The 57,671-nt window shown below is 56.9% G+C and carries 39 protein-coding genes and 1 tRNA gene (2 of these 40 cut by a window edge); 27 read left to right on the top strand and 13 right to left on the bottom strand.

Annotated elements, in window-relative coordinates:
• Nucleotides 1-535, bottom strand: the start of a protein-coding gene (locus IB229_RS00425) for a DUF1989 domain-containing protein (RefSeq protein ID WP_192323834.1). It extends 1,811 nt beyond the left edge of the window; only the first 535 of its 2,346 coding nucleotides appear in the window; its start codon is at nucleotides 533-535; the stop codon falls past the left edge of the window.
• 140 nt (nucleotides 536-675) lie between these two features.
• Nucleotides 676-2,046: an NAD(P)-binding domain-containing protein gene (locus IB229_RS00420; RefSeq protein WP_192323832.1), complete on the bottom strand. Its 1,371-nt coding sequence runs from the start codon at nucleotides 2,044-2,046 to the stop codon at nucleotides 676-678.
• Nucleotides 2,047-2,344: 298 nt separating this feature from the next.
• Here IB229_RS00420 and IB229_RS00415 point away from each other — a divergent pair, with 298 nt between their 5' ends.
• From IB229_RS00415 to IB229_RS00360, 12 genes are all read left to right on the top strand, one after another.
• Nucleotides 2,345-3,454 (top strand): sensor histidine kinase, encoded by a 1,110-nt coding sequence (locus tag IB229_RS00415; RefSeq protein ID WP_192323830.1) that lies wholly within the window; start codon nucleotides 2,345-2,347, stop codon nucleotides 3,452-3,454.
• Nucleotides 3,451-4,116 (top strand): two-component system response regulator NarL, encoded by a 666-nt coding sequence (gene narL, locus IB229_RS00410; protein WP_192323828.1) that lies wholly within the window; start codon nucleotides 3,451-3,453, stop codon nucleotides 4,114-4,116. The genes IB229_RS00415 and narL overlap by 4 nt, the downstream gene beginning before the upstream one ends.
• Nucleotides 4,113-4,937 (top strand): PAS domain-containing protein, encoded by an 825-nt coding sequence (locus IB229_RS00405; RefSeq protein ID WP_192323826.1) that lies wholly within the window; start codon nucleotides 4,113-4,115, stop codon nucleotides 4,935-4,937. The genes narL and IB229_RS00405 overlap by 4 nt, the downstream gene beginning before the upstream one ends.
• A 411-nt stretch (nucleotides 4,938-5,348) precedes the next feature.
• Nucleotides 5,349-7,271 (top strand): threonine--tRNA ligase, encoded by a 1,923-nt coding sequence (gene thrS, locus IB229_RS00400; RefSeq protein ID WP_192323824.1) that lies wholly within the window; start codon nucleotides 5,349-5,351, stop codon nucleotides 7,269-7,271.
• A complete protein-coding gene (gene infC / locus IB229_RS00395; RefSeq protein ID WP_192329159.1) occupies nucleotides 7,271-7,822 on the top strand; it encodes a translation initiation factor IF-3 in 552 nt (183 codons plus the stop codon). The genes thrS and infC overlap by 1 nt, the downstream gene beginning before the upstream one ends.
• Before the next feature lie 62 nt (nucleotides 7,823-7,884).
• The gene (gene rpmI / locus IB229_RS00390) at nucleotides 7,885-8,079 is read left to right on the top strand and encodes a 50S ribosomal protein L35 (protein ID WP_042552869.1); all 195 of its coding nucleotides are present in this window, start codon (nucleotides 7,885-7,887) and stop codon (nucleotides 8,077-8,079) included.
• A 30-nt stretch (nucleotides 8,080-8,109) separates the two neighbouring features.
• Nucleotides 8,110-8,466 (top strand): 50S ribosomal protein L20, encoded by a 357-nt coding sequence (gene rplT / locus IB229_RS00385; RefSeq protein ID WP_192323821.1) that lies wholly within the window; start codon nucleotides 8,110-8,112, stop codon nucleotides 8,464-8,466.
• 94 nt (nucleotides 8,467-8,560) lie between these two features.
• The gene (gene pheS, locus IB229_RS00380) at nucleotides 8,561-9,577 is read left to right on the top strand and encodes a phenylalanine--tRNA ligase subunit alpha (RefSeq protein ID WP_192323819.1); all 1,017 of its coding nucleotides are present in this window, start codon (nucleotides 8,561-8,563) and stop codon (nucleotides 9,575-9,577) included.
• Between the two features lie 42 nt (nucleotides 9,578-9,619).
• Nucleotides 9,620-11,998 carry a phenylalanine--tRNA ligase subunit beta gene (gene pheT / locus IB229_RS00375; RefSeq protein ID WP_192323817.1) on the top strand — a complete coding sequence of 793 codons (2,379 nt, stop codon included), beginning with the start codon at nucleotides 9,620-9,622 and terminating at the stop codon, nucleotides 11,996-11,998.
• A gap of 3 nt (nucleotides 11,999-12,001) precedes the next feature.
• Nucleotides 12,002-12,304 (top strand): integration host factor subunit alpha, encoded by a 303-nt coding sequence (gene ihfA / locus IB229_RS00370; RefSeq protein ID WP_002553164.1) that lies wholly within the window; start codon nucleotides 12,002-12,004, stop codon nucleotides 12,302-12,304.
• Nucleotides 12,285-12,641 (top strand): MerR family transcriptional regulator, encoded by a 357-nt coding sequence (locus IB229_RS00365; protein WP_192323815.1) that lies wholly within the window; start codon nucleotides 12,285-12,287, stop codon nucleotides 12,639-12,641. Before ihfA ends, IB229_RS00365 begins: the two co-directional genes overlap by 20 nt.
• 90 nt (nucleotides 12,642-12,731) lie before the next feature.
• A tRNA-Pro gene (locus IB229_RS00360) sits at nucleotides 12,732-12,808 on the top strand.
• A 274-nt stretch (nucleotides 12,809-13,082) separates the two neighbouring features.
• Here IB229_RS00360 and IB229_RS00355 read toward each other — a convergent pair.
• Together IB229_RS00355 and IB229_RS00350 are read right to left on the bottom strand one after the other, a co-directional pair.
• Nucleotides 13,083-14,885 carry an ATP-binding protein gene (locus IB229_RS00355; protein ID WP_192323813.1) on the bottom strand — a complete coding sequence of 601 codons (1,803 nt, stop codon included), beginning with the start codon at nucleotides 14,883-14,885 and terminating at the stop codon, nucleotides 13,083-13,085.
• Entirely contained in the window at nucleotides 14,882-16,063 is a 1,182-nt protein-coding gene (locus IB229_RS00350) for an SIR2 family protein (protein ID WP_192323812.1), read from the bottom strand. The genes IB229_RS00355 and IB229_RS00350 overlap by 4 nt, the downstream gene beginning before the upstream one ends.
• Nucleotides 16,064-16,815: 752 nt before the next feature.
• Here IB229_RS00350 and IB229_RS00340 point away from each other — a divergent pair.
• A complete protein-coding gene (locus IB229_RS00340) occupies nucleotides 16,816-17,133 on the top strand; it encodes a helix-turn-helix domain-containing protein (protein WP_192329156.1) in 318 nt (105 codons plus the stop codon).
• Nucleotides 17,126-18,388, top strand: coding sequence for a type II toxin-antitoxin system HipA family toxin (locus tag IB229_RS00335; RefSeq protein ID WP_192323810.1), 1,263 nt, complete (start codon nucleotides 17,126-17,128; stop codon nucleotides 18,386-18,388). The genes IB229_RS00340 and IB229_RS00335 overlap by 8 nt, the downstream gene beginning before the upstream one ends.
• Before the next feature lie 119 nt (nucleotides 18,389-18,507).
• On the opposite strand, the gene IB229_RS00330 is transcribed toward IB229_RS00335, so the two are convergent.
• On the bottom strand, nucleotides 18,508-19,167 hold the full coding sequence (locus tag IB229_RS00330; protein ID WP_192323808.1) for a hypothetical protein: 660 nt from the start codon (nucleotides 19,165-19,167) through the stop codon (nucleotides 18,508-18,510).
• A 355-nt stretch (nucleotides 19,168-19,522) separates the two neighbouring features.
• Between IB229_RS00330 and IB229_RS00325 the strand changes: the two genes are divergently transcribed.
• From IB229_RS00325 to IB229_RS00310, 4 genes are all read left to right on the top strand, one after another.
• The gene (locus IB229_RS00325) at nucleotides 19,523-20,590 is read left to right on the top strand and encodes a hypothetical protein (protein WP_192323806.1); all 1,068 of its coding nucleotides are present in this window, start codon (nucleotides 19,523-19,525) and stop codon (nucleotides 20,588-20,590) included.
• Nucleotides 20,591-20,699: 109 nt separating this feature from the next.
• A complete protein-coding gene (locus IB229_RS00320) occupies nucleotides 20,700-21,377 on the top strand; it encodes an inovirus Gp2 family protein (protein WP_192323804.1) in 678 nt (225 codons plus the stop codon).
• Between the two features lie 35 nt (nucleotides 21,378-21,412).
• The gene (locus IB229_RS00315; RefSeq protein ID WP_192323802.1) at nucleotides 21,413-21,640 is read left to right on the top strand and encodes a helix-turn-helix transcriptional regulator; all 228 of its coding nucleotides are present in this window, start codon (nucleotides 21,413-21,415) and stop codon (nucleotides 21,638-21,640) included.
• 736 nt (nucleotides 21,641-22,376) lie between these two features.
• Nucleotides 22,377-22,724, top strand: coding sequence for a helix-turn-helix domain-containing protein (locus IB229_RS00310; RefSeq protein ID WP_192323800.1), 348 nt, complete (start codon nucleotides 22,377-22,379; stop codon nucleotides 22,722-22,724).
• Between the two features lie 323 nt (nucleotides 22,725-23,047).
• Here IB229_RS00310 and radC read toward each other — a convergent pair whose 3' ends face one another.
• The 5 genes from radC to IB229_RS00285 form a co-directional block, all read right to left on the bottom strand.
• Entirely contained in the window at nucleotides 23,048-23,545 is a 498-nt protein-coding gene (radC, locus tag IB229_RS00305; RefSeq protein WP_192323798.1) for a RadC family protein, read from the bottom strand.
• Nucleotides 23,517-24,461 carry a hydrolase or metal-binding protein gene (locus IB229_RS00300; protein ID WP_192323796.1) on the bottom strand — a complete coding sequence of 315 codons (945 nt, stop codon included), beginning with the start codon at nucleotides 24,459-24,461 and terminating at the stop codon, nucleotides 23,517-23,519. The genes radC and IB229_RS00300 overlap by 29 nt, the downstream gene beginning before the upstream one ends.
• Nucleotides 24,462-24,551: 90 nt before the next feature.
• On the bottom strand, nucleotides 24,552-25,550 hold the full coding sequence (locus tag IB229_RS00295) for a YqaJ viral recombinase family protein (RefSeq protein ID WP_187806429.1): 999 nt from the start codon (nucleotides 25,548-25,550) through the stop codon (nucleotides 24,552-24,554).
• Between the two features lie 82 nt (nucleotides 25,551-25,632).
• Complete coding sequence (locus IB229_RS00290; RefSeq protein ID WP_192323794.1) at nucleotides 25,633-26,253, bottom strand: hypothetical protein; 621 nt, start codon at nucleotides 26,251-26,253, stop codon at nucleotides 25,633-25,635.
• 104 nt (nucleotides 26,254-26,357) lie between these two features.
• Nucleotides 26,358-27,326 (bottom strand): DUF932 domain-containing protein, encoded by a 969-nt coding sequence (locus IB229_RS00285; protein WP_192323792.1) that lies wholly within the window; start codon nucleotides 27,324-27,326, stop codon nucleotides 26,358-26,360.
• A gap of 131 nt (nucleotides 27,327-27,457) precedes the next feature.
• On the opposite strand from IB229_RS00285, the gene IB229_RS22075 reads away from it, so the two are divergent.
• Both IB229_RS22075 and IB229_RS00275 read left to right on the top strand, forming a co-directional pair.
• Nucleotides 27,458-27,763: a hypothetical protein gene (locus tag IB229_RS22075; protein ID WP_192323791.1), complete on the top strand. Its 306-nt coding sequence runs from the start codon at nucleotides 27,458-27,460 to the stop codon at nucleotides 27,761-27,763.
• Between the two features lie 222 nt (nucleotides 27,764-27,985).
• Entirely contained in the window at nucleotides 27,986-30,118 is a 2,133-nt protein-coding gene (locus tag IB229_RS00275) for an NERD domain-containing protein (protein ID WP_192323789.1), read from the top strand.
• 70 nt (nucleotides 30,119-30,188) lie between these two features.
• On the opposite strand, the gene IB229_RS00270 is transcribed toward IB229_RS00275, so the two are convergent.
• The 3 genes from IB229_RS00270 to IB229_RS00260 form a co-directional block, all read right to left on the bottom strand.
• Entirely contained in the window at nucleotides 30,189-32,267 is a 2,079-nt protein-coding gene (locus tag IB229_RS00270; RefSeq protein WP_192323787.1) for a hypothetical protein, read from the bottom strand.
• Nucleotides 32,264-36,268, bottom strand: a complete 4,005-nt coding sequence (locus IB229_RS00265; protein ID WP_192323785.1) for a hypothetical protein — start codon at nucleotides 36,266-36,268, stop codon at nucleotides 32,264-32,266. The genes IB229_RS00270 and IB229_RS00265 overlap by 4 nt, the downstream gene beginning before the upstream one ends.
• Before the next feature lie 119 nt (nucleotides 36,269-36,387).
• A complete protein-coding gene (locus IB229_RS00260) occupies nucleotides 36,388-37,263 on the bottom strand; it encodes a WYL domain-containing protein (RefSeq protein ID WP_192323782.1) in 876 nt (291 codons plus the stop codon).
• Nucleotides 37,264-37,390: 127 nt separating this feature from the next.
• Here IB229_RS00260 and rmuC point away from each other — a divergent pair, with 127 nt between their 5' ends.
• The 7 genes from rmuC to IB229_RS00225 form a co-directional block, all read left to right on the top strand.
• Entirely contained in the window at nucleotides 37,391-38,971 is a 1,581-nt protein-coding gene (gene rmuC / locus IB229_RS00255) for a DNA recombination protein RmuC (protein ID WP_318652068.1), read from the top strand.
• Nucleotides 38,972-39,231: 260 nt separating this feature from the next.
• Nucleotides 39,232-40,911, top strand: coding sequence for a hypothetical protein (locus IB229_RS00250; RefSeq protein WP_225578881.1), 1,680 nt, complete (start codon nucleotides 39,232-39,234; stop codon nucleotides 40,909-40,911).
• On the top strand, nucleotides 40,908-42,395 hold the full coding sequence (locus IB229_RS00245; RefSeq protein ID WP_192323778.1) for a hypothetical protein: 1,488 nt from the start codon (nucleotides 40,908-40,910) through the stop codon (nucleotides 42,393-42,395). Before IB229_RS00250 ends, IB229_RS00245 begins: the two co-directional genes overlap by 4 nt.
• Nucleotides 42,396-42,652: 257 nt before the next feature.
• Complete coding sequence (drmD, locus tag IB229_RS00240; protein WP_225578880.1) at nucleotides 42,653-45,931, top strand: DISARM system SNF2-like helicase DrmD; 3,279 nt, start codon at nucleotides 42,653-42,655, stop codon at nucleotides 45,929-45,931.
• Entirely contained in the window at nucleotides 45,928-50,973 is a 5,046-nt protein-coding gene (locus tag IB229_RS00235) for an Eco57I restriction-modification methylase domain-containing protein (protein ID WP_192323775.1), read from the top strand. Before drmD ends, IB229_RS00235 begins: the two co-directional genes overlap by 4 nt.
• The gene (locus IB229_RS00230; protein ID WP_192323773.1) at nucleotides 50,973-56,924 is read left to right on the top strand and encodes a DEAD/DEAH box helicase; all 5,952 of its coding nucleotides are present in this window, start codon (nucleotides 50,973-50,975) and stop codon (nucleotides 56,922-56,924) included. Before IB229_RS00235 ends, IB229_RS00230 begins: the two co-directional genes overlap by 1 nt.
• Nucleotides 56,925-57,603: 679 nt before the next feature.
• Nucleotides 57,604-57,671: the start of an AAA family ATPase gene (locus IB229_RS00225; protein WP_225578879.1), read on the top strand. Its footprint extends 3,325 nt past the window's final position; only the first 68 of its 3,393 coding nucleotides appear in the window; its start codon is at nucleotides 57,604-57,606; the stop codon falls past the right edge of the window.

Below are 57,671 nucleotides of genomic sequence, written 5' to 3'. Positions count from 1 at the left end.
CCTCGCCCAGTGGTGCCGGCAGCGTTGGTGTCAGCAGCGAGCGCGGGTTGGCCCGGTGGATCAGCAGGCGCAGTTCACTGGCACGCAGCTGGCTATCCACCGGGGTATGCCCGCCGGGCGCGGCGACCAGCACCAGTACGCCGGCTTCGGCGCTGAGGCTGCGCGAAAACCCGGCCGGTGTAGCGGATGGCCAGAGTGATGCGGCCGCTGGCAGATGGCGGCAATCGATACCGCGCTGGCTCAGGCCCAGGCGCATGTGCAGCGATTCGGCGCTGCCATTGGCGAGCAGGCGTGCGCTGAAGTCGGCACCGGACTGGCCGCTCAGGCCGAGTGCGGCCAGGGCCTCACGACCCTCTGCGGTAAAGGCCAGCAGCTCGGCGGACTGGTCGCCCTCGACATCGATCACGTCGAGCCGGTCACCGGCCTCCAGCGCGATCACCGTCAAGCCGCCAGGGGCAACGCGGTGGCGCTCCAGGTCCGGCGCCCGGGCGAACAGCGCCGGCTCTCGGGGCTGGCTGATGATGGGTTGCAACATGACTTACTCCGCAAGGCAAGGTCGTGCGGGGCGCTGGGGTAGCGGCCCAGGTGTGCTGTGATTGCTTTTCGTAGGAGCCAGCTTGCTGGCGATCATGCTGAGCCTCGGATCGCCAGCAAGCTGGCTCCTACGGGTGAGGTTCAGCCCACCGCCTTGATGGACGTTTGTGGTTCGTCGGCCAGGTAGGCCGTCAGCGAGTCGTCCAGCGCTTCGAGCCAACTGGTGTGGTGCGGGGTCGCCATGGTTCCGGTCATCAGCGAGCGGTGGCATTTGTTGCGGTAGCCCATGATGTCTTCGTACTTGTCGTGCTTCCACTCGAGGAAGGTCTGGTTCACCGCGGCGATGTCGAAGCTCGGGTAGTCTGTGCTGTCGATCAGGGTCTGGATGTACTTGCCCTGGTACTCGAACATTTCCTGGGCGTTCTTCAGCGTGCCTTCCTCGTCGCGCCAGGCCTGGTTTTCCGCGTGCATGGCGGCCTGGTCAGGCAGGGCGATGCGCCCGAGGATCACGTCACGGGCGTACCAGGCCTGGGCGTCGAACATGTTGAAGCTGTACCACTGGTCCTGCATGCCGAGGTACATCAGCTTGGGGTTGTCTTCCCAGCACACGCCCTTGTAGAGGTTCAGCGGCCACAGCCGGTTGTCGGTCTTCAGGCGCAGCTCTTCGGCGAGGAACGGGAAGTGATGCTTGTAGCCGGTGCACAGGACGATGGCGTCGATGTGCTTGCTGCTGCCATCGGCGAAGTACGCGGTGCTGCCCTTGACGTGGGTCAGCAGCGGTTTCTCTTCCCAGTTCTCCGGCCACTTGTAGCCCATCGGCCCGGTGCGGTAGCAGCTGGTGATCGACCGCGCACCGTACTTGTAGCACTGCGAACCGATGTCCTCGGCGGAGTAGCTGCTGCCGACGATCAATACGTCCTTGCCCTTGAATTCGAGGGCGTCGCGGAAGTCATGGGCATGCAGCACGCGCCCGGCGAAGTGCTCGAAGCCCTCGAAGTAGGGCACGTTGGGCGTGGAGAAATGGCCGCTGGCGACGATCACGTAATCGAACGTCTCGGTGCTGGTCAGGTCCTGGTCGTAGCTGTGCACGGTGACGTCGAAGGTGCCGCGTGCGGCGTCGTAGGTCACCCCGCGCACGGTGGTGTTGAACTGGATGTACTTGCGCACGCCAGCCTTGTCGACGCGGCCCTTGATGTAGTCCCACAGCACTTCACGCGGCGGGTAGGAGCCCATCGGCCGGCCGAAGTGTTCGTCGAAGGTGTAGTCGGCGAACTCCAGGCATTCCTTGGGTCCGTTGGACCACAGGTAGCGGTACATGCTGCCGTGCACCGGCTCGCCGTGCTCGTCCAGCCCGGTACGCCAGGTGTAGTTCCACATGCCGCCCCAGTCGCTCTGCTTCTCGTAGCAGACCAGCTCGGGGATTTCCGCGCCCTTGGCTGCGGCGGACTGGAAGGCGCGTAGCTGAGCCAGGCCGCAGGGGCCGGCACCGATGATGGCGATGCGAGTGGTCATGGTGGACTCCGTCAGTGAAATTATCATTGGGAAATTAAAGTTCCCGGTGAGAATCACCTTACGGCTTCATCATGGCGTTGCCATTCGCCCGGAGGGGATACCTCCTTGGGGGTAGTCGGACCCCCGCGAGCGCCCCGCAAACAGGCAGGCTGGCGTTGTTGTGGTGCGCATTATTGGTCCTTTTTTAATTCCTGCTGGTAAATATTGTTTCTTTTCAGTGGTTTCTCGCGGTCGCAGCCGGGGCATGGAATTTGCTCACCGATTACTCATCTGGTGGCGGGTTGCGGATGGAGGGCCGATGTATCAATTGCTGTTGCGCGCATTGTCGTTCGAGCGCCCTCGTCGACGCCCGCGCCAGTCGCCGTCATCTGAGCAACTGCTGCTCGAGCTGCCTCTGCGCCTGTTGCAACAGGCCGGCAGTGATGCGCCCTTGCTGGAGTTGTTGCCGCGCCTGGCCGATGCACTTGGCGCCGAGGCGCTGACTCTGCTGCTACCGCACGCACACGCGCCAGGCTGGCGCTGGCTTGGCCAGCAGCATGATGCTCAGCAGGCCTGTCCGCGGCATGCTGCCGAGCTGCCGGTGCCCGGTGGCGTGCAACTGTGTCGCGCCTGTCTGGATACGGGGCGTTTCCGGGTGCTCGGTGGTTTGCAGGTCGAAGAGGGGCGCCCCGCGTTGCTTCTGGCGGACTTCGCACGCCAGCCGGGCGAACCGCAGCGGGTTGCACTGCGCGAGGTCGTCGGTCGGCTGGGCGAGGTGCTGCATGCCTTTGCCGAGGATCGCCATCTGCGTCGCCGTGAACTGCGCGCCGAGCGCGGGGTGCTGGCGCGCGAGCTGCACGATTCGGTGGCGCAGCAACTCGGCTACCTGCAGATCCGCAGTTGCCGCCTGCAGACTGTGCTGGACGACCCGCAGCAGCGCGAGGCCGCCGGGATGATGCTCGACGACCTGCGCGAGACGCTGCAGGTGTTGCATCGGCAGGTGCGCGAGCTGATCAGCAGCGCACGGCTGACCATGGATGGCCGGACTCTGCGTCAGGCCCTGGAGGCGTCGGTGGAGGAGTTCTCGCGGCGCAGTGGTTGCGTGTTCGATCTCGACAACCGCCTGCCCGCCAGCAGCCTGCCGCCCGAAGGCGAATTGCAGGTGCTGCAGATCGTTCGTGAAGCGCTGGCCAATGTCGTGCGCCATTCCCACGCGCGGCAGGTGTGGATCCGTCTGCATGCCCGTGGTGGCGGTGTCGAGGTCGAGGTGCGCGACGACGGCGTGGGCCTGCCGGAGCAGCTTGCGGAGAGTGGCCACTTCGGCCTGCACATCATGCGTGAGCGCGCTGCGGCCATCGGTGCTGAACTGTGCATCGGTCCGGCAGACGGTGGCGGCACGCGTGTGCGGCTGCGCTGGGGGCGACCATGAGCGCGCCCCTCGAGCTGCTGCTGATCGACGATCACCCGATGCTGCGTCGCGGGCTGGCAGAGCTGTTCGAGTCCAGCGGCGAGTTTCGCGTGGTCGGCAGCGTCTCCCATGGCAGCGAGGGCGTCGAGCTGGCGCGGCGGCTGAAACCGGACATGGTCCTGCTCGACCTGCACATGCCGGGCATGGACGGCCTCGGCACGCTAGATGCGATCAAGCGCAGCCAGCCGGAGTGCCGGGTGATGGTGCTGACGGCTTCGTCGGCGCGTGATGACCTGCTCGCGGCCCTGCGTGCCGGTGCCGATGGTTACCTGCTCAAGGACAGCGAGCCGGAAAGCCTGCTGGCGGCGGTGTGTGCCTGTGCCAGTGGGCAGAGCCGGCTCGATCCGACGCTGACCGCGATGCTTGCCAACAGCCTGCGCGAGCGCGGCGTGGCGGTAGAGGCGGTGCATGTCGACCTCACCGAGCGCGAGCGGCAGACCCTGGCGCTGATCAGCGAGGGCTTCAGCAACAAGCTGATCGCGCGCCAGTTGGGCATCAGCGACGGCACGGTGAAGATCTACGTCAAGCACCTGCTGAGCAAGCTCAACCTGCGTTCGCGCCTGGAGTTGGCCGCCTGGGCGCACCGCAGCGGCGCGCTCGCCTACACGGAGCTGCCGCGATGAACCTGGTGCAGGCCTGCCGCAATGGCTTGTTCCAGCTGTTCATGCGGCAACCGCCGGCTGCGCGTGACGAGGATTTCGACGACTTGCCGCTGGCCCTGCTGTGTTTCGATGGCGACGGTACGCTGTTGCGCGTCAATCGTGCCTGGCAGGAGCTGAGCGGCTATCGCGCGGGTGACTGCCTGCGCCGCGATTTCCGCCAGTTTCTGCATATCGAGGACCGTACGCTCTGGTCGCAGGCACTACGCGACGCTCAGCCGTTATGGACAGGCAGCCTGCGCTGCCTGGGGCGTGGCGGCCAACTGTGCTGGGTCGAGGTGCGCCTGCGTCGGCGGCCGGGCGGTTTCGTCGCCAGCCTCGCGGATGTCAGCACCCAGGTGCCGCAACGCCAGCAGTTGCAGGCCCGCCATCGCAGTCTGAGCAACCTGCTCGATGGCTTGCCGCTGATGGTCTATCGCTGCCGCAACAACCGCAGCTGGAGCATGGAATACGTCAGTGCCGGCTGCCGCGAGCTGACCGGCTACGACCCCGCGCAACTGATCGACAGCCACAGCCTGACCTTCAACAGCCTGATCCATCCCCAGGATCGTGAGCGCGTCTGGCGCAGTGTGCAGGACGGGCTGGGTGCCGGACAGGCGTTCGCCTTCGACTACCGGCTGCTGTGTGCCAACGGCACGCAGAAACAGGTCAGCGAGCGCGGCTGCGGCATCTACTCGGACCTCGGGGAAGTGCTGGGGCTGGAGGGCGTGGTGATGGAGCGCGTGCAGGAGCATCGTTTGCCAAGCGGCGGGGCTGAACGGGCTGTCGATCCGCTCGAGCGCTGAACCACGCTGCCACTGCCCGGTGGCTTGCTTAAATACAGCGCTAAGTTATTGATTCTCTTGTGTTAGAGTACGCGCTTGCTGATGCCGGGTAGTTTTGCATTTCCCTTGTGTATCAGCAGGTTAGGCGTAATGAGCCTTCACCCTGACTCGGTAAGGCGCGTTGATTTCGGTCCGGCTGCGCCTGGCTAAACAGAAAGAGGTCGTCGAGGCGGCCTCTTTATTTATGGGGTGCTTGTCAGTGCCAATGCGTTCTGAAAGCATCTCCGCTGTACAACTTCCAGTGACTGCGGTCTGTTCCGGTTTGCCGAAAGGCTCCTGCCATCGTCAGGCAGGTGTGCCGACGGATCGCTTCCTGGCTCATCCCAACCCACGTGACCTTTGGTAGGGGTCACCACTAGGAGAGGAGGCGCCATGCCCATCATTACTCTTCCCGACGGCAGTCAACGCACTTTCGATCGTCCCGTTTCCGTGCTCGAGGTGGCCCAGTCCATCGGTGCCGGTCTGGCCAAGGCCACCCTGGCCGGCAAGGTCGACGGCAGGCAGGTGGATGCCTGCGACGTGATCGAGAACGACGCGACCCTGCAGATCATCACGCCGAAAGATCAGGAGGGCCTGGAGATCATCCGCCACTCCTGCGCGCACCTGGTTGGCCATGCGGTCAAGCAGCTGTACCCGGACGCCAAGATGGTGATCGGCCCGGTCATCGAAGAAGGCTTCTATTACGACATCGCCATCGGTCGGCCCTTCACCCCGGACGACATGGCTGCCATCGAAAAGCGCATGGCCGAGCTGATCGACCATGACTACGACGTCATCAAGAAAATGACCCCGCGTGCGGAGGTCATCGAGGTGTTCAAGGCGCGTGGCGAAGAGTACAAGCTGCGCCTGATCGACGACATGCCGGACGAGCAGGCCATGGGCCTGTACTACCACGAAGAATACGTCGACATGTGCCGCGGTCCGCACGTGCCGAATACCCGCTTCCTCAAGGCTTTCAAACTGACCCGTATTTCCGGCGCCTACTGGCGTGGCGACTCGAAGAACGAGCAGCTGCAGCGCGTGTACGGTACCGCCTGGGCGGACAAGAAGCAGCTGGCGGCCTATATCCAGCGCATCGAGGAAGCTGAGAAACGCGACCATCGCCGCATCGGCAAGCAGCTGGACCTGTTCCACCTGCAGGAAGAAGCGCCGGGCATGGTGTTCTGGCACCCGAACGGCTGGACCCTGTACCAGGTGCTGGAGCAGTACATGCGCCAGGTACAGCGCGAGCACGGCTATGTCGAAGTGCGCACGCCGCAGGTGGTCGACCGCATCCTCTGGGAGCGCTCGGGTCACTGGTCGAACTACGCCGAGAACATGTTCACCACCAGTTCGGAAAACCGCGACTACGCGGTGAAGCCGATGAACTGCCCGTGCCACGTGCAGATCTTCAACCAGGGCCTGAAGTCCTACCGCGACCTGCCGCTGCGTCTGGCCGAATTCGGTGCCTGCCACCGCAACGAGCCGTCTGGCGCGCTGCACGGAATCATGCGTGTGCGTGGCTTCACCCAGGACGACGCGCACATTTTCTGCACCGAAGATCAGGTGAAGAAAGAGGCCGCGGACTTCATCAAGCTGACGTTGCAGGTGTATGCGGACTTCGGTTTCTCCGATATCTCGATGAAACTGTCCACTCGTCCGGCTAAACGTGTAGGTTCCGACGAGCTGTGGGATCGCGCCGAAACGGCTCTGGCCGATGCGCTCAACGAGTCGGGTCTGGAGTGGGAATACCAGCCGGGCGAGGGCGCTTTTTACGGTCCGAAGATCGAGTTCACCCTCAAGGACTGCCTCGGTCGTAACTGGCAATGCGGTACCCTGCAGTACGATCCGAACCTTCCGGAGCGGCTGGATGCCAGCTATATCGCCGAAGATAACAACCGCAAGCGTCCGGTGATGTTGCACCGCGCGATCCTCGGTTCCTTCGAGCGTTTCGTCGGCATGCTGATCGAGCACTACGCTGGTGCCTTCCCGGCCTGGCTCGCGCCGCATCAGGCCGTGGTGATGAATATCACAGATAAACAGGCCGATTTTGCCCTTGAGGTAGAGAAAACTCTCAACCAAAGCGGCTTCCGTGCCAAGTCCGACTTGAGAAACGAGAAAATCGGCTTTAAAATCCGCGAGCATACTTTGCTCAAGGTTCCCTATCTCTTGGTTATCGGAGATCGGGAGGTTGAGACACGATCCGTTGCTGTGCGAACCCGCGAAGGCGTCGATCTGGGCTCCATGCCCCTCGAGCAATTCGCCGATCAGCTCAAGCAAGCGGTTTCCCGGCGTGGTCGCCAAGATTCGGAGTAATCATTATTAAGCGTGAAATGAGACAAGATAAACGAGCTGCACCTAAAGCACCGATCAACGAGAATATCTCGGCCCGCGAGGTTCGGTTAATTGGTGCTGATGGCGAGCAGATTGGCATCGTCTCGATTGATGAAGCGCTGAGAGTGGCCGATGAGGCTAAGCTCGATCTGGTAGAAATCTCTGCTGATGCAGTTCCTCCCGTTTGCCGGATCATGGATTACGGCAAACACCTCTTCGAGAAGAAGAAGCAGGCTGCGATCGCCAAGAAGAACCAGCACCAGCAGCAGATTAAAGAAATCAAGTTTCGTCCAGGGACGGAAGAAGGGGATTACCAGGTAAAGCTACGCAACCTGGTACGTTTCCTTGAAGAAGGGGACAAGGCCAAGGTATCGCTAAGATTCCGCGGTCGTGAGATGGCCCACCAGGAACTGGGCATGGAGCTGTTGAAGCGGGTCGAAGCTGACCTTGCCGAACTCGGCACCGTTGAACAGCATCCTAAGCTGGAAGGACGCCAGCTGATGATGGTCATCGCTCCCAAGAAGCGTAAATAATCTCCCGGGCACTGGCAGGCCTGATGGTTATTATCAGTAGTTAATGAATGCGGAGTACAAACATGCCAAAGATGAAAACCAAGAGTGGTGCCGCGAAGCGTTTTCTCAAAACCGCTACCGGCTTCAAACACAAACACGCTTTCAAGAGCCACATCCTGACCAAGATGTCCACTAAGCGTAAGCGTCACCTGCGCGGTAGCACCATGGTGCACCCGTCGGACGTAGCTAAAGTGGCGCGCATGCTGCGCGTTCGTTAATTCGGTCAAGATACTTAGAGGTAATTACTCATGGCTCGTGTTAAGCGTGGCGTTATCGCTCGTGCCCGTCACAAGAAAATTCTGAAACTCGCTAAAGGCTACTACGGCGCTCGTTCGCGCGTGTTCCGTGTTGCCAAGCAGGCTGTGATCAAGGCAGGCCAATACGCCTACCGTGACCGCCGTCAGCGGAAGCGTCAGTTCCGCGCTCTGTGGATCGCTCGTATCAATGCTGGTGCTCGTGTCAACGGTCTGTCCTACAGCCGTCTGATCGCTGGCCTGAAAAAAGCGGCCATCGAAATCGATCGCAAAGTTCTGGCCGATCTGGCAGTGAACGAAAAAGCGGCGTTTGCTGCGATTGTCGAGAAAGCTAAGGCCGTACTGGCTTAAGTCCCCGACAATCACCGGGCTCGCCCGGTGCCAACGTCACCAATAGGGGAAGAGCCTTCAAGCTCTTCCCCTATTTCGTATCTGGAGTCCGTACATGGAAAACCTGGATGCATTGGTCTCGCAAGCGCTTGAGGCCGTGCAACAAACCGAAGACGTCAACGCCCTGGAGTTGCTCCGGGTCCAGTATCTCGGCAAGAAGGGCGAGCTAACTGCCCTGATGCAAACCCTCGGTAAGCTTTCGGCCGAAGAGCGTCCTCAGGCCGGCGCCTTGATCAATGCCGCCAAGAATTCGGTTCAGGATGCGCTGAACGCCCGTAAATCCGTGCTTGAGCAGGCGCTGCTCGCCGAGAAGCTGGCTTCCGAACGCATTGATGTAACCCTGCCAGGTCGCGGCCAGATTTCTGGTGGCCTGCATCCGGTTACCCGTACGCTCGAGCGTGTCGAACAGTTCTTTACCCATATCGGTTACCGCGTGGCGGAAGGGCCGGAGGTCGAAGACGACTATCACAACTTCGAGGCGCTCAATATCCCCGGCCACCACCCGGCTCGGGCGATGCACGACACCTTCTATTTCAACGCGAACATGCTGCTGCGCACCCACACCTCGCCGGTTCAGGTGCGCACCATGGAGTCGCAGCAGCCGCCGATCCGCATTGTCTGCCCCGGCCGCGTATACCGCTGCGACTCCGATATCACCCATTCGCCGATGTTCCATCAGGTCGAAGGCCTGCTGATCGACGAGGACATCAGCTTCGCCGACCTCAAGGGCACCATCGAGGAGTTCCTTCGTGTGTTCTTCGAGAAGCCGCTGGGCGTGCGCTTCCGTCCCTCGTTCTTCCCGTTTACCGAGCCGTCGGCTGAAGTCGACATGCAGTGCGTGATGTGTAGCGGCAATGGCTGCCGCGTTTGCAAACAGACCGGTTGGCTGGAAGTGATGGGCTGCGGCATGGTGCATCCTAACGTGCTGCGCATGTCCGGTATCGATCCCGAGAAATACTCCGGCTTCGCCTTCGGCATGGGCGTCGAGCGCCTGGCCATGCTGCGTTATGGCGTCAATGACTTGCGCCTGTTCTTCGATAACGACCTGCGTTTCCTGGCGCAATTTCGCTAGGCCACATGACTCGTATCGAAAGCGTTTAGGGGAACAGACAGTATGAAATTCAGTGAACAGTGGCTGCGCAGCTGGGTGAACCCGGCCGTTTCGCGCGATGAGTTGGTGGCTCGCCTGTCCATGGTTGGCCTCGAGGTGGACAGTGTCACCCCGGCCGCCGGAGCGTTCAGTGGCATCGTCATTGGCGAGATCCTCAGCACCGAGCAGCACCCCGATGCGGACAAGCTGCGCGTGTGTCAGGTCAGCAATGGCAGCGAGACCTTCCAGGTCGTCTGCGGTGCACCGAACGCGCGCCCAGGTATCAAGATTCCTTTCGCCATGATCGGCGCCGAGTTGCCGGGCGACTTCAAGATCAAGAAGGCCAAGCTGCGTGGCGTCGAGTCCAACGGTATGCTGTGCTCGGCTTCCGAGCTGCAGATCAGTGACGACGACAGCGGCTTGATGGAACTGGCTGTCGATGCGCCTGTAGGCGGCAATATCCGTGAATACCTTGGTCTGGACGATGCCAGCATTGAGCTGGGCCTGACGCCGAACCGTGGTGACTGCCTGTCGTTGGCTGGCTTGGCGCGTGAAGTTGGTGCCATTTATGGTGCGCCGGTTTCGCCGGTCACCATTGCGCCGGTTGTGGCTGTGCACGACGAGGTTCGCTCGGTCGATGTGCTCGCTCCGCAGGCATGCCCGCGCTACCTCGGTCGGGTGATCCGCAATGTCGATCTGAGCAAGCCGACTCCGTTATGGATGGTCGAGCGCCTGCGCCGTTCCGATATCCGCAGCATCGATGCAGCCGTCGACATCACCAACTACGTGATGATCGAGCTTGGCCAGCCGATGCATGCCTTCGACCTTGCCGAGATCAATGGCGGGATTCGCGTACGCATGGCGGAAGAGGGTGAGAAGCTGGTGCTGCTGGATGGCCAGGAGGCCACGCTGCGTGCCGATACCCTCGTCATCGCCGACCACCAGCGCGCCTTGGCCATCGCCGGTGTCATGGGTGGCGAACACAGTGGTGTCAGCGCCACGACACGTGATCTGTTCCTTGAAAGCGCGTTCTTCGACACCATCGCTCTGGCCGGCAAGGCTCGCTCCTACGGTCTGCACACCGATTCGTCGCATCGCTTCGAGAGGGGTGTCGATTCGCAACTGGCGCGCCAGGCTATCGAGCGTGCGACGGCATTGTTGCTGGAAATCGTCGGTGGCGAAGCCGGCCCGGTTATCGAGACCGTCAGTCAGGCGAACCTGCCAGCGATTGCGCCGATCACCCTGCGCGCTGAACGCATCAACCAGATGCTTGGCATGGAGATGGATACAGCTGAAGTCGAGCGTCTGCTGACTGCATTGGGGCTTGGCGTTACCGTGCAAGGCACAGGTGTCTGGCAGGTCACCGTGCCAAGCCATCGTTTCGATATCAGCCTGGAAGTCGATCTGATCGAGGAGTTGGGCCGTCTCTACGGCTACAACCGTCTGCCAGTGCGTTACCCGCAGGCGCGTCTGGCACCGCAGGCCAAGGCCGAAGCCCGTGCCGAGCTACCGGCGCTGCGCCGCCTGCTGGTGGCACGTGGCTATCAGGAAGCGATTACCTACAGCTTCATCGATCCCAAGCTGTTTTCCCTGTTCAATCCAGGTGTAGAGCCGCTGCAACTGGCCAACCCGATTTCTGCCGACATGGCGGCGATGCGCTCGTCGCTGTGGCCGGGTCTGGTCAAGGCGCTGGAGCACAACCTCAATCGCCAGCAATCGCGTGTGCGCCTATTCGAAAGTGGCTTGCGCTTCGTTGGGCAGCTCGATGGGTTGCAGCAGGAAGCAACGCTGGCCGGCGTCATCAGCGGCAGCCGCCTGCCAGAGGGGTGGGCCAACGGCCGTGATAGCGTCGATTTCTATGACCTGAAAGCTGACGTCGAAGCGCTGCTGGGGTATGCCGGCTCGGCCGAGGCGTTCAGCTTTGTACCAGGCGAGCATCCGGCGCTGCATCCAGGCCAGACCGCGCGTATCGAGCGGGAAGGGCGGCTGGTCGGCTATCTCGGTGCCTTACACCCTGAGCTGGTCAAGGCGCTGGGGCTGAGTCAGTCGGTGTTTCTCTTCGAGCTGGTACTGGCTGAAGTGGCCGCCGGCCGTATGCCTGCATTCAGCGAGCTGTCGCGCTTCCCGGAAGTACGCCGTGACCTGGCATTGATCGCGGATCGCGAGCTGCCTGCGGAGTCCGTGCTGGCTGCCATCCGTGAAGCAGCTGGCGAATGGTTGACTGACCTCAGACTGTTTGACGTGTATCACGGTAAAGGCATTGATCCACATAGAAAAAGCCTTGCAGTCGGCTTGACCTGGCAGCATCCATCGCGCACTCTTAATGACGATGAGGTGAATACGACAACGCAAAAGATCCTCACCTCGCTGGAAGAAAGGTTCAACGCCACGTTAAGGAAGTAGCGTATGGGGGCTCTGACGAAAGCTGAGATGGCGGAACGTCTGTATGAAGAGCTGGGCCTGAATAAACGGGAAGCCAAGGAATTGGTGGAGCTGTTTTTCGAAGAAATCCGTCACGCGCTGGAAGATAACGAGCAGGTCAAATTGTCCGGTTTCGGAAATTTCGACCTGCGCGACAAGCGTCAGCGTCCCGGACGTAATCCGAAAACAGGCGAAGAAATCCCAATCACGGCTCGCCGTGTCGTCACTTTTCGTCCAGGCCAGAAACTAAAGGCCAGAGTTGAGGCATATGCTGGAACCAAGTCATAACGACGAGCTACCGCCCATCCCTGGCAAACGTTACTTCACCATCGGTGAGGTAAGCGATCTCTGCGCCGTCAAACCACACGTTTTGCGCTACTGGGAGCAGGAGTTTCCTCAGCTCAATCCGGTTAAGCGTAAAGGTAACCGTCGCTACTACCAGCGCCAGGATGTTCTGATGATTCGTCAGATCCGCGCGCTGCTGTACGAGCAGGGTTTCACCATAGGCGGCGCTAGGCAGCGCATGTCGGGCGATGAAGCCAAGGACGATACAACGCAGTACAAGCAGCTGATCCGGCAGATGATTGCCGAGCTGGAAGATGTGCTCGTGGTGCTACGCAAGTAACCTGCAGAGCAAAAAAACTTTCCATAATTCATATGCTTATTGTATAGTCCGATCCGCTTTCAGCCGTTGGGGAAGCACAGCAACACCAGTCGGGGCGTAGCGCAGCCCGGTAGCGCACTTGCATGGGGTGCAAGGGGTCGAGTGTTCGAATCACTCCGTCCCGACCAAAAAACCCTAGAAAATCCAGCCACTTAGCGGTGGCTGGATTTTTTTATGCCTGATGGATTTTGAATGTCTCTGAATTTTGCCCCACTTTTTGCCCCACCGCTGAAAATGACACGGCGAAAGGGGATAGGGGCGTCAGCTCATCTGCTGCCGGAAATGAAGTCGGCTTAGGGTAGGCGGCTACCGGCCAGAAGCAGTCGCTTAGCAGCTGTTCTTGGTTGACCGCTTCAGCCTGTGAGAGAAGGTTGTGCAGCACCATTGGTGCTGCGACTGGCTCTACTCCTCCGCCCCAACTGCCAGAGCATCACTCCAAAGCCTGTCGAGATCGACGTCCTCGCTGGCAGGCTGCTTACCATCTAGCAGCCGGTCCACCTGGATCACCATCGGTAGCTCAAAAGCAGTACCAGTAACCACACAACACCCTTGCGAGAGCCCTGGGATGAGGCTACGAGACAAAGAATCCAGCGTAGAAATAGTGTTGTCGACCAAATATAGGTCGCGGTCATTCACCAAACGGTGAATGAAGAAATTATGTAGCTGCGAGACGATGGTGGGTGATATGTCCGCCGGGCGCTGGCTAGCGATGGTGATGAACATCCCGAACTTACGCCCCTCCTTGACGATCTCTTCGAACTGCTCGAGCCGATAATCCTTCCAGGTCTCACTTTCTCTCGCAGACTGGTCGGACAGAATGTTGTGCGCCTCGTCGACGATGAGATGGATGGTTAGGTTGGGTGGATTGGCGACTGTAGCCTTGTGACTGTTGTAGTAGTGCTTCGCGAACAGTAGAGGCAGAACCTTTTTAATCTCGTTGTTGCAACGGCGCATTGAGATGACCGTGAGCAGGCGCTCATCTGGTGCCACATCCGAAACAGACAACACTTTGCGCAGGTTGGCGAGTGAAGACTCGACGCGCTTCAGAAGTGGCTGAATATGCTCAAACTGAACGTATCCGGCGTTCAGATCTGAGATCAGCTGCAAGTTGACGCGCAGCACAAGCTGGTCGAACTCATCGAGACCTGCGGCGTCCAGCGTTTCTACGATTGGAGCGATATCCGCCGCGTACTGTGCGCCATCGGTACCTATGAACCTCCCATCGTAAGTGAAGCGCCCGCCAACCCGGTGCCAGGCTACGTCTGCCAGCATGTCCTGCACCTGCTGGTTTCTCATGAGCCGCGAGACGGTGCGCATCAAATCCAGCGTCGCCGTCTTGACCTCTCCGGCGCAGAACGACGTGTGGAACATCAGCTTCGCATAATTCGCGAGTGAGCCAGGAATAGCTCTATAGCGTTCCCAACCTGCGATGACACGGTTGAGGAAAGGTCTTTGCGTGTTCGGGGTAGCCTGAAAGAGCAGAGCCATAGTATCGAGCTGCCAGAACTCCTGCGTTGCCAGCGGAAACCGAGAAGCAGGATCGTTCAGGTCTGGAGCGGTAAGCGTGGACAACTGGTAGACGGTTTTGTGATCCGCAGCAGCGAGCTGCTCGCCACCGTACTCACCATTAAAATCCAAGATGATGAAACGGCTCTTACCTGTAATGAGAGGCAGCTTTTGATCGAAAAGAACAGTGTAGAGCTTTGCCAGAGTATTCGACTTGCCGCTTCCGGTATTGCCGAAGATGCCGATATGGCTATTGAATAGTCGCTTCCACGGCAACCCAACCGCGATTTCCTCTTTCAGCATGGTCCCAATTCTGAAATCGCTGTCCGCCTGGCGGTCGAAGATGGACCTGATTTTCTCCTCGGGAAGCAGGTAAGCCGCATCCTGGATCATCGGCAGATACTTGATGCCCTGAGTGAAGCCAGAACGGTCGAAGTATCCAATCGGCCTAGCCTCTACCTTCCGCACGAATGTCTGCCGGCCGTCATGCATCTCAGTGCGGCTTTCGTCCAGATACTCGCCCTCGACGACGCAGATGATGTCGCGGAAGCCGCGCTGGATGGACAGGTATTCGCGGATTGAGACTCCCTTGTATTTCTCTCCTTCATAGAACAGGGTTTCCTTGCTCGACTGTTCGTCGATCTTCAGAACCAATTTCGTTCCATGGACGGCGATCACCTCGCCAACGCGAATACTCATATCAGGTTCTCGGGGTCTGCATCGGCCGCAGGAGGAGCTGCTGGAGCTATGGCGGTAACCGGTGCAGGAGAGGTAGCCTCCGGCCAAGCTAATACCTGCTCATTGAATGCGGTGAAGTCCATCACCCCACCCTGCAGCATCAGGCACTTGACGTTACGGTTTCCCTTGAACTTGTCCTTCATTTCGGCGTGCCCTGACTCGCTGTAGCAACAAACAAATACCTGCAGACCCGGATTGGAAAGAGAGCGCATCACGAGGTTGAGGATGTGCTCGTCGGCAAACGAGAATCCGAAGGTGATGAGCACGGCGTTGGGCTTCTCGAGCTCATAACTGAGAAGCCGCAGCATTTGATAGTAATGCTCCTCGTAGACCGTCTCGTGGAACTTCCACTTAGTCGGGTTGACGATGGGAATTTGCTCATACTTCTCCCAGAACGCCTTCAATTCTTCATCGGAAAAATCTGTGGCCGGGACATCGGCAAGCGTCGATGTGGGGTTATTAAGCGCCGCCGAAAATGGTTGCAACAACGCCATAGCGTCAGCATCCAGCAGACCCTCTCGGCTAGATAAGTCGTAACCAACCTGAATCGCGGCGTCCAACTTGCTCCAGTAGACCGACCCATGCAAATGGATCAGATTGATTTGAGGGATGCTGCTCTGATGGCGGCCGAAGACACCGGCCTGGCAAAGGTAAGACCCAAAATTTCGGGCCTGTAGGATGCGCCGCGTGAATCCTCGCGCACCGTCATTTAGCACGAAGTCAGTGTGGCCCTCCTTGATAAGCGCGTCAGCCACGAGCGGGAAGCAACCGTCATAGTTCGTCGTGAACACATTGCAACGACGGTCCAGCGCTTTGCGGCGCTTTACCATTTCGAGTGCTGTCGTTAGGAAGGTGCGGTAGTTCTTGATAACCGTGGCGCCTGCTTCTCCGGCCACCGCCTGTTCCAGGCTAAGTTGCTCGGCAGGACGGATACAGCTGGCGTAGTAGTGCATAAACAGTGGGATGAGGCGCCGGTCGCCCTCGCGCTCAAATCTGGTGGCTAGATCTTCCAGGGTGTAGCGCGAGTTGCCCTCACCAGTCTGGACCTGTAGTTGAAGGGTCGGGAGCAGGCCGAACGATGCTCCCGATCCGAAGAGGAAGTTGATGTCTTGGTTGTAGATGTCGCCGATAGAAATCACTGGCTGTCCTCCCTGGCTGCGCAGAATGACGCAAGGAGACGATACATCTCGCAGTGGGCAGAGTGCCACCACGGGAGGCCATGAATGACTATGGCGCGAAAGGCAGCGACCTCTGTCAGGCTGACATTAACCGTTAAGCTCGAACGACAGGTTTTGGCCGATTCTGTTGAAAAAGTCGGTCCCCCAGAGAGCTGCTGCTCCGCAGAGCAAAAACACTCGTTTTGGGCGTTGCTACGAAAAAATCAATACAGTCCGCCCTCTGAGCGAATCAGATTTCAACGTCGCCCGCGCTCTTTCGTGGGCAAGAATCGCGGTGGGCCTTTTTCAACAGAATCGGCCGCTTTGTGCCTGTCGCATTCGGCAAGAGTCGGCCATAGCGGTCGCACCTGAAACATTCCATAGCCAATCCAAACGGGCTATTGCGCGTCTGTAGACTGCGTTTGGCTGAGAAACTGAACTAGCGCTGCAGGATGACGGCGTAGAACCGCTCGGCGATGTCGGGTACCTCGACGTACAGCTGCAAGGAGCCGCTGTGCAGTTCGTTCTGCACCACCACGGCCGGCAAGCATCGCCATGTCGCCGCAATCTCGGGCCAGCAGACGCTTGACTGGCAATACAAATCCAGATTTTTGAGTTTTATCTAGCGTTTTTCGGTGTAAGCCACGGATTTCTGAGGTTGTTTTCCTGCCCATGGCTTGATTTAACTCTATAATCCTAGATGTTAAATACAGATCTATGGTTTAAGACTCAAGATAATGAATTTAGGTCTTATCAAGCCGGAAGAAGTCGTCAAGCTGCTCTGCGCGCGTTTACGCCAAGAGCGCTTGGCTCAGCAGATGACGCAGGCCGAGGTGGCTGCCCGTGCTGGTATCGGGGTTGGCACTCTGTCCAATCTAGAGGCGGGGCGCAGCGTGGCATTCGACAGCGTGATTCGGGTGGCCATGGTATTGGGGCGTCTTAACGAGCTGGAGCAGTTGTTCATGCCGCGATTGGACAGCCTGGACGACATTCTCCGTTATGAGCAGGGCGCTCAGCGTCAGCGCGTCAAAAGGAGGTCCGACAATGCCTAAGCGAGTCGACGTCTACTACGATGGCTGGGGGGAGCATTGGCGCTGGGGTTCGCTCGTATCTTCGACCGCGCTCACCGGTCGTCCGCTGATTGCCTTTGAGTACAGCGAAGAGGCATTGGAGCGGGGGTTGGAGCTGTCGGCCCTGCGACTACCCCTGAAGGGGCCAAGACTGCGTAAGGACTTTCCCGATCATCAGCTATGGCTACCGGGGCCGGTCTATGACTCGTTGCCTGACGGTTGGGGCATGCTGCTGATGGATCGTCTGTTCAAGCGCCGTGGTCTCAACCCGGCACACATCGGTCCTTTGGAGCGTCTGGCTTACATCGGTCCCCATGCCATGGGGGCAATGTCGTTCGAACCTGTGGCACCGGAGTTGTCCGCATCGCCCGGAGAGATTGCCCTTGAGAAGCTGGCTGCGGAAGTCCAGGACGTGCTCAAAGGTGAGGGTGGTGAGTTCCTGCAGCAACTGCTGCTGATGGGCGGCTCGCCACACGGCGCGCGGCCAAAGGCTTTGCTCTATCGTGATGCTGAGCACGGCCGCTTCAGTACGGCGGCGGCACCTGGTCTGGAAGCCTGGTTGGTCAAGTTTCCTGCGGCAGGTGAGCATCCCGAGGTATGTGCCATCGAGGCCGTTTACGCGCAGTGCCTGCGCGATTGCGCTATCGACACCCCGGATACCGAATACTTTGAATTACCGAGTGGGCAGGCCGCTTTTGCTACCCGCAGATTCGACCGGCAAGAGGGCATGCGTGTCCCCATGCAAAGCCTCGCTGCTTTTACCGGCGCGGACTTCCGTGCACCTGGTGCGTTGGATTACACCAATTTCTTGCGGGCGACCCAGTTCTGCTGCAATGACGTACGGGAGAAGGCGATCGCTTTCGAGCGGATCGTGTTTAACGTGGTTTTTAACAATCGCGACGATCACCCCAAGAATTTTGCTTATCTCATGTCATCGAGCGGCCAATGGAAGTTGGCTCCGGCTTACGACGTGACCTTCTGCGAAGGGCCTGGCGGGTATCACCAGATGGACGTAATGGGCGAGGCGTTTCGCATCACACGTAAGCATCTACTCAAGCTTGCAGTCGAAGAAGCGGAACTATCAGCGAAGAGGGCTGCCGACATCATTGAACGGATCTGCCATGTAGCCAGCGGTTTTGCGGAAAGTGCTAGGCGCCAGTTCTCCAGTGGTATAACCCGGGACACCTTGCGCGCGATTCAGGCTCGAATCAACGACAACATTGCGCTCCTGAATTAGATCTGAAAGCGTTGTTATTCTGAGAATTAATGATTCGGGTGGCTAATTTCCTGATTAAGCTACTCAAACTGCACATGCTGCTCGCTTGTGCTTGACTTGTATTTTGGTTCGATGGTTGCTTAAGGCTTTGTTGGAAGTTGATTTTGTAGGGATTCAACTATTTCTCGAATAATTTCGATGCTTTTTCTCTGGATGAGTGCTGTTCTTTCTAAGGCTTCAAATTTAGCTTGATTTGATGTCAGGGTTTGGACGTATACAAGAGGCTCTCCTAGTTTTGCTCTCATTATATTTGGAATGGTATCAAGTAGGGGCGTGGTTATGCTTTTGTCGAAGTCCTCTGCTGGCGTATAGGTCTGTCCTTGGAATATATATTCAATCATTACTTCAATAGTGTTTTTTAGTGAATGCTTTCCTTTAATTGATAATAATTTGTCCAGTGCGTCGGATGAGATGTCGGTGATTAGTTTTTTGTCTTTGGTTTTCTGGCGATTCAGGCGCGAGGATTGACGCCCTTTTATAATTTTAAATTTCTCTTCTGTTGTCCCCTCCATAAAGCTGAAGATGCCTGGGAGAAGTTCTTCTTCGTATCTTTTGAGTGCTCCTTCTAGATTGATTTTATCTGTTTTATTTATTTTTTTGTTTTTCAGCTTATCTTTTATTGTTTTTATTTGTTCCAGGTTTTTCCTGACATTGCATGTTTCGGCTAGCCATTGAAGAAAGCTTTCATCTCTTTTTGTTTCTCGCTCTATCCAGGATTTTATTTTCTCTGTTTTGATCATTTTACTTTCCTCATGCATTCATGGCGGCGTTGGGTACTGCGCACAAAAAGGGAGGTCTGGGGGGTGTTTGTAAATGCAAATAGTTTGCATTGATCGCCTATGTTTAGACTATCACGCGTGATATGGTCGTGATAGGTATGGGGCCCAAAAATGGGAGTAAGCCATTTTGCGAGCATTTGATTCCACACTGACGGGTGTTTTTTCCAGTATGAGGGGTGTGCCGCCCAGGGCACGTTATCTAGCATGCTGGATGCAGCGGGAAGGCCTTATCGATTCGAGGGGTAAGGTATGGCAAGGGACGGTGAGCGGGTTGGCTGATGCTGTTGGGTATAGCGATGGAGGTGTCAGCAGTAGTTTGAAAAAGCTCGTAGACATGGGATTTCTTCTAGAGTCCCGCTCTGTCAGCGGGCGATCGGTTAAAAGCTATCGAGCCGGCCCCAAGATGGAATTCAGGCAGGAGGGAGATAGGGTTCTGCAGGTTCTGGAGGGACAGGAGCGGTGCTTTCAGGTGTTGTCGGCTCCTGAGCGCTGCTTGCTCGCTCAACTCTGGCTAACTCTCTTGGAGAGTGGTCCTTCGTCGGCTGGGTTGGATAAATCTAAAGCATGCGTTGTAACTGGCATGGGGATTGTGGCGCTTGCAAAGGCTGCAGGGGTTGGAAGGTCAACTGCACAAAGGTTGCTTGCTAGCCTGCACAAAAAGTCATTTATCGTAGCTTCGACATCAGAATTTACAGCCGATGGCGTGCCTGACATGACCAAGACGTATTTCTTGTTGGGGCCTGCGATGCTGGAGGGGGCGGCAGCAGTGTTCCGCTGGCGGCTTGATTTAGGCGAAATGTTGGACTGGCTAGCAGATGAGGTTGAAGGCTACAGCGTTAATCATCTACTAGCTGAAGTATATGATGGAAAGGGTTCTGCCGAGCTTGCCGCAAGCCTCCAAGTCCTGAATGACCCTGCACGTAGGTATTACATTTTAGTGTGCCTGTGCGCCGCAGTGAGCAACGGATTCTTCTGGGGAAGGAAGGGGCGTGAAACAGGGGCTCTCTCCCATATCGAGGCGGCCATACTTAGGGCTATGAGTTTGCCGGTAACAGGTCCGAAGGCATGGCATTTTGGTATTGAGAACAGGGATCCAAGAGAGCATGACGTGGGTGCGAAGCTGTATGGGTTCGTAGCAGTGTGGGCTGGTGTTCTACTTGATAAAGTCGCTGCAGCCTTCCCAAGGCCTCCACAGGTTGATATGCAGTTTGACACATCGCCTTCTTACATGAGTGTTCGTCACACGGGGGAGGCAGGGGGTGGACTTCAAGTAGTTGCTGTTTTCTTTAATGCGGATTATGGAAATAACTTCAGAGTAAAAGTTGGGGGCTGGCATGCTCATTTCGGTATGCCCATGCCAGAGATTGTCGGGAGTGGTAAGTGATCTGTCTGTGTCAATGTTGGTTGGCTAGGTAATATTTATAAGTAGTTATTAGGAGTAATACTCCACAGGTAAGACTGTTCTTGTGAGACTTATCACAAGGACACCCTCCATGTTCAAGGTACCTCCGAGTAACTCCATCGAATGGCTAGGTCTGCCCATCCTGGTGGAGCTTGATCAATCACACCTTTACTATCTGCAGCGTATCCATGACTTGCTTATGGGATGCCTAGAAGAGCATCCCAGGTGGACTGTCATTCGTGTCGACCTACGCAGTTCACGGGGTTGCTGCATTCCTGAAAACGCGATCACACGTTTCATCGGGTCTCTGAAGGCTCAGCTCAAGCATGCCCAGCAGGTTAAGAAATCTGCTGGTAGGCGAGGCTATGACCCTATGGTGCGGTACGTCTGGGTGCGTGAATTGAACCAAGGTGATCAGCCACATTTCCATGTGGCCATACTGCTCAATCATGACGCCTATTTCTCGCTGGGGAATTACGGTCGCTTGAGTGATCCGGATCGGGATTACGACGAGATGCTATCTGGGCGTATCTACAAGGCTTGGGGTGTTGCGTTGGGGATCAGCTGGAGGCAAGCGCAGGCCGCGGTTCACTTCCCGGAGCGTCCGGTTTCTGCGTTGATGCGCCGTGGGCCGCTATCAAACCTCCAGCTCTATGGCGTTTTCTACCGGCTCAGCTATTTCGCTAAGCAGCAGACTAAACGATACGGTGAGGGCGGGAGGAGCTTCGGCATGAGTCAGGTCAGCCGCATTCAAGCTTCACAGGACTGAGCCATCTCATGGGACAAGCTAATGGAGTTTCGATCATGAAACTGATTCGACTGAAAGAAGTAATGCGGGTAACGGGGCTGGCTCGATCAACGGTCTACAAGTACATCGCGGAGGAATCCTTCCCCAAACCCGTCTCCTTGGGGGAGCGGTGTGTTGGTTGGGTGGACGATGAGGTGCAGGATTGGATCATGGCCAGAGTCGAAGAACGCAATGTGGCTCAGGGCGCAGCAGTGAAGTCTGGTCGCCTGAGTCTGGCGTGCTAGGTGCCCCCCATGTACATGACCCGTAGATGGTTGGTCATGGCGTTTCTACATAGCCATCATGGGCGTAGAGCCAACTGTAGCCGTTACTACGTTGCCTCAGTCAGCTCAGGTTAGGGGCATTCAGTGTCGGCAGTTTGGCTATCGGCAGCTGGCGACATGGACGTCGATTATGAAGAGATCCCTCGGGCATAGCCTCGTAAATATGTGGTTTGACGCAAAAAAAATCCCTCAGGAGGTTGAGGGATTTCGCAGGCCGTAGCACTCGCATCTCGTGACGCACGCTTAATGCGCCATGAGGCTTTCGAGCGTTATTGGCTCTTTACGACGATCACATAAACAATCCAGGCCAGTATGGGGTCGATGATCATTCCAAGAATGAACCATACCCAGAATGATCTTCCGCTCCCTTTGGCGGCTAGACCAAGTACCACGGCCAAGGTGATCCAAACTATGGCTATCAGCATTTACTGCACTCCGTTTTTAAGTGATGCCGATGTTTTGTTCATCTGCATTGATTGGGCATTTCGCCTTGGCAAATGAGGCCAACGCCTAGACCTTTCTGTGCGGTGAGAGACCTTCGGTATTGGGGCCCCATCTGCGGGTAGTTGGGGGCGGGTGTTTCTCATTGATCGAGCAATTTGAGGTGAATAGCAACCTTTAAGGTTGAGTCTCGGTTCTTTGAGTCCTTCATGTCAACAGGTTGTGACACGACCATCTGGGGTGACTGGAGGGTGTGATGTCAAAGACCGAATCGACAAGACTGGCTGATGTAGTGGGGCGGGCGATTGCACGGCAGCGCCTGCAATCTGGACTCAGCCAGGAGCAGGTTGCCGAGCGACTGGGGATAGGCAGCGAAGCGGTGTCGCGAATAGAGCGTGGGGTGGTGATGCCCAACATCGAGCGACTGGTTGAGCTGGCCGGTGTCTTCGGCTGCGAAACCGCTGAACTCCTGACAGAAGCGAGTGATCGTCCAGAGGATCAGGCGCGTCGTCTCCACGCTTTGCTTTCCTCCCTGGGCGGAGACGACAGGCAGCTGGTGATGGAGGTTGTAGAGCGTTTGGTTGAAAGGTTGGCACGCAGTTGAGCTAAGGGCTGGATTGGGGCGCATCGAACAGTGCTCCGCAGCGCAAGCAAAGATTCGTGTGCCCCATGAACTGATACCTCTGCATGTTCTGAATCCAGGTGTTGATACCCTCCCAGTCAGACGAGACTGCTGATGTTCCGCCAGTGATCATATTCAGCACTTGCGCCAGTGGCTGAGAGGCTGATGGGCTGGCGTTGATAGCAGCTTGCTGAGCGCCCTTGATGAAGCTCTCCGTGATTCCGAGCATGCGTGCAATGGCGCTTGCAGCGTCTCGGGTCAGAACTGCCGAGGAGTTGCATATCAAGCATTCCATGGTGGTTCCCTCACAAGTAGCCAGACTCGGCTAGTGATACGCAGCCTTCTTTGCCGACCACGACATGGTCGAGCGTTCGTACGCCAACCAGGTTCAGCGCCTCCTGCAGTTTGTGTGTCAGGTTACGGTCCGCATGGCTTGGCTCGGGATCACCTGAAGGGTGGTTGTGGACCAGGATGATCGCCGCCGCGTTGTGAGCCAGTGCCATCTTGACCACCTCTCTCGGGTAAACGCTTGCGCCGTCCAGGGTGCCCCGGAACAGTTCGTGAAAAGTGATCACCCGATTCTTGCTGTCGAGAAGAAGCAGGGCAAAGACCTCGTGCTCGTAATCGGCCAGCAGTGCCTGCAGATGGATAAAAACCTCCCGTGGAGCAGTGAGTGCCCGCCCCCGACGAAGACGTTGATTGGCGAGTTGCCGAGCCATCAGCAGGATGTCAGCTTCGGTGACAGGCGATTCAACCAGGTATGTGCCGGTTGGCTCACTGGCCTTCAGTTTGTGCAGTTTCATGATGGTGTCCTTGGTTCTGAGGAGATGGGGCGCAGAGCCGTTGAGCCTGTGATTCCAACTTCTCGCTCAAGCTGGTTTTCGGTGCGGCTTGGCAGGTGTCGGCAGGGCTGCTGCTGTCGCTGGGGTAGAACTCCTCGACGATGGCGCCCGCGTCTTCCTCACTGTCTTCGAAGGCGCCATTGGCAAAGCCTCGACGCGCGGCGTCATCCAGCGCAGCCTGGTCGAAGCCAGCTGCTTGTCGTTGTGCATCGAGCTCATGGGTCGCCTGCAGCGTTTGGGTCATGTCCATGCTGTGGCGTACTGTCAGGTCAGCGTAAAAGATCGGTGTGCCATGGCTTTGGCGAGTGGACTTGCCCCGCAGGCGCAGCTCCAGCGGTAGGCAGGCCAGGCGATTGCCCGAGATGGCCTGGAAGTAATGCAGCCGAGCGGCGAGGGTGCGGATGCTGTTGAAGCCGGTGGTACGGAAGACGAAGCTGCCCAGCGGATCCTCGTCCCCAATCACCACGTTGAGTCGGCCATAGGGCTTGCACGCTCCGCCCTTGGCCAAGGAGCAGGCATCGGGTGAAGGGCAGGGCAGGGACTGCATGCCATCCTGGGTGACTCGCTTGCAGGTATCACCGTTGCCGACACACAACGGACGCCCAGATTGCCGATCGAACAGGGTGTAGTCGGCGCGGAAATTTAGCTCTGGTTCGTTGAACAACAGGCGTATGGGGATGCTGCGTAGCTTGTCGCCATCGCTTTGGCGCAGCTCATCATTCAGTGGGTGCAGGAGCCAGCCATCCTTGCCCTGCACCTGAGAGGTGATGGTGAACTGATCATCCTTTTCCGGCAGACGCTTGCCGTTCTTCTCGATGACCTTGCCGATGGAAATCCGCCCGAGTACCGGCGGGGTGATAGCCAGACCTTTGAGCATGGTGGTTCTCCTGGAAATAAAAAAGGCCAGCCACGCAGTGCGAACTGCATGGACTGGCCAAGGGGGAAGGGCGTCAGAGGGTGAAGGGAGTCAACCGACGAGAAAGCGCCGTGCTCCGGTTTTCAACAGCGGGTACTTGGCCTGCAGGTATGGCTTGTCCTTGAGCAGTTGGGCGACATCGAGCCCTACGCTGTCCTTGGCCTTGCGCCAACTGACATAGCCATTGGAGAACTCCGCCCGGCTGGCGTCGCCCATGGCCTGCTGCAGCATCTGCTTGAGTTCGGCCTCGCGCTTTTCCTTATCAGCAATCGACTGCCGAACGGCTTTCAACTCGATATAGGCCGCGGTCAGGCCAGCATGCTGGCTGAGGTCGACGGTCTGCCCGCTGTCCTCTGGGTAGAGGCAGCGCAGGGCGGCTTCAGCGGAGGCCGTACCATCGGCTGGCGGTGGCGTGTCGCTTTCCACGTAATGCCAGAACTGGCGCTCCAACTCGATCAGGCGAGCGATCATCTGCTCGTCCCGCTCGATGCGATGGATCTCCAGCGTCTGGCCACCCAGCAGCACCGCCACATCAGCAGCTTGCTTGCCAGTAACGGCGAGTTGGTGCATCACCTGGAGCTGTACATACTCCGGTACACCCTCTTTCCAGAGGCGTGCGCCATTTATGCCGGCGGTCTTGCATTCGAGGATCTGCACATCGTCAGCGCCGATCACTTCGCGGTCGATGTTGGCCAGCATCCAGGGCAACTCGGAGTGCTGCAATACGGCATTGATCCGCCGTACCTTGTGCTTCGTGCGCTTGCTGTAGTGCCAGGCCACGATGGGCTCCAGGACGTTGCCCCAGTACATCGGGCTCTCCTCATCCTGAGGGTCGGCCTTGGGCATGCCAGCATCGCGCCCGGTCTTTTCCAGCCACAGCTCCAACTGCGACTTGTACGGGTTCAGGCCGACTGCCGCGGCAGCATCGGAGCTGCCGATGCCTTGCTTGCGAATCGCCAGCCAGTCCTCGCGAGGTAGCTCCTTGGTGCTCACCAGACGCAGAGCAGGGCGGGACTTGCGGGTGTTGCCGTTCAATGAAGTGGCTTTCATGTGCATACCTCACAGACATAAAAAAGCCCGGTCAGCGCGAAGCTGACCGGGCGTGGTTTTAGGGGGTAAGAGGCGGGTGCTTTTAGATAACTTTGCCGTTGTAAACGACGGTGGTTGCCCCTTCTTTCTTGATGCTTAGCTTGTTGCCTTCAGCAAAGGCTTCGACGGTTTCCGAGCAGCCATCAATGCTGGCCTTGCCATCGACAATTTCACTCTTGGTGTCGTAGCTAAAGACGTATGTCGTTGCCGGGCAGGAGTTGCCGCTTTCTCCGGTTGAGACAACCAGGACGAATTTGTCTGGACCAAATGCATAGGCCTTTTCGATCTTGACATAGCCGGTGGCTTCGGGGTCCTGCACAACCGACTCCATGAGGTTGACCACCCCAGCTCTGGATTGGTAGTTGAGTGCAGTGCCGAGATCCATGTAGGCGATGCTGAAGGGGCCCGCTGCGTCGTCCGAAATCAGTAGCGCCTCATAGGCAATGCTGGGGGCTGCTGGTGCAAGTAACTCAGGTTTTGTAGCTGCGGCTGGCTGTGATGTAGGGGACATGCACTGTCCGCTTTCGCAGATGCGGTCACCTTTGCAATCCGTATCCTTGGTGCACATTGCCGGAGGTTGATTTGTCTGTGCGGTTTCTTCTTTGGGTTTGTCGCATCCGCTGATGGCGAGTGCGAGTAACGCAACGATAGCTATCTGTTTCAACGTGAAGATCCTTCTAGATGGTGCTGTGCGATTATTGACGAACTCCGGTCCGAGGTCGAATAGCCACCCAGCCCGCTTGGGCTGGGTAGGCTTCAGGGCAGTAGTTAGGCTGCCAACCTCAGCGCAGAATCCAACGCGCGTTGCTTGATTTGCGCACCCTGACCGAACCAGGCCGAGTCCATGCGGTACTCGTTGCTGCGGGCACGGCGCTCGTGGTCGACGTACTCGGTCACAGCGTTGAGCAGTCCCCAGGCGGTACCTCTTGCAGAGTCCAGCTGACTGCCTCGGCCACGTCCGTCATACAGTTCTTGGACCTTGCGCAGGGCGCGCTCGTTGGGCAACTGCTCGGGAAGTTGTCCGGTAGGGCTGGTCTCACACATCACGTTCATAAAGAAGCCCAACGCTTCATGCCACTGCACCTTGCGCTCAGAGAGCGCGCGCATGCGGTACATGAAGTCATCCCATTGCGAGACGGCAATACCGAGTTGCTTCTTCACTGCCGTTGGATCGAAGCGGGTGTTGTGCGGCACCTTGATCGCTCGGCTGGTGCCGTCCAAGGCGATGGTCAGTGTGTTATTGCAGACCACGCGCACTGTGGTCGGCGTTGCGGTGGTAGCCAGGGTTCCGTCGCAGGAGGTGGCCAGTAGTAGGTAGCCGTTGACCTGGTCGTTACCCTTGAGCGCCGCACCTTGGCCGGTACGGGCCAATGCCCAGAATTTGCGCCCGCCCTTGAGTACACCAGCAGTTTCCAACTCGTAGCCGGAGACCTCGGTGAGGTCACGATAAAACTCCAGCACCTCGCGCGGTTGGACGGTGTGATAGCGGCTGGAGACCACGGACAGCGGCACCTTGGTATCCGAACGGAACAGTACCTTCTGCTCGGGGAACGAATGGATGGTGCCCAGATGGCCGATGGCATCCGATTTAAAGTGCACGGGGCTTTCAAGGATCTGCCAGTCCATACCGGCTTCGCGTTGCCAAACTTCAATGGGCTGTTGCTGGGTAAGTTGATTGCCGAGGCCGTGCCACGGAGTGGCTCCGGCATAAGCCATGGTTTCGATGAGATGAGCCATAGAAACTCCTTGCCAGGTTTCTGGCGGGCGCATCGAGTCCCGGTTTTAGTACCGAGTAATAGCGCCTGGAAAACGTGAGTGAGATGAGGCGTGAGGGGCAAAGAGCTCTAACTATCGGCCGCCGAAAACACATGACCGCAGGCTTGGCACTCGAAGTTGTCGAGTACGCGGGCATCGATTTCTTCACCCATGCGGGCTCCGGCGAGACTGCCAACGGCACTGCCTGCCAGGCCGCCAAGAATCGCGCCAGCCAAGCCACCCAGAGCAGCGCCAAATGGTCCAGCTACGGCACCTATGGCTGCTCCGCTTTGCGCTCCGCTCACTGCGCTAGCCGCGCCTGTTGCGGCTCCGCCGACAGCGCCAATGGATCCGCCAAGTTTGCGAGCGATATTGCGGGTTGTGATGTGCCCGGAGCGACATGCTGGGCAATAGATTGACATTGTTCAGACTCCTGTTCGAAGGAAAGGGGCTGAAGCGGGCGATACCTGTCCCTCTTCCCTTCAGTGATCTAGGTCTGAAATTTTCTTCAATCGACTGATCACCTTTTCCTCTTGGGGGCCTACTAGCTGCAAGAGCGCGGCATAACGGCCTCGCCTGAGGTTCGACTCGCTTCTCAGTGTTAAAATCCAACATGCCCCGGAAGCAGTAAGGAAGCACTGGTGCTCGAAGCCGATAAGCGCTGTCAGGAGTATTTTCAGGGGCAGTACGCACAGTACTGCCGGCACTACAGTGCCGCAGATGCACTCAATGAGTGTCTGCACGATTTTCTGGATCAGCGGCCACAGGGAAAGTACTCGTCGCGCAATCGTGCTGCCGGTCTTGTCGCTGCTCATTTCTGGTGGGCGCAAGACAGCGTCGCTGGAGCTGAGTTGGTCAGCCAAGCGATAGCACGCGTGCTGCATTTCGACGATGTGATGAGCACGGAGCTGCTGGATCATTTGGCTGCCCATCATGCAGACCAATTGCGCTGGGCCATCCGCTACGCAAAGCTCTTCACTCGCGTTGACTCTCAGCTCTGGCGTCATCTCCAAGAGACACTCTCTAGCGCTGAGTGGATGGAGTTTTTTGGAGTTTGTAGGCGCCTTTTGCAACAACTGGAGCCGTTCGACGAGGCGATCGTGCAGGCTGAGAGAAGACTCAAATCGCTTTCCCTGCTCGAGTTGCTCTCTTATCTCAGTGTGCTGGCCTACAGGCGCTTGGCAGAGGTTGACACTGAGATTGCAAGCCGCGATTGGAGCGTTTATGAGCGGGTCATTTTGCGCAGGTTGGAAGCAAGCGGGGAGTCTGATTTCCGGCTCTCCGAGGAGGTGCTTGGTCGCTCGCTAAGGCGCCATCTGTCCCCCATGTTGTTTCCTCAGCCTGGCGAGGGACGTGAATGTCTAACCAATCTGGAGACTGTCGCCGATCTGGTTGCAGCGATGCGCGAACGCATTGATTACGAAGGGTCCATTGATTGGTTTTGCTTCGACGAGGAGTGCTTGTATCAGCTCAAGCCTGGGCAATCGGTCATCTTCAACAAGACTGATGAAGGTACCCTGCGCTGGCAGCGCACAGAGCGTAAGAGTCAGTTGCTCTGGTGCTATTGGATGCGGCGTGCGGTTGATCTGTTTGCCGCCTCGGGTCGTGCTGGACAGATTATTGGCAGTCCTGAAAACCACGAAGCCAATCAGCTCGCTTACATCAAAGCCATGCGTAGCCAACTTTACTTGCAAGTGGTCTTCGGTATCGGCGAGCAGGTCAGGCTGAACAATGGAGCGGAGGTTCAGCTCAAGCACGCCATGCTCGCAAGTGAGCTCACCATGGCGTTTTTCGAGCAGGCATACCTGCAGCCCTATCATCAGTATCTGGCTGAGCTCAGTTCGCCGCTGGCAGCGCTTGGGCGGCTTGCCTTTGATGGGCTGTTACAGGGGGAGAATCGTTTTCCCATGACATGGTCGGAGCAGCCTGCAAAAGTTCAGAGGATCCGAGGCTGGACGGTCAGCGATAAGCACCCTTCAGGTGACGTTGAGGCCGCTAAAGCAATTTTGCAGTTCTGGACCAGTGACCTGCAGGCACTATCTGCTCAGATCAAGCAAACACCCAACATTCCAACCCCCCGCTTGTACGAACGCCCCTTCTACAAGATTGGTCGTTTTAGCTTTCAGTTTCCTTGGGTTGCCGGTCGGCAGAATAGCCTGACGGCCGCGGTGAATAATTTGCGGCGCGTTGAGGGGCGTCGGGCGGAGCTGCGTAGCGAAACAGAAAGAGTTGAGCACGAGCTGGCTGATTCGCTCAGGCGCCGAGGATTCACTGCCCTGGTGGGCTTCCAACCGCCAGAAAGTGACGAGTTGGATGCCGGAGAGGTTGATGTGTTGGCGCATCTAGACGGTGTGCTGCTTTTGCTTGAGGTGAAGTCGGGATTTATCCGCTCATCACGCCATGAGGTCTGGTTGCACCGAACCAATACCTTGCGCAAGGCTGCTAGGCAGTTGAAGCGTAAGCAGCCGGCAGTACTGCGGGCATTGCAAATGGATCCTGATTTACGTTCCCGCTTGGGGATCGCCGAGTTCGATAGCATCCAGGCCCTGCATGCTTGGGTTGTCGATACATCGATTGAACTTGATGGTGAGGCTATTGATGGCTTTCGTGTTGTCTCAAGGGAGGTGATGGAGGTCGCGTTGCGTGATGAACGGCACTACCTGGGGCCTTTTGACCAAGAGGAAGAGCCTGGCTCTCTTTATCCCTATGGATTCAGCGCTCAGGCATTTATGCAGGTTATTGAGGGTAACGAGATCTGGCAGGGTGTGCTTTAACGGAATCACACGGAGCTTCGGCACCGTTGTACGGGGTTAAAGGTGGCCGGCGTAACGCCGGCCACCTAGTTCAGTTGTGCAGACAGAGCTCCACGATTTTTTGAAGGATCGAAGTCTTGGCCGACTCCCGAAGCTTCACTATGTCGAAGGTGAACGTAGAGAAGAACATCTCACCCAGCGGGTGGCTCAAGACGGGAACCTTCACTCCGGAGTCGTTCGTGATTACTACGTTGTAGACGAGGCTCTGTTTCGGGATGGTGTTGTTGGCCGCTTTGTTAGACGCAACAAAGAACCAGGCCCCTTCAGTACCGTTATCCTGGATGAAGATGCTATGGCGCTGTTTCTGCCTGGTTGGCGTGAGGTAGTACGGGAGGGCAGATATTTGGATGCCGACCTCTCGTGACGGAGGCATGCCGTTGTCCTGACGCTCCTGGTTGTCGAACAGGGTGTTCCCGATGATCGAGGGTATCCGATCGGTTCTGTAAGCGCTTAGCCAAGCGTTTGTTTCTTTGTCTCGGATCAGGAACGCCCCGTCCCAAATGACATCGAAGGGCTTCGCATCGCCTTTACCGAGAGTGCTACTGAGCGTCTTGAATTCGTAGTTGAACTCCCCCTTGGAGGCATCGTCGTATCGGCGTGATTGCTCAATTGCGATTGTCTCGCCGGCAACGGATACATCCAGAACCTGGATATAAACGTTTTCCTTCCAGTCCCTCCGGCAACTCATCAGCTCTAGGGACATTGTGGGCAGCGTTGCTTCGTTGATGGTTACGGCTTTGTCCTTGTGGATTGCCTCTTTCAGGGCCAGCTCCTGCAGGGACTTTTCGACTGCCGCCTCAGATGGCAGCTTGGTGGCGACTACGTTGAACCCCTGGCAGATGCTACCGATAGACTGGGCGAAGCGATGTAGCTTCACCGATGTGTAGTAGTCGAACTCTGTTGTGGGATTGCGTTGCTTGGCAGCAAGAGCCTGCCAGAAGGAGTTGAAGGGCTCGTCGATGGAGGTGTCAAAGATGCTGGATCCGTTCTTGCTCCCCCCAACGGTTTTGACCTTCTCACTAAGGACCAGATAGTTCGTTGTGCCCACATTCAGTTGTGTGGGGTCTGGAAGGGAGTCGGCGGTCAGTACTTTTGATGCTCCAAACCTGTCGACGAGCTCGCTGATGAAGCCAAGTCGGGCCTCATCACTTGAATCGCTCGTGACAGTGTCGAGCAGCCAAAGTGGGTTGGACATGGTCGGAAGCCCTTCCAAGAAGGCTTTGACCTGGTGAGTGGCTTCGTACACGACAGGGATAAATTCAACCCCTGAGAGATTCAGTAAGCGCTCAATTCGATTGATACAGTCGGTTTGATGGTAGTTGATGCTGTTTTCATAGCGATCGAAGGCCTTGGCATTTTCATTGTTCGTGGCGAAGGCCATGTAGTTGCGATCACTGTTCGTTGTCGCGCTGAACCGGCGGGTGCGCTCGAATCGCTTGCCGGCCCAGTCGAACATGAGCTCGCCGCTGTCTGTGATCGATCGGCTGATGGCGTCCTGTGTGGAGGAGCATTCCATGACCACTCGATTGAGCTTAATGGCGAGTTCCTGTTCTTTGGAGAAGAACAGGTCGTACGCCAGTGCATCGAAGACAAATTTGCCGTCCTTGGATGTGCGGCTCAGCATCAGCCCAATGTACAGGTCAGCATTGAACTCGACCGGGGCAATTTCGTAGTGCTTGTCCACGTCCATGAGGAACGAGAGTTTGAGTTTCAGGTCCAGCAGGGCCTGAATCGCGTAGAGAGGATTCAGCGAGTGCTTAGCGATGACCTCACGGACTTGGCCTGGCTCAGGGGGGAGGGCGCTCAGATATAGGAAACCGAAAGCTCCCTTTCTCGCGTTGAATTTGCTGTAGTGCACTTTGGTGGAAGCAGGAAGGCCAAGCTTCTGGCGGATGAAGTCCTTGATGGTCGCATCAACGCGCTGGTAGTACCTTTCCGTCCTCTCGTCGGAGTTACGGGTTACCTCAACCACGGCTGCTTGAATATGCCCAACCCCTTCGGTGGGGGCCGACAAGCGATCAATGATGGTCTCCAGGTCACCGGGTAGCTTCAGCATGTTGGTGCGGGCCTTGGCGGCTGTTCCTGGTTCCAGGACATTGAAAAGGGTCATTCCGCGCTCCTTAGCAGCTGTTCCAGAGTAGGGTTGATCATCAAGCGGTCATCGACTTTAAAGATGCGGTTCTTGTCCTTGGTAGGGACGTAGCTAGTGATCGTCTTGAAAGCGTTTAGGAAGTGGATTGACTCCCCGAAATTGAACTCGCGCTCGGCATTTAGATCGTTGTGGTTGGGTTGCGTGTTGACATAGAGGAACCGTGGGGTCAGGTTCAGTGCTCCACACAGCTCATACATGTCCTGCCTTTTTTTCTCCGCTCTGTGAAGGGTTTTGAGGGATTGCTCGTGGTTGTCCAGGGTGCCCGACCATCGTTTCACGTCGATGCAGATGATGGTGTCATCAACATGGATATAGGTGTCGTAGTACTCGTACACCGCGGGCCCTAGAAGATCGATCAACTGATCCAGGTTCAGTGGTTTGATCCCCAATGCAGAGAGCACCTTTGAGAAGATGAATTCCCCCATGTTCCCCTTCAGGAGCGGGATGAGGGCCGGGTTAGGTAGGTGTACATCAACCCCATCGCTGGCCATGTTGCACGCTAGATTAACGATGCCAGGCCCTGAGTCAGTGTCTTTTCCGTCGGTGCGCACGTAGTCAGGAACCAGCCATTTACCGGGCTGATAGACAGCTTGCCCATGAAGCAGGTCGGTGAGGTGGTAGAAGCTTTCCGATGTCGTGCAGACGGTGACTCGATCTGTTACCTGCCTCGGAAGGTAAAAGGCACTAATGACTTCTTGGTAGTAGTTGGAGGCTTTTACAAGAGGAGAGGCCAGGAGCTTGCGAACGTACTTTTCAGGGGCGGTGATGCTCTCGGGTGACCTGAGCAGCTCATTGAGCTCAATGGCATCCCGGTTGCCTTCACGCGCGCTGCTGAGAATCTTGTTTCGGAATGCCCCGCTGAAGAAGTTTTCGATGTCTTCAGCAGCGGCGGCTACGTTGGCGGTGAACTGCTCGCGTTCTACTTCGGATGGGAAGCAGCGTTTCTCCGCTTGTTCCAAGCAGAACTGCATGAGCCTGTGATTCAGTAGCGAAAGGCTGTTGATGAGAAGGTCGTTACCTTCACGGCGAAGCCGGCTATACCTCACCACCAAGTCGTCGATGACGTCACTCGGTAGGAAGATTTCGGTGTGGAGATAGCTATCCCGTCTTTCAACGCGACCTACAGCCTGGATGATGGCCTTGAGCACTGCTAGATCATGCTCGTGGTTCAGGATGCGGCGATTCTTGGGCTGCATCAGGTTTGAGTCGAACTCAGACAAACGAACAGCCTCGTTCTCCCCGGATGAGATGTGTTTCAGCAGGAGAATATGGTTTTTGACGGTGTTGAGGCCGGTGTCCTTCTCGCGGATCGCACTGTAGAAGGGGGTATTGACCAGCACCAGGCGGTCGAAGTCTTGGTGGAAGTTGTCCTCGCTTCGCTCAATGAACAGATTGAGGCCGGTACCAGCGCTGCCATATGCGGAGATCAGACAAATGCGAGTATCTGCATCAACCTTAAGGTACTCGTCGATGTCGACCTCTTTAGCCAACTGGGAGCTGAAGAGGATGACCCTGATCCTGGTTTTGTCCTCAAAAGGTTTCAGCTCGAAAATCTTGTCTTGGTGCTTACGCCGAAAACCCTTCAAGCGCCCCTCAAGGCCCTGTGCCAACAGGGTTCTAAAAAGATCTGCAAAACGGTTGTTCAGGGAGAGAATGAAGGTGTTCTTTCCATCCCAGGCGGCCATGAGCATGGCCTCGATCTGCCGGCGGTAGGCTGACATTCGATACTTGCTTTCACGGTAGCCCTGAGGAAGCAGAGCGTTTGACCAGAATTTGTAAGCACTCTGGAAGGCAGGATCGCTGCGCAGACCGCTGATGTCATCTGCAGAGGTGTTGTAGAAGGGCCTGACTTGCATCGTTCTGGCTTTGGCGCGGGCCTCACGGAGGTCTTCCATTGCACTTACGTCCGCTACAGACCGCTGAATTACTCGTACACCAAGGTTATCGCCAAGCGCTTCCCCATAGCGGCTCAGCATTTTCCTGGAGAAGTTCCCAGAGTAGGAGTCTTTGAAGCCCGTTGTGGCGCTCAGGCACATCGCGCTGTTCTGTGTGCCATACAGGATGCGAAGCAGTTTGACTTCAGGTAGCTCCAGGATCAGGTCGAGGTGGAAGTCGACAAAAATACGGTTCTTCACCGCGTCATTTCCGAAGGGGATCTTGTCCACCTTGACCAGTGAAAACACGATTTTGGGAGCGAAGAAGGTGAAGAACGCATCTACGAAAATCTCGGCGTCTTTGGCACGGTCGAAAATAGATGCGACGTAGGAGCTATGCTGGCGAGACTTCGTGATGAACTCAGAAAGTGGGGCGTTCTGACTGGCATCTTCGCCCAGTGCTAGCAAATGTATTAGCGGGCTGTTCTGAGGGATCTTGGAGCACGCGTACAGGGCGCAAAGCATGACCTGCAAGAAGTCGTACAGAGTAGGGTCCTCACAGCGGCCTCCATCGTTAAAGGACAAGCGGATCTCACTCTTGCCGCAGACAGACCGCATTCGAATCCGCTTGAGGGCATCCTCGTTGTAGAAGCGCCTTGGCGTCATGCTGAAAATGTTGCGTGATAAGGCGAGGATCTGCTCGACATCGCGGTTGTCGATGGTGATGTGGCCGACATTCCCGGAACACATTTGCAGTATGGAGTCCAGGCTGACGCTGGCTTTGCAGTCCTCATCGTAATGTCGGCGGAGATCATTCATCAGCTCAACAGCTTCGTTGAACGCGATGGGCTCCTCCTCGTCAGCGCCATACGTTGTCGAAATCATTTCCATCAGGCGGTGGAGGCCGGCAATAACATGAGGGGGCTTGACCTTCTCGCTGATCAGCTTCTTTTTACCGTCCTCAAAAATCCGGTCGTAGCTGTCGTGCTCCTCGTCGATGACGAGGTTGAAGGTGATTCCGTTCAGCTGGAAATAGTTGGCCTCGTCGGGGAGGAAGAAGTCACTCTTCAGGTACGCAATTTGCTCATCATGGCTCAGGCTGCAGGCTGCCCCAATCGGGGCGGCGGCGTCCTCGTTCGCATCAGTTGGGCTGCGCTTAGCTCCGAGAATTTCGTCAAAACCCAGCTTCTTGATATTGGGTTCTTTCTTGTTGTCTAAATATCCGATGAACGCGCGTTTCAGGAATCGGGCGGTGGTGGCAACGAAGATGGTGGGTCCCACCTTGGCCCGCTCGAACGGTAGAACGTGATCGATGATTTGGATCTTGGCCCGATCACGGTCGTCTTTGGCGCGCTGAAAACGCTCGTGGATGGTCTGGAACTCAAAACCAATCTTCTCCCGGATTACAGCCTTGGCTAAGTCTTGCAACGCATAGAGCAGCCGGCTTTTAGCGGCATCAATCCGACGCTCAAGGTCGGCTTCTCGCAGGTAGTCGGTGACACCTGACTTCAGGAATCGAGTCTGCTCAGACTCAGTGAGCTTGAGTCCACTAATCGCGCTATGCAGTTCACCAATAGTCTCGCGGTAGTACTCAGCTTTGAGAGCCCTCGTCCAGCCGACGTATAGATCTTCATTGCAAACACCCGATACCCAGCCGACAAAATTGAGGTCGGATAAGTCCTGTTCCGCCAGGAAGCTGAGGATACTGACGCCCCGAGCGGCCGCCTTCTCCTGGGTTGCCTTAGAGACGTCTATCTGTGCCTTGTGCGGGGTGATAAAGAACAGGTTGCGGTGGCCACCACGTTCGCCACGCATTGCCGCGTGCTCGATGAACTGGTCGAATACGTTGTAGGACTTCCCGAAGCCAGTGCCGTCGTTTGCGAAACTTACCGACGGGTTAGGCTTGGCGTGCCCATTGAAAAACGGCGCCAGCCTGGCCCGGTGCGAATTTATCTCGTCGCTAAGCGCAGCACTGACCGCCCCCTTCTGCGGAGATGGGATGTCAGTGAACAAGTCGTCTTTGTGCAAGCGGGATGTTTCCGGAGGGCGGCTATCGCCCTTGGTGTCCCTGGGTTTCTTCGGCATGGCGGCAGTCCTGTGCTTATCGATGCGTACGGTGTTGCTTTGAATTAGTTAGTGCATTGGGGTTTTAGCCGTAGGGGATGGCAGGCTGCGGTTGAGTCCACACTGATAACTGGCCAGTCTCAGTGGTAAAGCCAGTCCTGTAGTTCATCCAGATTTACTACCACAATCTGCTGTGCCGCCGCCTTGGTATGTACCTTGGTTGGGTCGATCTGGTAACGCTGTAGAACGTACTGCACCAGTGCACCCTTAGTTTCGATAATCAGGCGACCATCCTGCATCCCGTAGTCAGTTTCGATGATGGCCTGCTGCACCGCTTTTAGGCGGGTGTCCGGTTCTATGATGACCTGTACTTGGGTCGTCCAGCCCGGATCTTGCTCTCGTGTGTTTTCGGTCTCATCGTCTATCAATTCAGGCTCGCCGCGGAAACGGCTCAGAACGAAGTCGCGGTAGTCGCGGTTCTTCTCGCAGTAAGCGCGTACATGCCAACGCATACCTGTGTAGATCAGCGTGTGTGGAGCAATCAACCTGGTCTCAACGTCCGGGGTGCTGAAAGACACATACTCGCATTCCAGTCGCAGCCCCTCTCGGCAGGCTTTGAGCAGAGGGCGCAAGACCTCTGGGCGGACAGATCTATCCGGTACACCCAGTACTTCGGTGTGGGCATAGGCTAGAGCCAGTCCATCGATGTGGGGCGCCCGCTCGTAGTTTTGATTAAGCAAATGCAGGTAAGCGCTGGCACTGTCGTCAATGAACAGTGGTTTGAAGTGGCGGCTCGGCACATACCCCTTCAAATGCTTGTCGTATTCCAGGTTCTTCGGCGCGTACTCGCTAATGTAGGAGTTGATGTCCTTCGAGGCCTGTTGGCGACTGATGCCGAAGCTCTGCATCAGGTGACCTGTTGTCAAACGGCCTTCCCACCAGGCTACCGTCTCGATCAGGCGGTAGCGCAGCGCCAGATCCCAGCGCACTGACTCGATTTCTTGCTTGCGTTTCATGCCATCTCCATCTGCTCGAAAACTTTACCTGTACACGTAAACACCGTAGATGCGTCATTTAAAGCTACATATTCTGATGGCGTCATTCAAGTAGGCGCTGTAGCCGCCGCGAGTAAGGAGAAGCACAGTGAACGGTATCGAAATGTCCTGGGGGGTAGTGGGTATCACTCTGCTGGTGGCATGCGTGATGGCGCTGGCATTGTTCTGGCAGATTATGCGTCGTCGAGAGGCTGTGGCCGGGCTACAGCATTACCTGCTGCAGTTGGGGCAGATGCAGCAGCAGAGCCAGCAGCAAGAGGCTGAGTTGCGCGAACAAACGGCTGCTGCGCGAGCGGAGAAGGCTCATGCCGAACAGCTGCAGCGTCGGATGGAGTTCGCTCAGGAGGAGCTAGCCACGCTGCGCGATGAGCAAAAGCAACAGCTTGCCCGCCTTGTTGAAGCGCAAAGTCAAGCCAGCGCAGCGAGTGCGCAGCACACTCAGCTTGCGCAGCAGCACTCCGAGCTTAAACAGACCCATGAGCGCCTGCAGAGTAATCATGAGGTGATGCAGGACAAGTTCGCCAACCTGTCCAAGGAGCACGCCACCCTCAGCAGCAGCCTGGAGCAGAAGCAGCAGCACTTTGCCGAGCAACAGCAGTTGCTCAAGGAAAGCCGCGACCAGCTCAAACTGGAGTTCGAGCAGCTTGCCGGGCAGATCTTCGAGGCCAAGGGCCAGGCCTTCTCGCAGCACAGCCAGCAGTCGCTGGATGCGCTGCTCAAGCCCTTCCGCGAGCAGATCGAGGGCTTCCGCACCAAGGTTGAAGACATCCACCACAAGGATGTCCAGCAACAGGCTGCCCTGACTCAGGAGCTGCTGCATCTGAAGGAGCTAAACCAGCAAATCACTCAGGAGGCTCACGATCTGGCCACCGCACTCAAAGGCCAGAAGAAAGCTCAGGGCAACTGGGGGGAGCTGATTCTGGAGAACGTGCTGGAGCGCTCCGGCCTGGTCAATGGCCGCGACTTCGAGCGTGAGGTCAGCATCAACTGCGAAACCAACCGCCAGCGGCCGGATGTGATCGTGCATCTGCCACAAGGCAAGCACCTGATCATCGACGCCAAGGTCTCACTCAACGCCTACACCCGCTACATCAACGCCGAAGACGAAACCGTGCGCCGTCTGGCCCTGGCCGAGCACGTCAGCGCGGTAGGGCAACGGATCAAGGAGCTGTCCGACCGTCATTACTTTGACCTGCCCGGGCTGAATGCCCCGGAGATGGTGTTCATGTTCGTGCCCATCGAGTCGGCGTTCGTCGAAGCGCTTAAGGCTGACGAGACCCTGTTCCAGAAGGCCATCGAGCAGAACGTGCTGGTCGCCACCCCGACCACCTTGCTCACCAGCCTCAACATCGTTCGACAGCTCTGGCGCTTCGAGGACCAGAACAAGCACACCGCCGAACTGGCCGAGCGCGCTGGCAAGGTCTACGACAAGCTGCGTACCTTCCTCGGCAGCATGGATGCCATCGGCAACAGCCTGGACAAAGCCCAGGACGCCTACCGCAAGGCGCGTGATCAGCTGGTCAGCGGCAAGGCCAACCTGGTCAAGCAGGTCAATGATTTCCGCCAACTGGGTGTGGCCGTTAAGGGTGAGCTCGCTGGGGAATGGGTAGACCGGGCAGATCTTGAGCTTGCCCTGGTTGGGCATGAGCCCAATGAAATTTTGCAGTGAGCACTCTGGCTGTAGTAGTCAACCAAAGAGGATTTACCAATGAAAAATCTATTGGCAGTCATCGGATTGGTGGTGGTGATCAGAAAAGGCTACGAACTGTATCGTGAGTATTCAGAGCTCAAGCGTGCTCATGAGGCTCAATAGGGATTAGATATCTAGTCCGCTACTGCACTAGGCGCAGTAGCTTTTAGTTCGGATGGCACTCGGCCATCACGCGGGTTAGCATGTCGCGACTCGCCCAACCTAGAAAAGGACATTCCATGAGTGCTAGCGCCTACCTTCGCGAAAATCTGGGATCGATCTCTAGCAAGAACATTTCCATTGCCCCAGGGATAGACGAAAAAAAACTGAATAACGCAATCAAGGCCTTTGGGTATAGCGGTTTGCCTGGGAGCGTCGTGGCCTTGTTCGACAACACGTTGTTTGGCTCCGGAAAGGACGGTTTGATGTTCGTGGGTGAACATCTAATCTACCGCTCTGCCTTCGCCGATCCTATCCCGGTGTCCTATGAGGCGATCGCTGCCGTTAAATACTCCCAACTGCATGTCGGGAAGAACCTGGACAAGCTTGAGGACACTCTGGTCATCTCCAAGAAGGACGATAGCCAGCTTGTGATTAAGGATCTGACTGATTGTAACTATGCGGCTCTTGCATCAGTGCTGCAGGGATTGATTGATAATTTCAGCGATTTCCAAGACGAAAAGCAGCTGATACCCATCGATGAGATGGATGAGGTGGTCAAAGTGGCCTACCTCAAGGTCATCGTGAACATGGCCTATGACAACGACTCCGTCATCGACGAAAAGGAGTTCGCAGAGATATTGCTGCTGATGACTCGTCTCAATCTCAGCTCCGAGTCTCGATTCAGCATCCGAACTTACATGACGGCTTTCGAGCGTGCGGTGCCGATCGAGGCGCTGCTTGAGGAAATCGACACCCATTGCCCGCATGGGCAAATCAGGTCGCTACACATCTCGCTGACGAAGGACTTGATCAATCTTTATTTCTCCACTGGTGGCAGCTCTCTGTCTGAATTCGGTTTCCTGCAGAAGAACCGCGCACTCCTGCAGGTTACAGAGGGAGAGGTTGATCTCGCAGTGGCCGCAATCCGAAACGACCACAGCATGCTCAAGGAGGACGTCACGGATGACCAGGTTGTGAGTGCCCTGAAGTTGCTTTCCGCAAAAGCAGCGGCTATCGGTACACCCCTTGCTGCGGTGTATCTCTCTGGTTCGGTGATTGGCATGTCTGCCGCGGGGCTGACGTCAGGTTTGGCAACTCTGGGTATGGGGGGGCTGCTGGGCTTGTCGGGCATGACGACCGGAATCGGCGTCGCAGTGTTGATCGGCGTTGGGGCGTATGCGGGAGTACGCAAGCTGACTGGCGCTGACGAGTTGACTCGGTCAAAGCGGCGCGAGTTGATGTTGGTTGAGGTCATCAAGCAAACCCAGGCCACTATCTCTTTGTTGATGCAGGACATTAACCACATCACTGCGCGGCTCAACCAAGCACTCATGGAGCACGGGGATCAGAGCCAAAAAATCCAGCGCCTCATGGCAATGATGGGGCAGTTGACTGGCGCTGGGGCTGTGCTCACCAGCAAGTCCGAGGCGGCGCAGAATAGTGCTACCAAGCTGCGCTGTGCCCGGTTCCTGGACGAAGCCAAACTCAAGACGCTCACCAAGGAGCCGACCAAGGCGGAGTTGTACGACTTCATCAGAGGGTTTTACGAAGAGCGCTCATTCAGTCAGGAGAAGAACGGTCAGCAGGTCGACGTTGTCAAGTTGGCGGTCAAGCCAGGCGTTTCGACTAAAGATCTGGAAGACCTCGCGCGGGCCTTTGAAGCCATTGGCTATTTCAATGTCGGCGATGTTTTAGCAGGTGGCGCCGCAGATATGGCCAGTAAGGCCAAGGACAAGCTGACCGGGCTCTTCTCATGAGTAAGAAGGAGCCGCTGACCGAGCATGCACAAGCGATGCTGGTGCAGAAGCACCAGACAGATGCTGCTCAACGGCATTTGGGGTTGCTCGATGGTGCCTTGGAGGACATGCAGGCGGCCCAGGCTGAGAGCCATCAACATCTAGAGCTGATGTTATTCCAGGCGAGAGCGCTCATCGAGGAAAGTCAGGTGGTACTCGACGTGGACGAGGAAGACGCACTGCTCGTCGAGACCAGCCTCTTCGTACAGGAAGAAATCGTCTGCAGCAGCGCGCCGCTCCCTAGCCTCGATTTCATCGAAGTGGGCAGTGGTGGCGATTGGCGCGGCTACCTGGATCAGGTGGCGTCTTACGCGCATCGTCAGCAGATTGAGATTGGGCAAGATCCTTTCCGGGATCTGATGAGTGCAAGTCAACGCATTGCCCTTGAAAAGCGCATCCGTGACGACTTCTCATTCAAGGGCGCACAGTGCGACAAGTACGACTACATGATCGCAGGTACCTGCGGCTTGATAGGCGGATTGGTCGATGTACTGTTCGTCGGCCTTCCCGGGCAGGGGGCGCTCACCCACTTCACTGATGACATGACCGACAAGGCGGTGCAGACATTCGCCTCCTGGAATGGTTGGAAAGGGCCACGTGAGGGTAAGGATCCGACAGCTAGCGCTATCGGCTTCCTCGAGCGTATGTACAAGGTCAATTACGACCATCGACACGGTGGCGATGTTGGTGGCCTGTTCGATATGAGCACGCGCAATCATCACATCAAGAGTCTTGCTCACTCACCGGACCTGGTTGGCTTGTTTTTCTCGATACTGGATCAGTTCACTAGTACGGCCCACTTTGTCGATGGTGGCCGGCTCATCAGCGTGGATACAGATACCTTCGAGCTCCAAGGGTCGAACCTGGTTGCCAAACTGTTCTGCGGTTTCATGAATTGGCTGGGGCATCTGTTCTCCGACATGGCTGGCTCGTCTGGCGCGCAGCAGCGTGGATCGGGAATCCCCATTCCATTCTTCGCACTGTTGCAATTTATCAATGTCGGCGAGTTCGGAAAGCACAGACAAACCTTCGCAAAGATTGCGGTCCAGGTATTCGAGCAGGGCTACGACCTTCGTCATGGATTGGCGATGGCGATTCCGGTGCTGCTCAGCGAGCTACTGACCCGAGTAACCTGGGTCGTTAAACAGCGCTTCTATCACCAAAAAGACTGGTCGGAGTGTATCCCTTCGGCATCTAACCCTGAGCTTCGGCGGATGCTGCTGGTCGCACACGGAACGTTATGCCTCGTTGATGGGATTGATGCTGCAGTTCGCTCGGGCGGCGACATGATTCAGTTCATGCTGCGCTCCAACATCATCGCCTGGGTGCGTTTCGGAACGCTGGCGCTCAAGGAGCTGAATGCCTGGTACAAGGAAGGGAAGCTCGACTCCTCAGCAGTTGATGCATATCTGGAGGCCGAGTACGAGCGGATTTTGGCACGCTGACGAAAATTGACTGTCAGCCCATGCTGACCTCGCGATGCTGGCTTGGCGGCCTTATGCCTTGAGGGTTTTTCCTTAATAAAAACAGTGGATTAAGTCGCCAATCACTAGCGGGGCTTAGGCATTGCAGTTAAGGTCTGTGCCAATGGTCAACTAATGCGGGAAAGCTTAGTGGCACGTGTCCTTTCAGCAGTAGCTTTAGGGAAATGCATGGGTCAACAAGCATTCCTACGCCGAGCAAAGTCAGAACGGAATCGTCGATGAGTCATCCAATCGCAAACCACGAAGCTCCACCAACTACGTTGCCTCGGGTTGGTATGCTAGCCACCGTCCGTAACCGCCGCGGTGTGATCTCCTCCGTAGAGCCCTTCAGTGATAGCAAGACGTCTGCTTTGCTGCACTTGGTTACCATCGAGTTCAGTGATGCCGATGGTGATGCGGAAGAGTCCCTGCTGTGGGAGCGCGAGCGCGATCCGGTGGTGTTGGAGCCGAATGCGCTGCCCAAAATTGATCGCGAAGCACCTATGCAGCAGGGCGAGTTCCTGGCTTTGCAGCGTGCCGCTCGCTGGAGCGCCCTCACTCCGTTCTTGTCGGCAAGTGACCCTCATGAGCGGTCCGAGCCAGTGCCGACTGCGCCGGTATATGGGGCGGTCAGCGTCGATGACTTCCAGCTCGTACCTCTGGCGCGAGCGATGCGCATGCCCCGCGTCTCTCTACTGCTGGCCGATGATGTGGGCTTGGGTAAAACCGTCGAGGCCGGTCTGATTCTGGCTGAGCTGATCCGTAAGCGTCGTATCCGCCGGGTGCTAATCATCACTCCTGCGGCATTGCGCACCCAGTGGCAGCAGGAGATGGAAGAGAAGTTCTCTTTGGGCTTCGATATCGTCGACAAAGCCGCCACTCACAAGCTGCAAAAAGAGATGGGGCTTGATGCCAACCCCTGGCGAGCGCTACCGCGCATCATCACCTCGTATCACTATCTACGTCAGCCTGATGTGCTGGAGCAGTTCATCGCCAATTGCGAATCTATTAAGCAACGGGGTGGGGCACAGCTGCCGTGGGATTTGTTGATTGTCGATGAAGCCCACAACCTGATGCCGTCCAATTTTGGTGAGGACAGCGATCTGGCCAAAATGCTGCGGCTAATCACGCCGTATTTTGAGCACCGCCTGTTCCTGACTGCCACGCCTCACAATGGCCATACCCGCTGTTTCTCGGGCCTGCTACAGCAGCTTGATCCGGTCCGTTTCACTCAAACGCCAGATTTTACCGACAAAGAGCGCAAGATGATCGGCGATGTGTTGATCCGCCGACTTAAAAGCGAGATCAACGATCAGGATCGTCAGGCCGGACGAGTGCCGCGTTTTGCCAAGCGTTATCTGGAGCCGCTGCCGCTGTATATGTTCAAGCCGGAGCAGGAGCTGGCGGCTGCCGTTCGCAAGTTTTGCACACAGTTGAAAGGCATTATCCGCACTGCTCCGGAAGCACGCATGGTGCTCAACTTCGCTATCGAAATTCTGCGCAAGCGCCTCTTGTCGTGCCCAGTGGCTTTTGCCGACAGCTGGTTGCGCTTCAAGGAGGGCTTAGCCGCCAAAGAGGCGCTTCAGGCTGCTGAGGTCGCCGCGGCTCGTCGCGCCAGTGAAGAAGATATTGATGATGATCAGGAGCGTGAGAGCCGCAGCCGGCATGCCGCTCAGGTTGTTGGCGCCTGGATGCACCCCTATGTGGATGTACTGCAGCCTGAGATTGATGCAATTGATGCTGCGCTCAAGTCTTTGGGTCTCGACAAGCAACCCGTTGTTCAAGCCAAGCCTAAATCTGATGCCCGCTTTGATCGCTTGCGTGAGCTGATCGGCAAGGAACTGCGTAATGCAGAGCAGTGGAAGATCGATGAGCGTCTGATCATTTTCACCGAGTACAAGACCACACTCGATTACCTGGTCAACCGGTTGAATGCAGAATATGGGGCTGAGCCCGGTAGCATCTGTCAGCTCTATGGCGGCATGCATGAGGAAGAGCGCGAGGCGGTAAAGCGCGCCTTCAACGACCCGGATGCGCCGGTGCGCATTCTGGTCGCGACCGATGCTGCTTCTGAAGGTCTTAACCTGCAGCACACCGCTCGCTTGTTGATGCATTACGAGATCCCGTGGAACCCATCGCGTCTTGAGCAGCGTAACGGCCGTATCGATCGTCACGGTCAATCTCGGGATGTCACCATCTTTCACTTCACCAGCGAAGATGACAGCGACCTGCAGTTCGTTGCCCGTGTACTCAGTAAGGTCAACGACATCCGTGAGGATCTGGGCTCGGTAGGAGAATTGTTCGATGCCGCGTTCCAGCGTCGAATGATGGAGATGAATGAAGATCGTGATGTGCTAGGTGATCTCGATCATCAGATAACCAGTCGTAGGAGTGCCACCGAAGACGCTCAGGTACACACCCAGGAGAGAGGTGAGGACGAAAAGCAGCGCCTTCAGCAACTCTTGGCCGATCTTGACCTGAGCCCTGAAACGCTCAAAGACACACTTGGCGTTGCCATGAGCCTAGGCGCTTCGCGTGAAGTGCTCGATGGCCCGGATGCCAAGGGGCGCATGCGCTTGCGTACACCGCTACCTATGCGTTGGCAGGCAGTGGTTGATGACAGCCTGCGCTTACCTTCTCAGAGAGGTATCAGCGGCGCTATGCCCTGGCTGGTGTTCGACAACCACTTCTTTATCCACAACATCAATGGACGCCCAGTCTTCCGTCCATCTCCAGATACTGTGCTGTTGCACCTGGGGCATCCGTTGCTGCGTCAGTCGCTTAATGCCTTTGCGCGTCTGCGTTTTCCAGGAGGCCAAACCGACTTTCAGCTGCCTAGCCGGTGGCTGGTTACGCGCGGCCAGGTGCCGGCTGGCGTCGAGGCGTTGGTGTTGTTCACCGTAGAAGAAATGGCGGTCAACAATTTGCGTGAAACCTTTCACCATTGGATCCGCACCCTGGCTGTGCCATTGAGCAACAACACCTTGGGTGAGCCTTTGCCTTATCAGGGGCCACACCACGGTTTGTTGGCAAAGCCAAGCGTTGCCGACGTAGCTGCTGCACGTGAGCTATGGGACGAGGTTGAAGACGATATCAGGGCACTGTTGAGCAATTACCGAGCTGCGCTGACTCAGAGCCTGCGTGGTCAACTCAAGATCGCGTACGAGCAAGCGAAGGAGCATGAAAAGGAAGCGTTCGAGCAACGCATTCGTGAAGTCGCTGCGCTGCAAAAAGCACAGAGTATCGAGAAGTTGAAGCGAGAGATCGAAGAGCAGCGCGTTGCCAGCATCCAGCATCAACTGTTTGACGATGCCGATGCGCTGGCGGAAAAGCGTCTGCGTGATCTGGAGGATGAGCTCAAGCGTCGTCAGACCCAGTTCGGTGATCTGCAGGAGCGCTTGACCGAGGAGAAACGTCGCATTTTGGAGCAGGTGCTACCTCGCCGCTTTGACCTGCGTGGCGAAGCCCAGGTCTTTCCGGTCACCATTGAAATTCGTTTTCCGGAGGTGGGGGCATGAGTCTGCACGCAGAAGGATGGGCGCAACTCAAGCACGGCGGCCTATTGATTTCCCCATCCAAACTGGATGAGTTTTTCCCTCGTGCCGCTGCGGAGATGTCCGATTACCAGGCTGAGAAGCTCCGTCGAGCACTCACAGCTTTTGACGGCAGTAATGAAAGCCTGAGCAGGCTGCTGGATTACATACTGCAGGATCTTTCAGGCCTGCCCGCAGATGAATGGCAAAAGGCCCAGGGTGTCGACAGCCGTTGGGCCGTAAGGAGCTTTACCGGCGCCCAGATTAAACCGCGTCGCCTGTGGCTTGGGCCTAACGGCGAGACTCTAGCCGTGTTCGTGCCTGATGATGGCGGCTCGCGCCAGTTCGCCAGCCGATTGGGGATAGGGCGCTCACGGCAGTTGTTGGGCCGCGTGGTGGAGTGGCTGCGTCGTACTGGGCAGGCACTGGCGCTGGTCACCAATGGTCGCCAATGGCGACTGGTGCACGCCGGTGCTGATTACGACGCTTGGTGTGAATGGGATATCGATCTTTGGTTCAACGAAGGTCAGCCATCTGCCCAGACCATCGTCTGGCGCACCTTGCTCAATCGCAACACACTGCTGGCGGAGCAGGGCCAAAGCCAATTCCTGCTGGCCATCAGTGCCTCCCGTAAGGGGCAGGCTGAGCTCTCCAGCGTACTGGGTGAGCGCGTTCGCCAGGGTGTAGAAGAGCTGATCACCGCCTCCCATATCGCCATCGAGCAGGCTCAACTGCAAGGGCAGGCTCACGATTACAAAGATCTGTATGTTGCAGGCTCGCGCATCATCATGCGCTGCATCATCACCCTGTTTGCCGAAGCCCGCGGTCTGATGCCTGTCGACAACCCGATTTACCAGCAGGCTTACAGCCTGGAGGGGCTTCGTCATCAGTTGGATCGCCGTGCTGGTGGCCGGGGCAACGAACGACTGAGCCAGGGCCGCAGCGCCTGGCCGCGCCTGATTGGCCTGTTCATCCTGATCCACGAAGGTTCGGCTCATGAGCGCCTTACCGTGCCTCAGTACGGTGGTGCCTTGTTTGAGCCGGGTAATCCCTCCAGCGACGATGGTATTTCCCGCGCGCTCGCGTTGCTGGAAAGCCACCAGAACCTGGTCAGCGACCTTCAGGTGCACAAACTGCTTCGCCTGCTGACCCGCACCAAGATGAAGGTGCGTCAGGGCCGCAGCAGTCGCTGGGTGGATGCACCAGTGGATTTCTCCACGCTGTCTTCAGAATACATCGGCATCCTCTACGAAGGTCTGCTCGACTTCGAGCTGAAACAGGCTGCTGAGAATGATCCGGTGATCTTCCTCGCCGTGGGCAACCAGCCAGCTCTGACCTTATCGCAGCTGGAGACCATGGAGGATAAGGACATCAAGCAGCTGTTCGAAGCCCTGAAGAAAAAAGACAAAGCCGGTGATGACAGCGGCGACGAAGGTGAGGATGAGGCCGAGGAGGCTGCCGACACCGATGACTCCGACGACGAAGCAGAATCCATCGAGGATGAAAGCGACGAAGACAACACCATCAGCGCCGATAGCGATGAAGAGCTGACTATCAGCGAAGACCACCTGGTCCGCGCCAATGCCTGGCTACAACACGCTGCGCAGCTTGCTGGGCTGGTGAAAAAGCCCCGTGGACGCAAAGCCAACACCACAGGCGATGAAGGGCAGCAAGCACTGGAGAGGGCCGGCAAGCAGTTGTGCGCTCGAATGGTCGCGCCCGGTCAGTTTTTCCTGGTGCGTTGGGGCGGCACCCGTAAAGGTGCGGGTACCTTCTACACCCGCCCGCAACTGGCCGCACCCACCGTGCGCCGTACACTGCAGCCGCTGGCCTATGAAGCTGTTCACAGTGAAATCGATCCGCGAACTGGCCTGGAAGCCGTAGTGGAGTGGGCACCGAAAAAGCCTGAGCAGATTCTGGCTCTGAAGGTGTGCGACCCGGCCATGGGCTCCGGCTCTTTCCTGGCGGGTGCCCTGCGCTACCTCACCGAAGCACTAACCCAGTCGCTGTTCCATTACAAACTGATCGAGCGCAGCGAAGACGGCGGTGTGCCGCGCATGGCCGACGGCAAACTGACCGAGCTGCTGAGTGATGAGCTGACCAAGCTCAACCCCAAGGATGATGGTTTTGAAGAAGCGCTGCGCTCCCAACTCAAGCGCCACATCGTTGAAAACTGCCTGTACGGCGTAGATCTTGATCCGCTGGCGGTGGAACTGGGCCGCATGGCGCTGTGGGTGGAAACCATGGATCGTGATCTGCCCTTTGGCTTCCTCGATCACAAGCTTAAGGTCGGCAACGCGCTGGTCGGCACCTGGTTCGACACTTACCGCGATTACCCGGCTATGGCCTGGGAGCGGGAGGGCGGCGATAAGGACTACCAGAAGAACAAGCCGGATAACCTGATCAACCACTGGTACGAAGATGCCAAGGGCAAGCGCAAGGGCGATGTCTTTACTGATGCCATCAAAGCCCGAGCTAAGGCTGTGCCTGAGCAGTTGCAGGCGGTAATTAATAAACAGATGGACCTTGATGCAGCGACGGATGCCAGCAATGTGCACGACGAACTGCTCAAGGTGTTCCGCAAATTACACCGCCTGCCAGTGCATGAAAGCGAAAAGCGCGCCGAAGTCTACCGCAACGAGGTGCTAAACAACCCACATTACCACGCCCTGAAAGCGCGTATGGATCTGTGGTGCGCACTGTGGTTCTGGCCCGGCGAGCAGATCGAGCTGGCACCATTGCCGCGTGACTTCGGTAACCCCAATGATCAGGCATTGGCCATTGCCTCCGAGGTGGCGCGTCGCCAGCGTTTCTTCCACTGGGAGCTTGAATTCCCTGATGTATTCACCGCCACCCAGGACGGCTTCGATGCATTGCTGGGCAACCCGCCGTGGGAAACCATGCAGCCCAACTCCAAGGAGTTTTTCTCCAACCACGACCCGCTTTACCGCGCCTATGGCAAGCAGGACGCGCTGGCCAAACAGCTGGACTACTTCCGTGCTCGGCCGAAACTGGAGCACGACTGGATTGCTTACATCGCCGGCTTCAAGGCTTTCGCCAACTGGATGAATACAGCGGGCATGCCCTTTGGAGACAAGCTGAATCAGAAGGATGGAAAGCAATGGCACAACCTTAATCTTGGCGGGCGCGGCAAGAACAGCTTTGAAGCCTCGGCGTCCCAGCACAAAAGGTGGTTGCAACAGCGCAAAAAGAACAAGGGTTTTGCCGATGCCGCGCACCCCTTTGTTCATCAGGGCTCAGGCAAACCGTACCTGCAGAAGATGTTTTTGGAGTTGAGTCACGCGCTGCTGCGCAAGCAGGGGCGCATGGGCATGATCGTGCCCAGTGGCATCTATACGGACAAAGGCACCACCGACCTGCGTGAGCTGTTCCTTGGTCAGTGTGACTGGCAGTGGCTGTTTGGTTTCGAGAACCGCGAAGGCATTTTTGATATTCACCGCTCCTTCAAGTTCTGTCCGCTGATTGTGCAGAAGGGCGGGCAAACCAAGGCCATCCGCGCCGCTTTTATGCACCGCAATGTGGATGACTGGGAGCAGGCCGAGCGTCATGTACTGGCTTATCCGCGTGCACGGGTGGAGGAGTTCTCGCCGTATTCCAAGGCTATTCTGGAGATCCGCAGCGAGCGGGATCTGCGTGTGCTGCAGAAGATCTACGCCAACGGCGTGCTGCTGGGCGACCAGAGTGAAAACGGCTGGGGCATTAAGTACCAGCAGGGCGACTTCAATATGACGTCCGACTCCAAGCTATTCCCGCCGCGACCCAAATGGGAAGAAAAGGGCTACCGCCCCGACGAGTACGGTCATTGGCTGAAAGGCCCCTGGCGCGAATACCACGGCCCTCAGCACATTCTGGAGCGTGAGCCGGGGTTGGTGCTGTCGCGTGATGGGCAGCAAGCACTTCAGGTGGATGGAATTGAGGATGTAGCACTGCCACTTTATGAAGGGCGGATGATTGGCCAGTTTGACTTCAGTGAGAAGGGCTGGGTGAGTGGTAAGGGACGTGGTGCAGTTTGGAGCCAGACTGATTCCAAGAAGCATGTTGCACCGCAATACCTGATGTCGTTCAGAGCTGCTTATGAAAACGATTTTGTGCCGATGCGGCGGCTCGCTTTCATGGATATATGTAGCGCTACAAATGCTCGCACCTTCTATGGCGCGGTGACTCCAAGCTTCCCTTGCGGACATTCGGTACCGTTGCTAAGTAGTCGCGGGAATCCGCTAATTTTGGCAGCAGCTTTGAACAGTTTTGTGGTTGATCAGGTTTTCCGCCTAAAAGTCGGTGGCCTACACCTGACATGGAACTATCTTGAGGAGTCGCCGACGGTCAAGTTTTCTGATGCGAATAAAATTGATGCGCTAAAAAATTTGACCATGCGTTTGAATGATATAAGTATTCTTTTTGCGGAAAATTGGTCTGAGCAAGAGTCAAGATCATGGCGATCTTTGTGGGCATTGACACCACATGAGCGTTTAAGAATCAGGTGTGTAATAGATGCAATCGTCGCGAGCATTTTTGATCTAAGTCCAGACGAATTTGCTCACTGCCTTCATGAGTGTGATCTCCCTAGGGGCGAGTATTTCGGTGAACGTGCAAAGTCTCTAAACCCCAAAGGCTTCTGGCGCATCGACAAAGACAAAGACCCCGAACTACGCCACACCGTCCTATCGTTGATCGCCTTCTACGACCTGCAGGAAAAAGGCCTCGACGCCTTTCGCGCCCAGAATGACGGCGAGGGCTGGATGATTCCCGAACAGCTGCGCCTTGCCGATTACGGATTGGGCCATGATGAGCGTGCGCAGGAATATCAGCCGGTGGCCTCGCGCCTTGGTCCGCGCTTCTACGACTGGCAACTTAACGAGGATGTGGAGCGCTCTTGGCAGGAATGCGCTGCCCATGCCGAGCTGATCCGCCGTATTGTTCCGCTGCCACAGCCGGAGCAAGCCGACGGCGTCGCCGAAGCGCCGGCTGTCTATAAAACAGAATCACCGCAGGGAGCACTGTTCTGATGCTGAACCCCATTACCTACACCGAGGACGTGGTCAGCGATTTTCTGCGCTACCAGCTCAGCACCTACGCCTTTGCCGATGAGGGCTTGTATCGGCAGATGCGCGAACTGCTCAATCTGGAGCACACCCGCAATACGCCGCTGATGAAGGGGCCCTTTATCTCGCTTTCGCGTACCTTTATGAAAGGCGCCAGCCTGGAGCAACTGGTCAAGGAGGGCGTGCTGCATCCGCATATTCGCCAGCTATCCCCTTATCCCGGTGCTTATCTGCACCAGGAAAAGGCCTTCCGCTCCATCAAAGCTGGTCGAACCACGCTGGTGGCGACCGGTACCGGTTCGGGCAAGACCGAGTCCTTCTTGTTGCCGATCATCAGTCGTTGCCTGGAGTTGCGTGATGATGGCGCCGAGTCGGGGGTGACGGCGGTGATCGTTTATCCCATGAACGCCCTGGCCGAAGACCAGCTGCAACGGATGCGCGAGCTGCTGGTTGGTACGGGTGTCACCTTCGGCATGTACGTGGGCAAAACACCACGCACTGAAGCCGACATCAACGGTGTGCGCCTGGCCCCTGGCAGCACTGTTGCGGATTACCGTAGTAAGTTGCAGCAGATGCAGCAACAGAAAATGGATGTGGCTTTGCATCCTGCCGAAGAGCGTGTTAGCCGTGAAGTTATGCGCACACCCGGCCAGCAACCTCGTATCTTGCTGACCAACGTCAAGCAGCTGGAGCTGCTGCTGACCCGTCAGCAGGATCTGGAGTTGTTCGATAACGCCCGTCTGGAGTTCATGGTATTCGACGAGGCGCACACCTTTACCGGCGCCGGTGGTGCGGAAACCGCCTGCCTGATCCGTCGCCTGCGCGCCTACTGCGGAAAGGACGAAAACAGCACCACCTGCATCGCCACCTCGGCCACCATTGCCGATCCGCACCGCGGTATCGAAGCCGGCCGCGAGTTTGCCAGTCGTTTCTTTGGCGTGGATGGCCAGAATGTCGAGCTGATCGGCGAAGCCTACGAAGAGGATATCTGGGGCGAGCCACGCAGCGTCAGCGCGCCCTTCAATGGCGATCAGGCCATGCAGCTGAAAACCGTTCTGGAAATGCTCGGTACGTTGGACCGACCCGAGGTAGAGCCTGCTGCCCTGCAGGCCTTCCGGATCTGGTTCCAGACTACCAGCGGCATGCGTATGGCCGGTGATAATTGGCGTGAAGCACTGAATCAGTGGCTAAGCCACAACGAGGTGGTGTTTCAGATTGCTGAGGTGCTGCGCCGTCCGCGAGCCGTGGCTACCTTGCTGGAAGACCTGAATGAAAAACTCGGGCGTCCGATTACCGAAGAAGAAATTCTAATTTGGTTGGCACTGGGTGCGGCGGCGCGCAATGGTGATCGCCCCTTGCTACGCCCGGTGGTACACGGTTTTGTACGTGGCGTCAGCGGTGCTGTGGTGACCTTCGAGGAGGGGCAGGGGCAACCGGCACGACTCTGGCTGTCGGCCGAGGACGCATTGACGGCAGCCGATGACCGTGACCCTGAGCTGAAAGCCTTTCCGCTTTCGAGCTGCACAACCTGCGGTCAGCATTACTTCGAGCATGGCCTTGAAGATTTTGATTACACCGGTGACGCGCCCGGCGGCGGTTCTGCGGAAGGGAAGAGCCGTGTGTGGCGCTCGCAAGACATTCCGTTAGGTGGCGTGCGAGCGGTTTCATTGGATCATCAGGTCGGCTCTGATGGTGAGGAAGAGCCTGCTCGCACGGAGGTGCTCTTCGTTTGCCGTTATTGCGGTACAACCCATGACCGGCAAGCCTCTGAGTGTGTTGGTTGCGGTCGCAACAAGACCCTCAAAGCACTGCACTTTGTACAGCAGAAAGAAGAACACATTGGCCGTTTGACCCGCTGTGTATCTTGCGGTGCACACGGCCGCCGGGTGACTGGCAGCTATCGAGAACCCGCTCGTCCGGTGCGTGCCACGGGCGTGGCTGATGTGCATGTCTTGGCGCAAAGCATGATCCATCGTGCCGAACGCAAGCGCCTACTGGTGTTTGCAGATAATCGTCAGGATGCGGCGTTCCAGGCGGGCTGGATGCAGGATCGCTCCCGTCGATACCGCTTGCGGGAGCTGATTTACAAGAAGCTGCGCGAAGGTGCCATCTCGGTCAGCGACCTGGTGTTGTGGCTGGACAGGTTTCTTGATGCCGACGATGAGTTGTCGCGGGCCTTGATCCCTGAAGTTTGGCGAGTCGAACCAAAATCGGAAGCCAGCTTGGCCCATGCTGAGGAGCGCAAGTGGTTCTTGCGTGCTCAGGTGTTGCGTGAGTTGACGCTGGGGGCACGGCAGAGCACAGGTCTTGAGCCGCTGGGGCGTTTGAAGATTCAGTATCTTGGACTGGATGAAGCACAGCCCACCATTCAGAAATGGGCACGAGCGTTGGGTTGCTCGCCTGCTGAGTTGCGTGAAGGTATCGCCTCGCTTCTGGATGCGGCTCGCTCCCGGCGCATGCTGTTTGATCCTGTGACCCGTATGTTCTCCAAGTTCTGGCTGGACGGTGAGAAGGAAGTGCTGCGCGGTTATCTACCGATCATGCGCGGTGTGCCAGAAGGTTTGGTGTTTGAGCGCGATGGTCAGCACGACAAAGGGCGAATCAAGCAGTGGTACAGCGCCTACGACAGCTCCGCCAAACAAGCGGCTGTGAGCTGGGGAGTCGATCCAGATCAAGTCCAGTCGTTTTTGAATGATGTGTGGCGGCTGTGCACCGATGAACTGGAACTACTGACGCAGGTGCAGTTCAAGGGCGCGCGCGGTAGTAACCTGCCTGGCTGTCACGGTGCCAGCCAGGTACATGTGGATCACATGAAGCTGGTGCCTGCGTCAGGGATGTATCGCTGCCAGACTTGTCGCCGCCTCCATGCTCGGGTCAACCCCGGTATGACCTGTATGGCCTGGCGCTGCAGTGGCAAGTTGGAGTTTGAGGCCGAGAATCCAGATAACTACGATCTGCTGCTGCTAGATCAGGAGTTTTCCATGCTCCGAGCCCGCGAGCATTCTGCACAGATTCCAGGGCCGGAGCGTGAGCGCATCGAAAACGCCTTCAAGGGTGAGAGCGAGCGCATCAATACTCTGGTGTGTACGCCCACGCTTGAGATGGGCGTGAACATCGGTTCGCTGGACGCGGTGCTGATGCGCAACGTACCACCACTGCCGGCCAATTACTGGCAGCGAGCTGGTCGTGCCGGACGCCAGTTCCGTATGGCGCTGGATCTGACCTATGCGCGCACCACCAGTCACGATCGAGCCTACTTCAATGAACCATTGAAAATGTTGGAAGGGCTGGTGGAGCCCCCCAGCTTCAACCTGCGCAACCCAGTGATGGTGGCCAAGCATGTGAATGCCACTGTGCTGACTACGCTACTGCAGATGCTGCGTAGTAACTATCTGCCAGGGCAGCAGGCAGCTGCGCTGCAGGACGCATTGTCTGTCTGTTTGCCGCCTCAGATCCGACCGTATCTTTTCAGCTCTGATGGCATGGTGCGGGCTGAGCCGCTATCGGTTGAAGCACTGAGCCAGCAGATAACGCAGCATCAAAGCGCACTCTTGAATGCGGTGATCAAAGCCTTCCATCAAGGGTGGCCGATCAGTGACCGCGAGGTCGTGACCCGTGCCCTGTTAGAGCTGCTCATTGGTAGTTTTGCTGAACAGCTGCAGGGGGTGATCAATCGTTTATTCCAGCGCCTGCAGTGGGCTCTTGGGCAGTTGGAGCGGTTGCGTAAAGTGGCCGCCGGCAAGGGCGCTCTAGATGCCGATGAAGAGGCCTTGCGCGCCCGATGTGAACGGTTGGTAAAAAAACTAAAAGGCGAGGCCAAGCGCAATCGTAGCCAGGCAGAGGGTTTTGATGACACCAATACTTATGGCGTATTAGCGGCTGAGGGCTTTTTGCCGGGTTATGGTCTGGATACCGGTGCGGTAACTCTGACCCACGTGGCGCCGCGCCACAGCAGCGATATCAGTGATTGGGAGCTACGCCGCAACACGGCTCTGGCTGTTCGCGAATATGTCCCAGGTAATCTCATTTACGCCAATGCGCATAAATTTGTGCCCCGTCATTTCCACTTGGTCCCTGAAGAACCTCTGGTGTTTGCGGTAGATGTGGCTAGTGAGTCAATCCAGGAAACTGGCCCGAGCACTAAGGCCGGCAGTGAAGCCAGCTCCATGTCGGTCACGCAAATTCCAGGTGTAGCCATCTGCGATGTGGATGCGCCCCATCATTCCTATATTTCGGACGATGAGGACTATCGCTTCCAGATGTCGGTGGCTGTTTTTGCCCAAGACCAGGGGCGGCATTCCGGCGGTAAAGTTTACGAGTGGGGCAGAGCAGAGTTGCAACTGAAGCATGGTCTGCACATGCGTCTAGTGAACGTCGGTGCCGCATCGCAAGTACGCTCGGGAGCTTTGCTGGGTTACCCCTTGTGTTTGGTCTGCGGCGCGAGCCGTTCGGCCATGAGCAGCCAGACCGAACTGGATAAGTTCAACGAACACCATACCGAGCGTTGTGGCCGCCCTATTCAGACCATAGCTTTCTATGCCGAAGTAGTAGCCGACGCGCTGGTGCTGCAGGACTGCTCCTCCCAGGAAACGGCCTACAGCGTCATGGAGTCGCTGCGTCAGGGGGCTGCCGATGTGCTGGATATGGAAATATCCGATCTCCAGGTCCAGGTGATTGGAAAACCGGGGAGTGAATCGGTCGATGCGCTGTTGTATGACCCTATGCCAGGTGGCTCGGGTCTGCTGGAGCAGCTCTTGGAGCACTGGCCTGATGTTGTCGCTGCGGCGAAACGTTTGGCTGAAGAGTGCCCTTCAGCCTGTGAATCCTCCTGTGTAGATTGCCTGCAGCATTTCCGCAACTCGTTCTATCACGACAAGCTGAATCGTCATACCGCGCTTGAAGTGTTCAATGATTGGGGAAATACCCTGAGCTTTGCCCATGATTTGGCGCCTGTGCTGCCAGATGAAACCCTGACTCAGCAACCGGGCAATCCCCCTGAGCAACAGCTGGTGGCGCTGCTAAAAGCCGCCGGCATGTCTGCATTTGAGACTGAGCGGCCGATTCAGCTGTCCGGTGGCATCACGACCCGTCCGGATGTGTATTTCCATGAGCCCAATGATCAGTACGAAGGCGTCTGCATCTACCTGGATGGCATGAGTGAGCACCTGCACGGCAACGCTCAGACAGCAGCTAAGGACCGGCAGATCCGCCAGGAGTTGCTTAATACTGATTACGAGGTGATCGAGATCCAGTTCCAGGAGCTGTACGACAAAACGGTGATGCGTGAGCACATGCGCCGCATTGCACGAGCCGTAATCGGTAAGGCGAAGGCTAAGGAGCTTGCTGCTAGTGATTACTGGTTTGATTCTGCAAACAGCTCAATGGTTGGGGTGGCTACATCCAGTGGCAAGGTATTGCCGTTCAAAACCGTGACCCCAAATGACGCGGGCTTTGAGCCCTATCAGGGCTGCGTTCCATTGGTTGGCCTACAGGTCGCTGCTGGTGCTTGGAGCAAAGAGCAGGACGGGCTACTTGAGTTGGCCGAACATGCAGAAGAATGGGTCTTGTTGGTAGAAGAAAAGTCGGAGCCCGGCATGTTTGTGGCCCAGGTGGTCGGTCGCTCCATGGAACCCCTGGTGCCTGATGGTAGCTACTGCCTATTCCGGCCAGTGCCGGTTGGTAGTCGGCAAGGCCGAAAGTTGCTCATCTGGCATGCTGGCGTTGCCGATACCGAGACGGGTGGAGAGTACACCTTGAAAGTCTATTCCAGCGAAAAAACTGCGAGTGATGACGGTGAATGGCAACACGAGCGGATAACGCTTAAGCCGCTTAATCCGGAATATGAGCCCTTGGTGCTGGAGTCTAAAGAAGAGGGTATGGTTGTTGCCGTCGCCGAGTTTTTAAAAGTGCTGTAAGCAGTGCCCTGAAAAGCTGCAAAAATTATTAATGCCTCGATAAAGCGGGCAAAAATAGAAAGTAGTCTGATGTCGCATGATTAGCCTTGCTGCTACTCATGCGGCCCTATCGTCCCTAGTTTGGTTAGGTTGCTGATACTCAAAGACATGATACTGGCTTCGACATTCTCCTGGTTGAAAGGAAACGCTTGGCGTCATTATATTGAGGTAATGCCACTAATAGTGAGGTGATCTCGTTACTCCCGGTCAGCCATAACAAACTGATGTTCTCCAGGGGGTGCAGATTCATCTCTATAGGGTATTTCAGTTCCGTGAGATAACTTTACCAGGTGAGCTTAGCGAGCATGTGCATCTCAAGCCAATAGGCGAACGGCCTAGCTTTCGGAGTATCGCGGCATGAATTTAGTGTTTAAAGACTGATGATGGATAAGGAATAGCAGGGATGACTACGCATATTACTGCCCGATTAGCTTGGCATGCAGACGGCTGGAATGGTCATGTTTGTAAGGATCCAGCGGCTAACACTTTTTGCGCTGGGCCGCATTCTTATCCAGGTGACATGATTGGCGAGCGGCGCATATTGACCTATGAGCAACAGGTCTGTGGGCAGGCATGTAGCAAGCTAGGCAAGGATGTACCCCCATGCATGTACAGTGTAAATGCGTTCGGACAGGAGTCCATGCACGCCTTTGCCGATACTCCGGAGTTCTTCCGTAAGGCTGACAAAAGCCCTGATGGTGAACGCCG

Source organism: Pseudomonas sp. PDM14, assembly GCF_014851905.1.
Lineage (GTDB): Bacteria > Pseudomonadota > Gammaproteobacteria > Pseudomonadales > Pseudomonadaceae > Aquipseudomonas.
The sequence above is the reverse complement of the archived record's forward strand: the minus strand, read 5'-3'. Positions and strand labels throughout refer to the sequence as shown.

Bases quoted from the DNA above. Each gene is read 5' to 3' on its own strand.
- pheT (WP_192323817.1), top strand. From the start codon at position 9,620: ATGAAATTCAGTGAACAGTGGCTGCGCAGCTGGGTGAACCCGGCCGTT.
- IB229_RS00245 (WP_192323778.1), top strand. From the start codon at position 40,908: ATGAGTAAGAAGGAGCCGCTGACCGAGCATGCACAAGCGATGCTGGTG.
- rplT (WP_192323821.1), top strand. From the start codon at position 8,110: ATGGCTCGTGTTAAGCGTGGCGTTATCGCTCGTGCCCGTCACAAGAAA.
- drmD (WP_225578880.1), top strand. From the start codon at position 42,653: ATGAGTCATCCAATCGCAAACCACGAAGCTCCACCAACTACGTTGCCT.
- IB229_RS00230 (WP_192323773.1), top strand. From the start codon at position 50,973: ATGCTGAACCCCATTACCTACACCGAGGACGTGGTCAGCGATTTTCTG.
- IB229_RS00330 (WP_192323808.1), bottom strand. From the start codon at position 19,167: ATGATCAAAACAGAGAAAATAAAATCCTGGATAGAGCGAGAAACAAAA.
- IB229_RS00405 (WP_192323826.1), top strand. From the start codon at position 4,113: ATGAACCTGGTGCAGGCCTGCCGCAATGGCTTGTTCCAGCTGTTCATG.
- thrS (WP_192323824.1), top strand. From the start codon at position 5,349: ATGCCCATCATTACTCTTCCCGACGGCAGTCAACGCACTTTCGATCGT.
- IB229_RS00295 (WP_187806429.1), bottom strand. From the start codon at position 25,550: ATGAAAGCCACTTCATTGAACGGCAACACCCGCAAGTCCCGCCCTGCT.
- IB229_RS00355 (WP_192323813.1), bottom strand. From the start codon at position 14,885: ATGAGTATTCGCGTTGGCGAGGTGATCGCCGTCCATGGAACGAAATTG.
- IB229_RS00260 (WP_192323782.1), bottom strand. From the start codon at position 37,263: ATGAAACGCAAGCAAGAAATCGAGTCAGTGCGCTGGGATCTGGCGCTG.
- ihfA (WP_002553164.1), top strand. From the start codon at position 12,002: ATGGGGGCTCTGACGAAAGCTGAGATGGCGGAACGTCTGTATGAAGAG.
- rpmI (WP_042552869.1), top strand. From the start codon at position 7,885: ATGCCAAAGATGAAAACCAAGAGTGGTGCCGCGAAGCGTTTTCTCAAA.
- IB229_RS00335 (WP_192323810.1), top strand. From the start codon at position 17,126: ATGCCTAAGCGAGTCGACGTCTACTACGATGGCTGGGGGGAGCATTGG.
- radC (WP_192323798.1), bottom strand. From the start codon at position 23,545: ATGAAACTGCACAAACTGAAGGCCAGTGAGCCAACCGGCACATACCTG.
- IB229_RS00285 (WP_192323792.1), bottom strand. From the start codon at position 27,326: ATGGCTCATCTCATCGAAACCATGGCTTATGCCGGAGCCACTCCGTGG.
- IB229_RS00315 (WP_192323802.1), top strand. From the start codon at position 21,413: ATGAAACTGATTCGACTGAAAGAAGTAATGCGGGTAACGGGGCTGGCT.
- IB229_RS00265 (WP_192323785.1), bottom strand. From the start codon at position 36,268: ATGCCGAAGAAACCCAGGGACACCAAGGGCGATAGCCGCCCTCCGGAA.
- pheS (WP_192323819.1), top strand. From the start codon at position 8,561: ATGGAAAACCTGGATGCATTGGTCTCGCAAGCGCTTGAGGCCGTGCAA.
- IB229_RS00415 (WP_192323830.1), top strand. From the start codon at position 2,345: ATGTATCAATTGCTGTTGCGCGCATTGTCGTTCGAGCGCCCTCGTCGA.
- IB229_RS00235 (WP_192323775.1), top strand. From the start codon at position 45,928: ATGAGTCTGCACGCAGAAGGATGGGCGCAACTCAAGCACGGCGGCCTA.
- IB229_RS00270 (WP_192323787.1), bottom strand. From the start codon at position 32,267: ATGACCCTTTTCAATGTCCTGGAACCAGGAACAGCCGCCAAGGCCCGC.
- IB229_RS00365 (WP_192323815.1), top strand. From the start codon at position 12,285: ATGCTGGAACCAAGTCATAACGACGAGCTACCGCCCATCCCTGGCAAA.
- IB229_RS22075 (WP_192323791.1), top strand. From the start codon at position 27,458: ATGACCGCAGGCTTGGCACTCGAAGTTGTCGAGTACGCGGGCATCGAT.
- IB229_RS00320 (WP_192323804.1), top strand. From the start codon at position 20,700: ATGTTCAAGGTACCTCCGAGTAACTCCATCGAATGGCTAGGTCTGCCC.
- IB229_RS00310 (WP_192323800.1), top strand. From the start codon at position 22,377: ATGTCAAAGACCGAATCGACAAGACTGGCTGATGTAGTGGGGCGGGCG.
- IB229_RS00300 (WP_192323796.1), bottom strand. From the start codon at position 24,461: ATGCTCAAAGGTCTGGCTATCACCCCGCCGGTACTCGGGCGGATTTCC.
- IB229_RS00420 (WP_192323832.1), bottom strand. From the start codon at position 2,046: ATGACCACTCGCATCGCCATCATCGGTGCCGGCCCCTGCGGCCTGGCT.
- narL (WP_192323828.1), top strand. From the start codon at position 3,451: ATGAGCGCGCCCCTCGAGCTGCTGCTGATCGACGATCACCCGATGCTG.
- IB229_RS00250 (WP_225578881.1), top strand. From the start codon at position 39,232: ATGAGTGCTAGCGCCTACCTTCGCGAAAATCTGGGATCGATCTCTAGC.